Here is a 57,671-nt window from a genome sequence, read left to right on the forward strand (position 1 = left end):
CTTTTGGCACAATAAGTAAGCCTTTGATTGGATCATAGATTTTATTAAAGGTTCCCCCTGTATTTAGTATAATCACACCAGACCTTTAAAAGGATATCAATGAATGAGGTTATTATATACGTTTTTGTATTAGCAATTTTTGAATTTTATGAATCATCCTGGCAAAGTGGTACAACTTTGCAAGAGGTCACTAACAATCTCTATACAAAATACCAAAAAGGACTTTTTTATTTCTTCTTTTCACATCCAAGTTTTATCTATGCTCTCTATCTTGGAATCAAATACGATCTTACCAATTTTTGGTTTCTCACAATTCTCTTTTTTAAATTCCTCAATATCTCTTTTGAACTAGTTGTCATTCAAAAACTCCAAGAACAAAAACTTCATGAAATTTTACCTATTCCTTTAGATATGAAAATAGAGCGCTGGATGAGTTATATTAATGTGGTACTTTTTCCTCTCCTTTTATTTATTGCTTTTATGCAAACTGCATAAGTTCATTTACATCTGGCACTCTCCAAAGGAGAGTGAAGAGTGCAAATCAAATACACATTGCCAGGGCTCAAAGGGTATAAAAGATGAGAGAGGATATACTACAATTCGCTTATGATAAGCGAAGAGGCAAGAAGAAAAAAGATACTCGACTTTTGGAAAAAATATGGATTGGAAGCAACAAAAGAGGCTTTTGGAGTAAGTAGAAGAACGCTTTTTCGATGGAAAAAGAGTTTCAATGATGCAAATGGTGATATAAAAGCCTTAAATCCAAAATCACGCAAACCAAAAAGAGTAAGAGAGTCAAACGTTCCACTAGAAGTTATTAAAGAGATAAAACGATTAAGAAAAGTATATCCTAACATCGGTAAAGCAAAACTCTATCACCTTTTAAAACCCTTTTGTGAAGCAAAAGGAGTTAAAACTCCATCAGAGTCCACTATAGGAAGAATTATCGCAAAAGCACCAGATAAAATGAGAATATTTCCCTATCGCATTGATACAAAAGGAAGAGTCAAACCAAAAAAGAAAAAACAAAAAAATAGAAAACCAAAAAACCTCAAATCCAAACCCTTTGAACTCTGGGCAGTAGATACTATCCAAATAGTCTCAAACGGTATAAAACGATATATCCTTACTATGATAGATCCACTCACACGCATTGCATTCGCAGTAGCAATTCCATCTAAAAGAGCAAAACATACCGCATACGCCCTTGAAGCTCTCATCGATGGAATAACCTCTATCAAGCAAAAACGTAAACTTGCAATTCTTTCTGACAATGGCAGTGAGTTCAAAAAAGAGTTTGACGCTCTGCTTGAACAAAAAGGCTTTACACACTACTGGACCTATCCAAAGGGTCCTCAAATGAATGCACACAATGAGAGATTTAATATAACTATTCAAGAACAGTTTATTCAATACTATGAAGATGTACTCTTTACAGATTTACAAGAATTCAATAAAAAATTAGCAAAATGGCTCATCGATTACAATACCAAAATACCCCACTATTCACTTAATCTAATCTTGGGTACAATACCTCCTTGAAAATCATAAAGAGTGCCATATGTATTGGACTTATACACAAACTTGACTAAAGCTGCTATTTTGTTTAAAATTGCAAAAATACAAGAGTTTACACTTCAAAAATTCTGCAAATACTACCGAAGAAGGAAATCATGAGCGAAAAAAATAGTGACGCAATGAGTAATTCATTATCTGAAACCACTCTTGCTGAAGAGAATGCCCAAAAAAATAAAAACAATGGCTCAAAACGCACACATATTCCCGTAGAAGGCTACACAATCGAAGAGCTTCGTACAAAAACTATCGATGAACTTCTTGATATCGCACTAGAGCTTGGTATCGAAAACCCTCAAGAGCTCAAACGCCAAGACCTCATGTTTGAGATCCTTAAAAACCAAGTAAGTAAAGGGGGATATATCCTCTTTACTGGAATATTGGAAGTAACACAAGAAGGATATGGCTTTTTACGAGCTATCAATGAAAACTTTTCCAATAGTGCGAATGATGCCTATGTAAGTGCTACACAAATTAGACGCTTTGCATTGCGTACAGGAGATATTGTCACTGGTCAAGTAAGACCTCCAAAAGATCAAGAACGCTACTATGCGCTTTTAAAAATTGAGGCTATTAACTATCTTCCACCTGAAGAGTCAAAAAAACGCCCCCTCTTTGATAACCTCACCCCACTCTATCCAACAGAGCGTCTTAAACTCGAATACGATCCAACAAGACTTACAGGGCGCGTGCTCGATCTCTTCACTCCAGTAGGAAAAGGGCAGCGTGCACTTATCGTTGCACCTCCAAGGAGCGGGAAAACTGAGCTTATGAAAGAGCTTGCCCATGGGATTGCTAAAAACCATCCAGAAGTTGAGCTCATTGTCCTTCTTGTGGATGAGCGTCCTGAAGAGGTCACAGATATGGAGAGAAGCGTGCGGGGCGAAGTGTATAGCTCTACTTTTGATATGCCAGCAAAAAACCATGTACGCGTAGCAGAACTTGTCATAGAAAAAGCAAAAAGACGCGTAGAGATGGGAAAAGATGTAGTTATTTTACTCGACTCCATTACGCGTCTTGCAAGAGCATACAATACCGTCACACCATCTAGCGGAAAGGTGCTCAGCGGTGGTGTTGATGCAAATGCTTTGCATAAACCTAAGAGATTTTTTGGTGCAGCGCGTAATATTGAAGAGGGAGGGAGTCTCACAATCATCTCAACTGCACTTATCGATACAGGCTCACGCATGGATGAGGTAATTTTTGAAGAGTTCAAAGGTACAGGTAACTGTGAAATTGTCCTCGATAGACGCATAGCTGATAGACGTATCTATCCTGCAATTGATGTACTCAAATCTGGTACCCGCAAAGAGGAGCTTTTGGTCGATCCAAATACACTTCCAAAAATCTGGGCACTACGCAATGCGATGCAGTCTATGGATGAAGTGGAAGCACTCAAATTCCTGTACTCCAAAATGCTCAAAACAAAAAATAATGAAGAGTTTCTCTCAATAATGAACGAAGGTGCATAATATTTGCGCGCAGCTGTTTTCGATAGTGGGATAGGGGGGCTTACTGTTGTTAAGAGTCTCCTAGCACACAAACTCTTTGATGAGATTATCTATTTTGGAGATACTGCACGCGTACCTTACGGGCCAAAAGATAAAAATACCATTATTCGCTATTCATTAGAAGCACTAGAGTTTTTCAAAAATTTCGAACCTGATATTTTGATCACTGCTTGTAACTCTGTGAGTGCCCACGCAATTGAGGAGCTTCGAGAAGTGGCTCCCTTTCCTGTTGTAGGCGTCATAGAGCCAGGAGTTTTAGCCCTTGAAAAAAAACTGCAAAATAAAAAGAGTAATATCCTCATTATTGGGACTAAAGCAACAATAGAGAGCCAAAAATATCAACATCTTTTACTACAAAGAGGCTACACAAATCTCACCGCCAAAGCTACACCCCTTTTTGTTCCTATAGTAGAAGAGGAGATTTTTGAAGGCGAGATACTCAAAGCTACAATGCATCACTACTTCCAAGATCTCCACCCAAAAGCTATTATTTTAGGTTGTACTCACTTTCCCCTCATTACACGGCAAATAAGCAGCTACTTTTACGATAAGGCTCTCCTCATCCATTCAGGAGAGGCAATTGTTGAGCATTTAGAAAATACGTTTCATATCAAAAAATCTGGCAAAACGCCTTCACTTAAACTCTTTGCCTCTGAAAATCCTGAAAAACTCAAACGCGTTGCTGCTCGATGGCTTTCACTCTCGCAAGTATAAAAAAATAGACTCTCCGTTAGAAAGCACTATTTTTACTCTTTGGCCAATTTCTCCTCGCACACAAAGCGCAATAGTATTTATATCTTTAATATACCCCTCTACTTCCACGCTTTTAGAGCAATAGTACCGATACGTAATTATTTTATCTTGTGGACTTTGCGCTCTCCAGTAGAGATTGTACCACACATTGGGGTGAACAAATAAGAGTTTTTGGTTAGCTTGTAAAAAATTTTTTGGAAGCTTTTTAGTTGAAAAATACCAACGAAGAAGATACTCTTTTCCTCTATAGCGATAGATTAAAACTGCTCTATATCTTTTATCCCACTCCAAAACTTTTGGAACAAAGGCAAAATCAAAATCTGAAAAAATATGCGTTGGATCTTTTGAGCTATCTATTTGTTGAAGGATTTGCACAAGAGTACCATTCATATCTTGCAATGAAAATGCAACTATTTTTGGTGGCTTGCTAAAATAGTAGGGATTAAAACGAACTGTAATAGGATATCCTACAATTTTATAGTGCAATAGATTGGGCGATTCAGGATATGCAAAAGGCACAACTGGAATATCTTTTACTGGCCAAGAGATAATTGGTGGGTTTTGCTTTTGATTTGTTTGTATAGCCTTTTGATACTGCGCAGTAATAAGAGGCCTTTTGCATACATTTGTAAATACTCTGCCGCTTTTGGCAAATGTTTTCTCGCAAATTTTCCGCAATGCGCTACTTCCCATATCAAAAACAGCAACACCCCCTTTAACAAACCCTATACCTACCTCATCAATACTCCAGTCCATAAAGCCTAATCTATGATAGATGGTAGCAAAAAGTATTACAATTGATCTGTTAAGATCTTTGCTGTAAGCAATATTTTCTTTCACATCATAAGTTGCATGGCCAAAATGTACTGCCCTTCTACCTGCATTCTCTCCACTAAAGCCAATACTATCTTGTGATTCCATATGCCCATGAGTTTGGTGATATTCCAAATATGCTGCATGTGAAGAAGCAGCTTTTTCTAATGCAATATTTCTTTGTAAAAGAATCATTCCAAGAGCATTACGGAACGAATTAAGGTAGTTATAGCCAATATATTCATTGGAATGCTTTTGTAAAGAAGCTTTTTGCGCACAACCAAAAAAGAGGACTAAAATGCTTAAAAGCGTAAATATTTTATATATTTTTATTTATAAGCCCTTCGGTAATGATAAGGCGCATATCCCATTTTGGTTTTGGAGGTGTGGGAAGTTTCACCGCATTCCACTCTGGCTTTTTGCACTCTTTTATAGCCATAGCTAAAGTTTTATCGAGAGGATAGAGAAGTACTAATTCATGTTTTGTTTTGTAAAAAACTGCTACATAAAATTTTCCCTCATATATAGCAACTCCACTCTTTTGCCAAAACTCTTTAACATGCATGTCAAAAATATATGTCACTAATTCATTATAGGGAATACCTATTGTATGCTGCACATTTGTAAGATCAATGCTTTCTAAAACTATTTCTTGATTATTTGGCAGCTTTAAATAGTCCCTTTCAATCATCAGTTCATCTATGAGATCGCTTTCATGTTTCAATGGTTGCACAGGTATTTGTAAAGAGCATGTTTTATCGTAGATTTTAAGTACTCCATTGTGCAGTGCAACTTTTCTTGAATTATCTCTATAAAAGAGAAAGAGCAAGAGCACGATGATAACAAAAAGTAATCCCGCTTTCATAGCGAACCTTTAAAGATGATGAAGTATAATTATACAATCTTTACAAAGGATCAGCATTGACATTGGCTCTGAAATACCGTCCTAAACGGTTTGAAGATTTAATAGGACAAGAGGCGATTTCTCAGACACTCCAACGTGCACTCGATACCAATCAACTCAGCCATGCCTACCTCTTTAGTGGTCTTCGTGGTAGCGGAAAAACAAGTACTGCTCGAATCTTTAGCAAATGCCTCCTATGTGATGAAGGACCTACGAGTACACCTTGTGAAAAGTGTGAAAACTGCACTGCAGCTAACGAAAATCGCCATATTGACATAATCGAAATGGATGCTGCGAGCAATAGAAAGATCGATGATATTAGAGACTTAATCGAGCATACTAAATATAAACCAGCGCAAGGCAGATTTAAAATTTTCATCATAGATGAAGTCCATATGCTCACAAAAGAGGCTTTCAATGCTCTTTTAAAAACGCTTGAAGAGCCACCAGAGTATGTAAAATTTATACTCGCTACTACTGATCCTTTAAAACTTCCCGCTACAATTCTTAGCCGTACACAGCATTTTCGCTTTAAAAAAATCGCCCAAAAAGATATTCTCCACCATCTTGAATATATTCTTAACATCGAAAATGTAGCGTTTGAGCCAGAAGCTTTGCAGATAATTGCTAGAAGTGGAAGCGGAAGTTTACGTGATACGCTCACTCTTTTGGATCAAGCTATCATCTATGCAAAAGGCAAAATTACAGTCCAAAATGTCACAAGTATGTTGGGGCTTGTGGATCCAAAAGAGATAGAAGAGATCTATTCACTCATTTTGAATCAAGAGAGGGAAAAAGTATTAGAAAAAATCGCCTCTATTCGTGATTATCAGAGCGAAATGGTTCTTGATGAAATGATCATCTATCTCAAAGAGGAGCTTTTTAAGAAAAGTCCTAAATTTTCTTTGATGCTCTATGAGAGATTTTTTAAGATTTTGAGCGAGAGCAAGAACCTCCTTTTTTATAGCAGTGATGATGAGTTTGTTTTGACTCTTACAATGCTTAAACTCCTTGAAGCAACTAAAATTAAAACAATCGAAGAAGTAATCCATGAAATAGAGCAAAGCGATTCAATACCAACTGCTACACAAGAGTCTCAGCGATCCCAAACAGTACAAAAAACGCTCATAGAACCAATAGCAAAAAATAGCAAAGATCCTTTCCAAAAACTTATCGATAAACTCTATGATCGCAACTATGAGCTAGGAGAGTGCTTTGAAAAGAGTGTAAAATTTGTAAGTTTTGAAAATGGTGTGCTCAAATGGCAAAGCAATCCACAAGGAGCATGCAAAGAAAAACTCAAACTCTCCTATCCCACTATTCGCCACTTTGTCCAAGAGATCTTTGGTGTTGAGACAAAGATCCAAAAAGTAGAACCTCCAAAGGAGGATGAGAGTAGCTGCTCATCCATGGTAGAAGAGGCAGAGTTTGGAAGCAGCTGTATCCAAAAAGAGGCCGGTCTTGCAGCAAAAGAGATCGAAGCGCAAGATATTCTCAACGACCCCCTTGTACAAAAAGCAAAAGAGCTTTTTAAAGCCAAACGGGTGGTTGTGAAACCGAAGGTGTGAATAATTTTGTTGGTTGTAAATTATAAATTAAATCTCTTATCACCTTTAAACATTATGACTTTCGTATACGTTAGTTATATTATTCAAAATTATATTATGATTTTTAAATAATTAGTTTCAATGCACATTAACACCAGGACAACCAGGAAGATATATTCCTCCATTATTAAAGGTTGAACAAGATATTTCACTACCATTTTCATTATAACATTTTTCATTGATTATTTTGCCATTATTAAATAACAATTTCCATGCGATCTGACCAGTTTCATAATAATATATTTCACTATTTAGATTACCATTTTCCCATAATCTTTCTTCACATTGTTGACCTGATTCGTAATAAAAAATTTCGTTACCATTTGGATTTCCATTTACAAAAGAGGCTTTATGTTTAAGTTGGCCAGATTCGTAATATTGCTTCAAACTGTTTAACTTTTCTTTTTTCCAATATCTTTCCGCCTCAAGCTGACCAGTTCTATAATAAGATCTTTCAATACCATCTCTTTTTCCCTCTACATATGTAGCTTCATAGCTAAGTTGACCAGATTCATAATATTGTTTCATAATACCATTAATAGCATTATCTTTACATGGCATCTCTTCTTGAATTTGGCCTGATTCATAATATGATTTTCGGACTCCATTACATTTTCCATTAAAATATGGTATTTCTAATTGGAGCTGACCTGATTGATAGTAATATTTTTCGATGCCATGTAATACACCACTATACCCTATATGAGGCTCTTCATGTTTAAGTTGACCTGAATTATAATAAATGCAATGTATTGAATAAGTAAAATTTTTATAATCATTTACAATATTCCATTTATCATCCAGATAATATACTTTTTCAAAACCATTATTTTTCATCGGACACCACTGTGGATTTGGCCAATTAGACCAAGCATGTCCGACACTTGAACTGCTACTTGATGAACTATTACTGCTAGAACTACTAGATGAAGAGCTGCTACTTGAACTACTTGATGAAGAACTACTAGAACCCATTACACACTGTCCATTAATTACCTCTTCATTTTCACCACATTTGATAAATGTAGCTGTAACTTTAGCAGATTTATATATCTTACCATCTGCTTCTATCTGCGCATATGCTGTAATAGTGCTGTTTTTATCTACCAAGATTGGAGCACTATATTTTTGAAAACTGTTGCCATCAAAGGAGTAGTAGATATCAAGTCCATTCGTTTGTGAAATTGTAACATTTACACTGTTTTTAAAAGCTTCACCGTTTGGATCGAATGTAGGAGGCTCTATTTTGCCCACTACCACGAAACTCTTTTGCGGTGACAAAGAGCCACCCCACTGCCAGAATGTCACATTAGGCAGATCTTTTGTAGCTACGAATGCACGTACATTACAATATTTCACCCCCTCAATTGTAAGTGGTTCATCTCCTGTGCTCCACTCTTGAAATGTATTGAAGTTTGTAGCGGTAATCTCATGCAGTGCATCTATGGAATCTGCTAAATCATAGTAAAAATGAGCATATCCTAACATATTTTTATCATTGAGACTAAAAAAGAGCTTCTTATTGCCACTGCTATCCTCTTTGATAATTGGTACCGGTGTTCCAAGAAGCGAGACTTTCCAATCAAATATCATCAATTTGGGAGTAGAGGCAATATCTGTATAATCATCACTCTCATAAAATTTATGCTCTCCTACATAAATATGCCATTTACCCCGTATAGCTCCATAGATCTCCCCTTTGAGCTCAGCATTTGTTTTTATCTTATCACCTTCTTGGGCTATAAAGTTGTCAGTTATTTTTCCTAATAGGGTATTATCGTATCTGATACCATTTTGAATTTGAAAAAGGGATACTGGCTCATCAATTTTAAGAAACTCTACAACAGGAGTTACAGTAATATTTGGGAAAAGATAAGCGGTTGCTTGAGCTTCAATAGATACCTTTTGAAATCCCTCTTTTTGCATATTTGAGCGGACATCTTTGATATTTGCATAAAAATCTTTTTTATTAGTTTTATTATCATAATGAGCTCGTACCTCTCCCTCTCGACCAAAGGTAGTCTCATACACCACCTCTCCACCTACTTTACCTTCTATGCCAAGAGTGAGTTTTGGTTGGATGACTATAAAAAGATTCAAACCAACCGATGAAGCTTGTGTAGGAATGAAAACTTTAAAAGATCGAAGTAAATCTAACTCTACCTCTTTTTTCAGTCCACTTGAGGATAGACTTTCTAAATTTCCTTTGAGTGTAAATTTAAGATGCACTTTTGCCAAAGCACTATTTGATGTGGTAAAACGAAAAACTGAACTTCCAAAGGTATTGTAATCATAAAAAATATCTAAATATGCCCCTACTCCAATTTCAATATAACTTCCTTGCGAACTAATCTCAATCATAGGGTTATCTTCAGTTATTTTATAATCAAATCCAAGGTCGCCCCTCCGATTAGTATTAAAATTTGCAGTATAGTGACATGATGCATCCCAAAAAGAGCAGCTGAGATCTTTTGTTTGTATTGGTATTTTATACCCTTTTGGGATATCGATATGTAAAACAACATCTTTTGCACCTACTCCCCTTGTTGTCGATGGCTTAGTTATGAGATAAGCATGAAGTGGCTCTTTATTGATACTATCATATTTACCAATTGAAGCAATTGGAGTCATGGAGCGAAGATTTACTATCATTGTATTGCGTGCTTTTATAAAAAAATTTTTATAAACCTCTTCTATAGATTTCGCATTTTTAAGTCTTACAACACCTGTTTGCGCATCAATAGAAGCAATAATTCCTTGAAATTTTTCACCTATAAAGAGTGGTTTCCCAACATCTGTTACACTTATGACACCAGGAGGAACTATAATTTGTCCAGAATTTTGTTGTTGGATATTTGATGGTTGTAGTGTAATAGCATCATCTCTTTTTTTCAAAGTCGCTTCACCAATATCACCTACAGTAGGAACAGTTTCTCCTGGCAAATTATGAATTGTTTTATTAATGTCTATAGGAGGAAAAGGAAATTTTACAGGAATTTGTGAATTACCAGAACCACTTCCTGGAGAAATCGCCCCCATGTCACACTGCAAAGGAGTATCACCTGTGTAAGTAAAATAGATACGATATTGTTCAGTTTGTTGATCAACCCCTGGAAGTAGTACCTCATCAGGAAGTTGAATCTTTGTAACAATAATATTCAATAATGGTTCTGGATATCCATTACAATCAAGATCAAGATAGACAAAACTACCATCTCGTGTCGCTCCCGTTAGCTTATAAACTGAGAGATCAGCAATTGGAACATATATCCATGAATAAGCCGTCTTACTATCACCCTGAAAACCAAGATAGACAAACATTCCTTCTGGATTTTCAATATCGAGATCCTCTGGTATTATTGTCAGCTCTTTCCATCCAAACGGATTATCCGAATTAGGTGGTGTTCCTAAAAGACGGTAGGCTTTGTAATTTTCAAGAGAAAGAAAAATCCAATCATCCCTCTCCCACATTCCATTTTTATTATTTTTTTCAAAATCATACTTATAAAAAAGACCATTAATAACAAAACCATCTGATTTTGTAATATGCTTTGTCAAACAGTCAAGATAGTTTGGATCAACCGAACATGCTAGTGAAAATATTGCTGAGAAGATAAACAAAAGAAGTTTTTTCATAGTAATTCCTTTAATTAATCCCCTATTTTATTTCAATTATGCTCCTTTATTTATTAAATCTTTCTTAAAATTAATCAACTTATTATATTTTCAATAAATTTTTGATTCTATTATCTTGCTCTTTTCCTTTGCAATGCTCTTTACAAAACTCCACAATCTTTCCATGAAATCTTGCATAAATTTGCGATAGTGGTAGCTCTTTATTGTAAATCTCATAAATCCTGTCTAAATTTTCAATGATAGAATCACTTAAAAACTCTTGCAGTTCACTATATGTATCAAACTCATACCCCAAAAATCGCATTATTTTTGCAGTATATGCATCAACTACTAAAAAATCTCTATAGCAAGCATAGTTGAGGATACTATCTGCTGTCTCAAAGCCTATTCCTTTTTGACGTAGCAGCCAACTGCGAGAAGGCCTCTTTGCAAAAGCTTCAAAACTTCCATACTCCTCAAGCATATTGGTTACTAGTTTTTGTATACGAAAAGCTTTTGTGTTGTAAAATCCAGCTGGTTTAATGAGCTCGGCTAACCTTTTTTGATCAATTGCTACAATCTTTTCTGGTGCTATCTCTCCTACAGCATTCCTGAGATTTTCCAAAGCCTTCTCAACATTTTCCCATTTGGTATTTTGCGTCAATACTGCACCAATCACTACTTCAAAAGTGCCACTCTTTGGCCACCAGTAGGGATCTCTTTCGTCTTTGATATATCCTAGCTCTTTAAGTCTTTTTATAAGCTCATAAGCTATCATTCTATCCTTGCCTTTTGTACTATCTGCCATCCTTCATCATCATAAGCTTTAATTTTCAAAGCATCCTTACATCTTCCATTTTCAAACTCAAAAACCACCATCTGCAAAATTGCTTTACATTTATCAGGCACATCAAAATGGCCTGGAAGACCTGTTAAAAATCGCTTTATTGGTACATCTGCCCTCATACCAATCACATTATCCCTACAACCTGTAAGCCCAATATCTGTCACATATCCAGCTCTCCCATCTATTTGCAAATCATCACTCCCCACATGCGTATGCGTTCCAGCAAGTGCACTGATGCGATCCTTTAGCATCAAAAACATGGCTCTCTTCTCACTTGTAGCTTCCGCGTGAAAATCGATAAAGATATTTTCTATTCCCTCACTTTTGAGTATATCGACTATTTTGTTTGCAGCAATAAATGGATTTTCTACCATAGGCATTGTAAAATATCCCATAATATTGACAATCGCAAGATTGAGATCTTCAATTATTTGATACCCCCTGCCTGGCACACCTTCAGGATAATTAATAGGTCGCAAAAGTGGCATAGATTCAAGCATTGGTAAGATATCTTTCTTATCCCAAGTGTGGTTACCTCCAGTCATGAGATCGATCCCTGCATTAAAGAGCTCATTGGCATTTTTAGGAGTCAGTCCAAAACCGTGGCTTGCATTTTCATAATTTGCTACAACAAAATCGAGTGCAAGCTCTTTTTTTATCTCTAATAAGTAGCGCTTTACCATTTTTCGCCCGGGTCGTCCAACTATATCGCCAATAAATCCAAGTTTCACTCTATTCCTTTTTATGATTTGAGATATCGCAATGTAGTTTTGAGAATATCATCATCATCTTTACTTGGGGCTTTGATTAACTCTTTTTTGTCTACATACTCAATTGTGATATTTTGATTGTAGTTGCTTATGCGCTTAATCCCTCGCTCTTTTGCACGAATTTTTATCTCTATGAGATCTAAAAAGTTTCTTGTCACCGCATCAATTTGCCCAAATCTATCTTTAATCTCCTCTTCTATTTCGCTCACATCCTCTATAGAATTAGCTTGAGAGAGCCTGCGATAGAGCTCGAGCTTGAGCCTATCTTCTGGCACCAAATCTGTAGAGATGTAAGCATTGACCGAGAGTTTAAGCTCCACTTCACTCTCCTCTTCCATCTCTCCTTTTGTTAGCTTGGTAATAGTATCTTCAAGCATTTTAAGATAGAGCGTATAGCCGATATTTTTTATATGGCCGCTTTGTTGTGCTCCAATGATATTACCCCCACCACGAATTTCAAGATCGTAATAAGCAAGTGCAGCTCCACTTCCCAAATAGGAGTTAGACTCTAATGCTATGAGGCGCTTTTTTGCCTCTTCAGTAAGCGCTTCTTTATCCTCTACAATATAGTAGCAGTACCCCTCTTTGCCACCTCTTCCCACACGTCCACGCAGTTGATGGAGATCTGCAATGCCAAAGCGATCTGCACCCTCTACAATAATGGTATTGACATTTGGCATATGAATACCACTCTCTACAATTGAGGTTGAGAGTAAAATATCATACTCCCCATTTGCAAATTTAACAAGCTCCTTTTCTGTAACACTGCTAGCAATCTTAGAGTGCAATACAAGTATCTTTTTGCCTGGCAAGAGGCTTTCAAGCTGCGATCTTTTCTCTTCAATTCCTACTATGGAGTTAAATATATAAAAGGCCTGTCCCCCACGGCGCAGCTCACGCAAAATCACCTCTTTGATGAGCTTTTCATCATAGGCTTTTACATAGGTGCGTACAGGTTTTCTGTTATCTGGAGGAGTGCGTATTTCACTGAGATCTTTAATTTGGCTTAAAGCCATATTGAGACTTCTTGGAATTGGCGTGGCACTCATGCTAAGAATATGAACATCTTTACTAAACTCTTTGAGCTTCTCTTTTTGCTTCACACCAAATTTATGCTCTTCATCAATGACAACAAGAGCAAGATTTTTAAACTCTGCACCAAAAAGAGCATGGGTCCCCACTACCACATCGATTTTTCCCTCTTTAAGTGCTTGGAGACGCTCCTTTTTTTCTTTAGCACTTACAAAACGATCTATTTTAGTAACGCTTATTCCATACTTGCTTAAGCGCTCATGCAAAGAGTTGTAATGCTGATTTGAGAGCAATGTAGTGGGAACAACCATGGCAGCCTGATAGCCGTTTTTGACAACAGCATAAATTGCATTCATAGCAACTTCAGTCTTTCCAAATCCTACATCGCCACTGAGCAGCATATCCATAATCTTGCCACTTGCTAATTTTTGCAAAATCGCATCAATCGCCTTTTGCTGATCTTCAGTATAAATAAATCCAGCATCTTTTTGAAAAAGCGCAATATCTTGGGGGATAAGGATCTTCTTACCTTCACTCAAAACCCGCTTTGCAGAGAGTTTAACAATATCGGCAGCTATTTCAAAGAGTCTCTCTTTTACCTTGGCTTTGAGACGGCTAAAAGATTTACTCCCTAACTTATCTACAACTGCTACACTCCCACTATCTGCAATGTAGCGAGAGAGCACATCAAGATTTTCTACTGGAACTAAAAGCTTATCCTCCCCTGCATACGCGATCTCTACAAAATCTCTCTTTGCACCTAAAATCGCTATTTGTCTTAAGCCTTTAAAGATTCCAATACCATGCTGCTCATGCACTACATACTCGCCAGGCTTCAACTCATCAAGTACGACACCAGCCCTTTTTACTCTGCGCTTTTTGCGCTTATTGAGTGAGACAATAATCTCATCTGGACCTTCAATATTTATAATCGCATCAGTATAGATAAATGTTACTTTTGTAAGATCTTTGATAGAGCTTCTGCGAGCAATTTCAGCAGATTTAACGCAGACTCTAACAGGCTTATTTTTGTGAGCTATGAGGTTATCAATATTTATAACTTCGATATCTTTGTAACTTTTGGGCTCTGGGATCTCTTTGGTATGAATTACATTTTTTCCTTGCGTGATATCTTCTCTTTGTGCTACCCAAAAACCAACAGAGTAGATATCCTTTTCAAAAACATCAAAACTGCTTCTTGCTATTGCACTCTCTAATTCACTATCACGCACAAGATTTGCATTATAAATCGTAACTGCCTCTAACTCCTCTTTTTGACTTCTTTGTGTTTGTGGATCAAAGAAGCGAATCGATTCAATATCCTCATCAAAAAGACTAATACGCACGGGATTATCAAGATTTGGAGGAAAAATATCTATAATATCCCCACGAAAACTTGCTTCCCCTTTTGCTTCTATAATATCAACAAACGTATATCCCCATTGATAGAGTTTCTCTTTAAATTTTTCAATATCTATACGCTCGCCAAACTCTAACGTTTCTCTTGCAAAATATTTCTTAGTAGGCAGTTTTTTCGCAATCGTAGCTTGAGGGGCAATGAGCAGTTTTGGAGCGTGATAGTAGTCATTAAGCACTCTATAAAGATCATCAAGCTCCTCTTTGAAAACGCGCAGATCATCACCCTCTTGTGCTCTTAAATCTGGCAAGAGGTAGTGTGTTATTCCTAACACTTTTGCAACATCACTTACACGCTTTGCCTCTTCTTCATTGTGCGTGATGATAATATCTGGCTGGTGAGATTTTAAACATTCGTAATAGCGAGCCCACATCGTTTAACAAACTCCTCCACTACACTAAATGATCCAAACACAAGATAGCTCTCCTCTGGTAAAACGCGCTCAAAAAATCTGTAGCGCAAACCAAGCTCTTCTAATGCATCTTGTAGCTTTTGGGGCGCTACAATGCGCTCATTCTTTACCGGTAAAATTTGCACCTCTTTGATTTTTGGAGCAAAAATTTTTAAAATTTTCTTATACTCTTTGTCTGCATAGGTGTTATAGATTAAAATTGTTTCTTTGTCAATAGTAGATGCGAGCGCTCTTGCAGCGAGGGGATTGTGCCCAACATCCAAGATAATATTACCAATTCTTTGCGTACGCCCTGGCAAACGAAACTGCACAGCTTTGCGTAAATCTGGCTCAATGCCAAGCTTCTTTGCCCCAGCTGCTGCTAAAGCAAGATTAGCAGCGTAAAAGGGCGCTAATCCCTCTTGCAAGCAAATTTCTTGATGAGTTTTTTCGACTGCAATCTTTTCATACTTGATGCCAAGCTTTCTTGCTACTGCAAAGACCTCTTGATGAGATTGCGCTCCTATTAAAGCCATCTTTTTTACAGCTTTGAGTTTTGTGGTAGCTATCTTTTCTATGCTTTGGCCTAAAAAATCTTGATGATCATAATCTATAGGAGTAACGAGTGTCAAAATATTTGGAAATACAGCAGTCGCATCATACTCTCCACCAAGTCCTGCCTCTAAGATTGCAAAATCGAGCCCTTCAAAAGCAAGCACAGCTAAAAAAGTTGTATACTCAAAGTAGCTAAGCTCTTGCAAAACCTCTTGAGGCAGGAGCTGTTGTAAACGCTGATGCATCTCCTCTAATTTTTGTTCAGTTATATAATTTCCATCAATCCAAATACGCTCTTTAAAAGCTACTATATGAGGAGAAGTATAGTGCCCCGCCCGTTTGCCAGCAAGTTTGAGTATACCAGCAAGAAATCTCCCTGTAGTTCCTTTCCCATTCGTTCCTATTATATGGATAATGGGGGGAGTTGTGAGTTTATCTTTTATTACATTATAAGCTCGCTGCATGCGAGTGGGATCGAATTTTTTGTAATAGAGGGGTTTCGTGGATAAAAACTGCTGTAAGTTCAATCTACTCCTAAAAATGATAATTTAGCAATAAATGCATCTATCGCTTTATTGGCTGCCTCTTTAATTGCCAAAAAGCGCAAAGAATCTGTAATAACAGAATTTGGCTCTATAGGAAAATCATACAGCCCTTGGGTTATAATGTGCTCTTTTTTGCCACTTTTCAAAACTTCAAACTCCATGAGAACTTTTGTGCGATAGTAAACTACATACCCATAGCGATCATACTCTAATGGTGTAAAATGCAGACTCTTTACTTTTGCAAAGATCTTCGTATCTGCATCTTTATACGATACAAGATTACGTCCAAAGCGCTCTTGCATCGCTTTATTGATAGCATCTTTGATGAGCACACTATTTTCTGGATCGCGCAAGAAAAGTGCAGTCTGTACATAGACTCGCTCTCCAATGACACTTTTGATATAGGTCTTTGCGGGTTTATACCCACAACCCACCATCAAAAGCATGATTACAAGAAAGGCGAGTCTACGCATATTAGCCCTTGACAACGATATTCACAAGACGTCCTGGCACAACAATCTCTTTTACAATCTCTTTACCCTCTATCCATTTTGCAGCAGCCTCTTTTGCTTTTTCTAAAATCTCCTCTTTTGAAGCATCTTTACCCACTTCAATCTCTGTTCTTCTTTTACCATTAATTGTGACAGCGAGCGTAATACTACCCTCTTCAAGTGCGTTCTCATCTACTTGCAATGGAGCAAAATTTACTCTTTTAAAGAGCCTTTCAGCTATCTCCCAGCTTGTATGTGGAATGATTGGCTCTAAAAGATTGGTAAGTACCCAGTAGCCCTCACTCCAAATGAGAGGATTATCCTGCTCACTCAAAGCATTAAGAGCCTCCATACACGCTGCAATGAGTGTATTGAAAGCAAAACTCTTTTCATACACCTCTTTGGATTTCACAACCGCTTCATACACCTTTTTGCGTGCATATTTTTCCTCTTTGGAAAGTTTTTCATGCTCAATCTTGGGCAACTGCTGCAATCCAGCCTGCGCATTAGCACTTCTTTCATAAAAACGCCTAATAAAGCGGTATGCTCCCTCAACACCACTATCACTCCACTCAAGCTCTTTTGCAGGAGGCGCAGCAAAGAGAATAAAAAGTCTTGCAGTATCAGCCCCAAAACGCTCCACTATATCATCAGGATCGACTGTATTGCCTTTGGATTTACTCATTTTAGCGCCATCTTTGAGCACCATACCTTGTGTTAAAAGCTTCTTAAAAGGCTCATCAATATCCACATATCCTAAATCACGTAAAACTTTTGTAAAAAATCTTGAATACAAAAGATGAAGAATCGCATGCTCTATTCCGCCGATATATTGATCTACTGGCATCCAGTAGTCTGTATCTTCTTTGCGAAATGGAACTTCTTCCCAAAATTTACGCGGTGTGGTATAGCGCAAAAAGTACCAGCTTGACTCTACAAAGGTATCAAGTGTATCGGTCTCTCTCTTGGCTTCGCTGCCACACTGTGGACAGGTTGTTTTCTTCCAGGTAGGATGAAGCTCAAGTGGATTTCCCTCTCCAGTAATCTCCACATCCTCTGGCAAGGTTACTGGCAAATTTTCTTTTTTTTCAGGTACAATTCCACACTTTGGACATTTTATAAGTGGAATTGGTGTTCCCCAATAGCGCTGGCGCGAAACAAGCCAATCTTTGAGACGATAGTTAATAGTTTTTACTCCAAGACCCTTTTGTTCAAAATACTCAATAATGTGCTGCTTTGCTTCTTCACTTGCAAGTCCGCTAAACTCTCCGCTATCAAAAAGAATTCCTGGCTCAGGATAAGCCTTAGAAGTATCCAACACCCCTTCTTTTGGTTTGATAACATATTTTATAGGAAGATTATATTTTTTTGCAAATGCAAAATCTCTCTCATCATGGGCAGGTACTGCCATTACTGCACCACTTCCATACTCAGTGAGCACAAAATTGGCAACCCAAACTGGAATCTTTTGGCCTCTCAATGGATGCAAAGCATAGAGCCCTAAAAAGAGCCCCTCTTTTTCTGCTTGCTGGCGCATCCTAGCAGACTGGTTTTGCATCGCTTCGATTTTTGCTATGCTCTTGCTATCTAATAACCCTTTTTGAATAAGTCTTTTTACAACAGGATGCTCAGGAGCTAGGGCAGCATAAGTTACACCATAGATTGTATCTGGACGGGTAGTAAAAACTTCAAACCCTTCACTCTCAGCCTTTTTGGCACTTTGCTCATCAAAACGGAGTGTAAACTTAAGCCCCTCACTTTTTCCAATCCAGTTGCGCTGCATCGCAATAACTTGCGCAGGCCAATTACCCTCAAGTTTATCGAGATCTTGGAGCAGCTCTTCTGCATAGGCAGTAATTTTTAAAAAGTACTGCTCAATCTCTTTTTGTACTACTTCTGTATCACACCGCCAGCATCTACCTTCAATTACCTGCTCATTAGCTAAAACTGTCTTATCATGAGGACACCAGTTTACTGCTGCCTTTTTTCTATAGAGCAGCCCCTTATTCCACATATCGATAATAAAGCCTTGCTCCCACTTGGTATAGAGCGGATCGCATGTAGCAAATTCTCTATCTCGTGAGAAACTAAGCCCCAAGTTATCGAGCTCTTTGCGCATATAGTCAATATTTTCATAGGTCCACTTCTTTGGATGCACTCCATGCTTGATAGCTGCATTTTCTGCTGGCATTCCAAACGCATCCCACCCAATTGGATGCAAAACATTGCGCCCTATCTTCCTATAGTAGCGAGCAAGCGCATCTCCTATAGTATAGTTGCGCACATGCCCCATATGTATTCTTCCACTAGGATAAGGAAACATTGAGAGCACATACATTTTTGGCTTTGTATAACTCTCTTGCGGCTCATACGCATTATGTTCTTTCCAAAATATTTGCCATTTTTTCTCAATTTTCTTTGGATCGTATCCTTCCATTACACCATCCCTTGCTCATACATTGCGCGCATACGTTCTTTTTCTTGCTGACGTTTTTTCTTCTCAGCTAATCTCTTGCGATATCCTGCAAGATCAAATCCTAAAAGACTTAAAAGTGGAGAAGCAATAAAAATTGAACTGTATGTTCCCACAATGATACCTACAAGGAGCGTGAAACTAAATCCACGAATAATCTCTCCTCCAAAGAGATAAAGTGTAAGTACAACAAAAAATGTTGTCAGTGAAGTGAGCAGTGTACGAGAAAGGGTTTTCGTAATAGCATCATTAATAACTAGATTGAGCTCATTGAGTTTTGTATTCTCAACAATTCCTTCACGAATCCTATCAAATACAATAATAGTATCATTGAGGGAGTATCCAAGGAGTGTTAAGATTGCTGCGAGGATATCGAGATTAACAGGAACATTAAAAAGGCTTATTGCTCCCATAGCAATACTCACATCATGCACAAGAGCTAAGACACTCGCCAGTGCAAAACGCCACTCAAAGCGAATGGAGACATAGATTAAAATAGCCAAAATTGCAATCACTGTTGCCATGAGCCCTTTTTCTCTGAGCTCTCCACCAACTTTTGGCCCCACCATATCCACACGGCGTATCTCAAAGTTTCCAGTGCCTTTGAGGGCATTTCTTGCCTCATCACCAATATCTTTTTTGAGATTTTTAGTCGAAGATTTGATACGGATAATAATTTCATTATCGCTACCAAAATATGTAACAGCTGCATCTTTAAAAATATCGCTCTTTTTGAGAGTTTGGCGAATCGTAGCAATATCAACTGGTTTTTCATAGCGCACCTGCACAATAGTCCCACCAGCAAAGTCGATACCAAAATTGAGTCCCTTGATAAATAAAAGTGCCCATGAACCAACCACTAAAATAGCAGATATAACCATAAAAATTTTGGCTTTGCCCATAAAATCGTAAATTTTATCTGTTTTAAAAAACTCCATATTAGACCTTTATACCGAACCAGAGATTGAGATTTTTACTGCGCTCAATCTTTTCCATAAGCGCTTCATAGATACCGTGCGTACCAACGATTGCTGTGAGCATAGAAGCCAAAATACCGATACTCATGGTAATTGCAAAACCTTTAATTGGGCCTGTGCCATACGCATAGAGCACTATCGCCGCGATAAGCGTTGTAATATTGGCATCCAAAATCGCACTCATTGCGTTTTTATACCCTTGCTCAATAGCTTTGCGAATCGAAACTCCTTGGCGCAAGAGCTCGCGGATACGCTCATTGATAATGACATTAGCATCCACCGCCATACCAACTGTAAGCACAATTCCTGCCATCCCTGGAAGGGTAAGTGTTGCACCAAAAAGCGCCATGATGCCAATAATTAAAAAGAGGTTAGCTATCAAAGCAATATCGGCAATAATTCCTGCTATTCCATAGTACACAATCATAAAGAGCACAACTAACACAAAACCACTAAGAAGAGCAATCATACTTGCTTTAATGCTATCAGCCCCAAGGCTAGGCCCCACACTTCTTTTCTCTTCCATATAGACTGGTGCTAAAAGTGCCCCACTTCTTAGAGCAATTGCTACATCGTGAGCCTCTTCTACAGTAAATCCACCGCTTATTTGTCCATTACCACCACCTATACGCTCACGAATGACAGGGGCGGAGTAGATCACATTATCAAGCACAACAGCAAGTCTCTTGCCCACATTTTTTGCTGTAAAATCACCAAAAATCTTTGCACCTTGTGAGTTGAGTGTAAAGTTGATAACTGGCTGATTATTTTGATCAAACGCTACACGGGCATCCGTAATCATGCTTCCATCAAGTATTGGAATCTCTTTGATAAGATATTTGCGCCCATGTCTATCTTTGAGTATCACATCACCATACTCTGCAGCCTCTTCTGGTGTCATTTGATTGACTCGTGCTTGTCTTTCCTCATCTACACCCATAAGTTGTAGATGGGCTGCTTTTGCTATAAGTTTACGAACGCGCTGCTCTTGCTCTGCAGTCTTTATACCCGGCAACTCTACCAAGATCTTATCTTTACCCTGTTTTGCAACAGTTGGCTCTGCTAAGCCAAACTGATCTAAACGATTACGGATCGTATCTACTGCTTGCTTAATCGCATACTCTTTGATTGATTCAATCTCTTGAGGTGTAAAGGTAACTGTATATGTCAATCCCTCCTTTTTTACCTCAAGCCCCTTTTGCTGTTGCAAAAACTTTTCTATTTTTGGAGCATCATCATTATCTAGGAGCTTAAATGTAACCCCTTCTGGTGTTACACGTAGCTCATCAATTAATATGTCATTATCTTCTGCATAATACTTAATCGCAGAGGCAACAGATTTGATTTTTGATTCCACTGCTTTTTTTGTATCAACACCAAGAAGCATATGCAAACCACCCTGGAGATCAAGACCTAAAGTAATTTTAGGGCCCTCTTTGAGATGTAAAAATGAAGGCAAACTCAATGCTATACCAGCAATGAATGCTATAAGAAAGAGTACAAACCTATAATTCATCCATTTCATTGCTTAGCTTTCAAGTTTTTTGGCTATATAGTTTTTATCCAGTTTTACCTCTGTATTATCACTAATTCTTGCTTTGATGAAATTTTCATCATTCTTCACTACTTCGGCTATAATACCGCCTGTAGTCACAATCTTATCACCCTTTTTGAGATTGTTCACCATCTCTTTATGTTTTTTTGCTTGTTGCTGTTGCGGTCGTATAATAAGAAAATAAAACACCGCAAAAATAATAATGAGCGGGAGGAGAGAACCCAAAATGCTTGCACCTTGTCCTTGCATTAATTATCCTTTATTCAAAAAATTTGGAAGATATTTTAGCATTACTTTATTAATAAAATCCTTTTTCATAGCACTAATTGCCAGCTCTTTTTTGCTCTTTGAGGTACTCTCTTGGCACAACCCCTATCTCCAGGCAGTTTTGGCACTTGGAGGTTTTTATCTTGTTATCATAAATAAGAGACTCTTTTGGATAGGATTTTTTATTGGAGTAATATGGTTTTGGTGGATAGCTCTGAGTTTTCGTTACTATGATCTTACCTGGATGATTCCTCTTGTTATTATAGCTATTGGGTTAGTCTATGGGATAATTTTCAAAATCGCTGAAGCAATTGGATCTCTCCTACAAAGAGCTTTTTCTTGGCAGATTTATCCTTATACAAATGCACTTTTTCTTTTTCTTGTTAGCTACATACACCCTTTCAATTTTAACTGGTATATTCCAGAACTTGCACTGCTCCATACCCCTTTCGGAGTGGATAAGCTCTCTTTTGGACTTATTCTCATTGTACTGCTACTTTTGAGCTTGTGTTCTTTTTTAGCAGCTCTCATCGCTGCTCTTTTACTCACTGCTGCTCTGCATCACTACACTCCACAGCCCATAGCACCACTCAAAATCTCTTTAGTAACTACCCATGTGCCACAAGATAAAAAGTGGAAGGCAGCTTATCGCAAAAAGATTATTGAAACTAACCTTCAAGCCATTAACAATGCAATTGCCAAAAAATATGATGTTGTTGTACTCCCAGAGAGTGCTTTTCCTCTCTTTTTGGATTACAATACTCCGCTTTTGCTCAAACTTTTGCAATTAAGTCATAAAATTGCAATCGTTACAGGCGCACTCCATGCTGAAGGGCAAAAAATATTCAACTCCACTTTTGTTTTTCATAAAGGACGCTTCATAATTCTTGATAAAGTGATTTTAGTTCCTTTTGGAGAGGAGATCCCCTTACCAAAACCGCTGGCAAAATGGGTGAATAATCTCTTTTTTGATGGGGCAAGTGACTATAGTGCAGCAAAAACTCCACAAACCTACACTATCAAAGGAGTAACATTTACAAATGCCATCTGCTATGAAGCTACTCATCCCCTCATATATCACACATCTACTCCCTATATCATAGCAATTAGCAACAATGCATGGTTTATCCCATCATATGAGCCTCTTTTGCAAAACTTAATAATAAAATATTATGCTACAATCTACAAAAAAGTGGTCTACCATGCCACAAATATTGCCAAAACGGAGATCATACGATGATAGCAAGCAATATTACACAACTTATTGGCAAAACTCCTCTTTTACACATTGAAAAGAATATCTATGCTAAATGCGAATTTAAAAACCCTGGAGGAAGTGTCAAAGATCGCATCGCTTTAAATATGATCCAAGATGCACTTGCTAGTGGTAAAATCGATAAAGATACTCCTATAGTTGAGCCAACCAGTGGCAATACTGGCATTGCCTTAGCAATGATAGGTGCAGCACTTGGTCTTCAAGTTTTCATCGTTATGCCAGAATCTATGAGCATAGAGAGACGAAAATTGATGGAGTTTTTAGGAGCAAAGCTCATTTTAACGCCAGCTGAAAAAGGGATGCAAGGAGCTATCGAAAAAGCAAAGGAGCTAGTAGCACAAGGAGCATATATGCTCAATCAGTTTGAAAATCCTGCAAATCCGGCCATGCATGAAAAGACTACTGCACAAGAAATCTTAGCAGATCTCCCAGATGTAGCTATATTTGTTGCAGGTGTGGGAACAGGGGGTACGATTACTGGTGTTGGAAAGGTTTTGCGAAAAAAGGGTGTGCAAATCGTAGCAGTTGAGCCAGCAAAGAGTCCAGTGCTTAGTGGTGGAGCACCGGGACCACATAAGATTCAAGGAATTGGAGCAGGATTCATTCCAAAAGTTGTAGATGTATCACTCTTTACACGTATTGAAACAATTGAAGATGATGAAGCCATTGCAACGAGCAAAGAACTGGCAAAAACTAAAGGAGTAATGGTAGGAATCAGCAGTGGCGCAAACGTAGCAGCTGCAAGAAAGTTAGCAAGAGAGTATCCAGAAAAGAAAATTGTCACAGTTTTGTGTGATACTGCTGAGCGCTATCTCTCTACTGATCTCTTTCGATGAAAATGCAGTTTTTTGAAACAATTAAAATAATCAATGGCCAAGCGCAACATCTCACCTTTCACAATCGGCGATTTTGGCAAACACAAAAAGAGATCTTTGGTATAGAAGAAAAAAGAGATCTTGCAAATTTTATTAAGCCTCCCTCAAAGGGACTTTATAGATGCAAAATCATTTACGATACTAAAATTCGTAGTATCACATACTACCCTTATACCCCAAGAATTCCGCACACCTTCAAACTTATTTACTCTACAATTGATTATAGTTTTAAATATCTTGACAGAAGCGAATTAGAAAGACTCTTTGCATTACGCCAAGAAGCAGATGATGTTATCATAGTCAAAGATGGGCTTTTAACCGATACGTCCATAGCCAACATCGCATTTTTTTATAAAAATGAGTGGCTTACTTCCAAAACACCTCTGCTGCCAGGTACAACACGTGCAAGACTCTTAGAGGAAAAAAGACTCAAAGCAGCAGATATAGAGGTAAAAGATATAAAAAAATTTGCTACAATGGCCATCATGAATGCTATGATAGATTTTACAATTATTGAAAACTTCTCCATAAAGGAATAGCAATGCTTTATGATATTTTGCAAGACGAGGAGTTTGCCGTTATCCTCAAAAACCATGCTATTGATATCATTACATACCTCTTTGAAAAAAACCAAGAATTTGGAGTTTTAGTAGAGATCTCTAGTGTCACATTTGAACCTGAGCTTCCAAAAAATATCTACGAGCAACTGCCAGAATTTACTCTCTTTTTGCTTATGAATTATACCTATGAGAGCGCAAGACTCGAAGAGGGAAAACTGGTTTTTGAAGCTGGATTTGGAGCAGAAAATTTTGGATCTGTGGTTACTGTTCCAATTGAAGCAGTTTTACAAATAATAGTGGATGAAACACCGATTTTTGTCAATCTCACCGCATCTTTGGCTAAAAAGCAGCAGCCAAAAAACTCCATGGAAGCACTACTCTCTAATCCAGAAAATAGAAAATTTCTCAAAAAAGAGGAGTAGTTACTTTTTGAATTTTAAAAGAAGATCTACAATCTTCATCAAAAACGGATCGTTTCTACGCTCTTTGAGGTATGTGATATAGAATTTTCTCTTTATCTTTTCCCCTTTTATTTTTGCCTCAAAGAGTCTGCCACTTTGAAGCTCATCCTCAATAGCATAGCGTGAAATTATAGAGACTGTAGGATGCTCTTTGTTCACAGGGCTGCGCAAGATAGAGTTGACAACTGCAGTTGAAGAGCTCACTTCACCAATTACATTAAACTTCTTACAACTTACACCTAGTTTTTCAAAAGTCTCTGCCACCAATTTTCTTGTATGGCTCCCCTCTTCACGACAAATCCAGTTGAATTTATAGAGGTCTTCTGTTCTTACGTAACGAGGTAGCTTTGTATTGCTAAAAAGTACCAATTCATCTTCCATCCACTCTCTATAGATTAGTCCCTCTTTGAAAATCGGAGATTCTATGAGTCCGAGATCAAATTTTTTTCCTAAAACATTATCTACGATATTCTCACTTACATCTACCTTTATAAGAATATCATTTTCTACTATCTTTTTAATTTCATTAATAATCTGTGGAAGGATGTAATTACCGATAGTAAAAGAGGACCCAATAATAAATGTAATCTGTTTATTGATTACCTTGAGAAGATCTTGTTCTGCATTTTGAATACATTTTGCAATTTTTTGTGCAATCTTATAAACCTCTTCCCCCTCTTTTGTAAGTTTAACACCATTCTTTTTACGCTCTATAAGCTTTGCATCAAGCTGCTCTTCTAAATATTTAATCTGCTGCGTTACTGCTGGCTGAGAGATTCCTAATTTTGCACTGGCTTTTGAGAAGCTTTTTTCTTTGATCACTACCAAAAATGTCTCTAATTTGGTAAAGTCTTTGATCATCTGCAAGCCTTTTTTATTAATGTTAGTTATTCATTTATAAAAATTATAACAAAGTTTTATAGAATTTCAAAGTTATAATCTTTACCTATAAATCTTTAAAAGAAGGTTCAAAGAAGTTTTTGCTATAATATATAAGTAAATATAAAGAAAGATTATAGATGAAGAAGATATTACAAGAGCTTAATGAAGAGCAGCGAGATGCTGCTACAACTATTGATGGACCTATTTTGATACTAGCAGGAGCCGGTAGTGGAAAAACAAAAACTATTACTACTAGATTAGCTTATCTCATTAGCATAGGTATAGATCCTGCCTCAATTCTCACACTTACATTCACAAACAAAGCAGCCAAAGAGATGCGTGAGCGGGCTCTTGCTCTTATCGATAATGCAATCTATCCTCCGCTTCTTTGTACTTTTCATAAATTTGGCCTTCTCTTTTTAAAATTTCATATCAGCCGTTTGGGGCGCGATAACAACTTTGTCATCATCGATACAGATGATAAAAAGCGTATACTCAAATCCTTTAAACCAGATCTGCCTCTCTCTTTAATAGCAAGTGAAATATCTAAATATAAAAATTCACTTATATCGCCATCTGAGGCTATTGCAAGCGCAAGGCTCCCTAACTTTAAAAAAATCGCAAACCTCTATCAACAATATGAAGAGTATCTTTTGGAAAATAATCTTGTCGATTTTGACGATCTCTTGGCACTTACTTATAAAATACTTGACACAAACGAAGATTTGCGAGAGGAGACAAGTAAAAAATATAGCTACATTATGATAGATGAGTTTCAAGATACCAATGAACTACAAAATCTCCTTATCAAGCAGCTCTGCTCCACACATAGTAATATCTGCGTTGTTGGTGACGATGATCAAAGTATATATGGCTGGCGCGGAGCCAATGTAAAAAATATTTTGGAGTTTCCAAATACTTATAAGAATGTCAAAATCGTTAAACTCGAAAAAAACTATCGATCAACTAAAAAGATCCTTGAGGCTGCCAATAACCTCATCGCTCACAACCGTGCACGTCTTGGCAAAAAACTTGAAGCAACAAAAACTGAGGGAGAGCCAATAGTTGTTCTTGAAAACTCGGATGAGCAAGAAGAGGCTCACAAAATTGGCGAAAAAATCATTCAGCTCATTTCACAAGGTGTACGCCCTAGCGAAATTGCTGTACTTTTTCGCATCAATGCTTTATCACGTTCTATTGAAGAGGCTTTCAATCGTTTTGGTATTAACTTTAAACTTGTAGGAGCCATTCGTTTTTATGAACGTGCTGAAGTCAAAGACATTCTCAGTTATCTTCGTGTCATTACTAATCCAAATGACGATTTTTCTCTCAAGCGTATCATCAATAAGCCAAAACGCGGCATTGGCAAAGCCACATATGAAAAACTTGAAAAGGCTGCTAAAGATAAAGATATATCGGTACTTAAGTTTTTATGGGAGATTGAAGAGAGTGAGCTCCTTGGAGTTGTTGGCAAAAAAAACGCAAAAGCCCTCCTTCAATTCATAGAAAATCTCAAATATCTCCAAAATGTAGCACAAGATTCTCTCTATAATTTTATCGATGAGTTTGAAAAAACAGTTGAACTCAAAAAATATTATGCATCACTCCCAGATGGATTTGAACGCATTGCTAATATTGATGAGTTTTATGGGATGTTTCGAGACTATATTAAGCAAAATCCAGAAAACTCCCTCGATGATTTTATTAATGAACTCTCTTTGCAAAGTGATCAAGATCAGATAGGTGGAGAGGGGGTCTCTATAATGAGTGTACATGCAAGTAAAGGGCTTGAATTTGAGCACCTCTTTGTTATTGGTCTTGAAGAGGGTTTCTTTCCACTCACAGGCGATGGGTGCGATATTGAAGAGGAGAGGCGTCTTGGTTATGTAGCTATTACAAGAGCCAAGAAAGAACTAACACTGAGCTATGTAAAATCACGCTTTTATAAAGGACGCAGAACCCATCTTGAAAAGAGCCGCTTCTTAGGAGAAGCTGGACTTTTGCAAAGCAGTATCAAAATAGAAAAAAAGGCTGCGTTTAAAAAAGGTGATCTTGTCAAACATAAAATTTTTGGTATTGGTAGAGTTATTGGTGTATCTAAAGCTGGCAAGGAATTCAAGCTCACTATCAATTTTGGAGGTCAGCAAAGAGATATCCTCTCAAGTTTTGTGGAGAGAGTATGAATAGACTCTTTGTGGGTTATAAACCGCCATTTATCTCCTCTAATGCATATTTACATCAATTAAAAAAAAAGTATCGCGTCAAAAGAGCCGGATTTTCAGGAACCCTCGATCCCTTTGCATGTGGAACCCTTATCATAGCATTTGGTGCATACACAAAACTCTTTCGCTTTTTAAAAAAGTATCCCAAGGTCTATAGAGCAACTCTTTGGCTAGGAGTAAGTAGTGAGAGTATCGATCTTGAAAACATCACAGCTATTACAACACCTCTCAAGGTATCATGCACAGCTATTGAAAAGATACTGGATTCTCTTCATGGCACTTTTACTTATACCCCGCCAAAATTTAGCGCAAAAAAAGTTGGTGGCACCAGGGCATATAAATTAGCTGCAAAAAAACAAGATGTACAGCTACCACAAGTGAGCTCTACTATTTATGATATAAAACTTCTTCAGTACAATCATCCCTTTGTCACTTTTGAAGCGACAGTAAGCGAAGGTACATATATAAGAAGTATTGGGGAGTATATTGCAAAGAGACTAGGACAAAGAGGAACACTTAGCTACTTGGAAAGGGTGCGTGAAGGTGCATTTATATATGAAGATGAAAAACCTCTCGATCCTCTTTCCTATCTTAATACGCAGCAAAATTTTACCACATTACCCGCTGCTGCAATCTGGCATGGGACAAAGCTTTCGTTGCACGATCTTAAATACCATGAAAATGGCATCTATCATCTTGTTTTTGATACATTTTTTACTATTATCAGTATACAAGATGGAAAAATCAGATACCTTCTCAACCAAATTCCAAGAAGCAAAGCATGAAAGCACCAGCAAAAATCAATATTTTCCTCAAAATTACAGGACTTCGTGGAAACTACCATGAAATATGCTCCCGCTTCATACGCTACGATGCACTCTATGATGAGATTTCTTTTGTACCAGGTACATTTACAAATTTTACTATTGAGGGAATGTCTGCAATCAAAAAAGAGCACAATATTATATACAAAGCATACAAAGAGCTCCTTGCTCATACAAAATCCAAAAGGCTTGGGGAGTTTTTTTATCACAATAAAGTTCATATAATCAAAAATATCCCTATGGGAGCGGGACTAGGTGGTGGCAGTAGTGATGCTGCAACGTTTCTTCTCATGGCTAATAAAGCAGTAGATCTGCAGCTTGAACCACAAGAGCTCGCCAAAATAGGTGCACAGGTAGGTGCAGACGTGCCCTTTTTTATCTACGGATACAAAGCAGCAAACGTTAGCGGTATTGGAGAGAAGATAGAAGAATTTATGGATGACATACCACCTCTTGAGTTAAAATTGTTGCCTCTTCATTGTGATACAGCACAAGTCTATCAGCATTACCGTAAAAACTACCTCAAGTTTGATCCAAAACTAGCAAGTAAAATGGCGCAGATGAGTTCGCGCCAAATCTTCGAGAATTTTACCCCTCTTATAGCAAATGATCTCTACCAAAGTGCAATTGATCTGTGTCCTTCACTTGCAAAATATAGACAAAATTGGTATCTTAGTGGTAGTGGGAGTACCATTTTTAGGAGTGAAAATGAAAATAGTGGCAACAAATAAAAAAGCCTATCACGATTTTGAAATAATAGAAAAATATGAAGCTGGCATAGTACTCGCCGGAAGTGAAGTAAAAGCCATAAGGGCTGGAAGAGTCAATCTCAAAGATAGTTTTATAAAGTTTGTCAAAGGTGAGCCTTATGTTTTTGGCATGCATATAAGTCATCTTGATAGTGCCAACCCCCACTTCAAACCAGATGAAAAGCGGCCAAGAAAACTACTCTTACATAAAAAAGAGATAGCAAAACTTATTGGAAAAACGAGTGAAAAAGGGTATACCCTTATACCTTTGAAGCTCTATTTTAATAATAAAAATATAGCCAAACTCGAAATCGCTTTGGCAAGAGGAAAAACTCTTCATGACAAACGTGAAACATTGAAGAAGAAGATTTTAGATCGAGAAGCAAAAGCTGCTATGAAAAATTATTAAATTGCTCCTATTTCCGATAATATCTTAAAAGTTTGTTGCAAAGGAAAAAAAGTGAAAAAGGAATTTTGTAAACTCAAAGAGAAGCTAGAAAAAGATATAAAGCTCTCTCGTGACGATATAAAAATGATCATGAATATAGTACGCAAACAGATGAACTTCATGATCAAAAATAATATCGTCATTACTCCCAAAAACTATGAGCGCTGGTTTTATGTCTTTTGTAATATCATTGAAAACAACAAGGAGCTCAATGATCTCGAGATTCTCGGTCTTTTCAAAGAGATCTACGATGCACCCTATGATGAAATAAAAGAAAAAGCGGGCGAAGATGTTGAAATCAAGCAAAAAGGTATGGTAAAAAAACTTGTCCGTATCGCCGATATCATTGAGCAAAAACTCTCTGAAGTTATTAATACTCTCGATTCACATAATAACTCAATTGACTCACACAAAAATGAGATTGTACAGGATGAAGAGCTCATTACAGATGAAAAAATAAAAAATATACTCAAAAAAATACTTGATGAACTAGAGATGCTAAGACGAGAAAATGAATTCCTTACCAACGAACTACGCAAATACCATGCCGATGTAGTACGTCTCCAAGGCGAGCTTCTGACTGCTAGAACAGAAGCAGAAATAGATTTTCTCACTGGACTTGTTAATAGAAGAAGATTTGAGCGTGCTCTTTTAGAGATGATTAACGACTATCAAAATAGAGGCTATCCTTTCGCTCTTATCTATCTTGATATAGATAATTTTAAATCTATCAATGACAAATATGGACACCCTAGTGGAGATCAGGTTCTCAAAGAGATTGCCCTTATACTCAAAACATTCCTCAGAGCCAACAATATAGCAGCTCGAGTAGGAGGAGAGGAGTTTGCTATTCTCGTTCCTGGTGCAACAGCTAAAGAAGGTGAAATTGTTGCCGAGAGGCTGCGCAATGTGATCGCACAAAGAACCTTCTCTACACTTGAAGATGAGATCCATGTTACAGCTAGTTTTGGTGTCACAGGAGTAAGAACAGATGATACAATTGATACAATATTTGCAAGAGTTGATAAAGCGATGTATGATGCAAAAAATAGTGGAAAAAATAGAGTAGTGGTGGTTGAATGAAAAAGTTACATGTTGTCTCATTAGGTTGTACAAAAAATCTCGTTGATACAGAAGTTATGCTTGGAAAACTCCAAGAGTATGCATTGACACAAAATCCGCAAGAAGCAGATCTCATCATTGTCAATACCTGTGGTTTTATAGGACCAGCAAAAGAGGAGAGTTTGCAAACAATTTTTGAGCTGCATAATGTAAGAAAAAAAAACTCTCTTTTGGTTATGGCAGGATGTTTAAGCGAGCGCTATAAAGAGGAGCTACAAAAAGAGCTCAAAGAGGTAGATATCTTTACAGGTGTAGGTGACTATGCAAAAATCGATCAACTTATACAACAAAAAAAGAGTAGTTTTAGCGATCAAGTCTATCTCATTCGCACTGAAGAGCGTCTCATCACAGGCTCAAACTATCACGCTTATATTAAACTTAGCGAAGGGTGTAATCAGCGCTGTAGCTTCTGCGCAATTCCCTCTTTCAAAGGCAAACTCCAATCGCGCCCTCTTGAGCACATAATACAAGAGATCAAGAGCCTCACTGTAAAAGGGTTTAAAGACTTTACCTTCGTTTCACAAGACAGTAGCTCATATCTACGAGATCAAGGCATTACAGATGGCCTTGTTAGGCTTATTGAAGAGGTAGAAAAGATTGAGGGAGTGCAAAGCGCTCGCATCCTCTATCTCTATCCTTCTACAACTTCCATGCGCCTCATAGATACTATAGCTGCATCACAAAAATTTGTAAACTACTTTGAAATGCCTATCCAACATATAAGCGATAGGATGCTCAAAATAATGAAAAGAGGCATAGGTTCTGCAAAAACAAAAGAACTTCTCTATGCTATGCGAGAAGCTCCAGAGAGCTTTTTGCGCACAAGTATCATTGTAGGTCATCCAGGAGAGAGTGAAGAGGATTTTGCCCAACTTGTAACATTTTTAGAAGAGTTTGACTTTGATCGTATCAATCTCTTTGCATATAGCGATGAAGAGGGAACATCTGCTTACGAATTTAACAATAAAGTACCCCAACACATCATTGATGAGCGATTAGCAATCCTCGATGCTATAGTTAAAAATAAAACAGAAAAGAGTTTAAAAAAAGATATAAACAAAACTGTTGAAGCATACCTGGATGGCACAAGTGAAGAGAGCGAATTGCTCCTCAGTGCTCGAAAAAAAATCTGGGCACCAGAAGTGGATGGAGAAATTCTCATTAATGACTCGCAAGTAGACAAAATCTGTATAGGAGAGCTCTACAAAATCCATATCAATGAAGTAGCTGGAGATAAACTCGTTGGAACTCTTGTGTCTGGATAAACTACGCCAAGGCAAAAACCTCCTTGCCTTTTCTGCAGGCACAGATTCCACAGCACTCTTTTTTCTTCTTGTGCATCATAAAATCTCATTTGATATTGCAATGGTAGATTATCAATTACGCCAGCAAAGCAAACAAGAGATAGCTTATGCCAAAGAGCTTGCGCAAAAATATCATAAAAAGATCTACATCAAATCAGCTCCTCTCACACCCCCTAGTATAGAGGAGAAAGCGCGCAAGATACGTTATAATTTTTTTTCTTCTATCATAGAAAAAGAGAAGTATGATACTCTCATAACAGCCCATCAACTTAATGATCAATTTGAATGGTTTTTGATGCAGCTTGCAAAAGGAGCAGGCGTGGTAGAACTGTTGGGAATGGAGCCTTGTACAGAGAAAGAGCATTTTACTATTGTGCGCCCTCTTCTATTTGTAAGCCGCGATGAGATTGTATCATTTCTTCAAAAACATAGTATCAAATATTTCACAGATACTTCCAACTTCGATCAAAACTTCATGCGCAATTTCATTCGTCACAATTTTAGCAATCCCTTCATAAAAAAATTTGCTACTGGTGTTAAGAGAAGTTTTCGTTATCTCCTTGAAGATAAAAAACTGCTTGAAAATGAGATTTTTCGCCAAAAAGAGCTTTATTTTGCAAGAAGAACAGGTAGTTCCTATCAGGATAAAAGAGTTTTGGATAAGATTTTCAAAAGGTTTGGATATCTTCTCTCGACGTCGCAAAAAGAGGAGATTTTTCGCCAAAAAGAGGGAGTTATTGCATCAAAATTTGCTTTTGTGTTGACTGAGCACTTTATAATTGCAGCGCCCTATGTTATCACACCTATTCCAAAAAAAATACGAGAAATATATCGCAAACATAAAATTCCAAAGGTACTGCGAGGATATTTTTTTGTAGAGAGTATTTCTCCTACTCTATTTGATAGACTTTTATAAAAAATGAGAGTTTAATACCCTGAGCAGTTTTTTCAAAAACGAGAGGATAATTTATCTCTAAAGGTATATGCTTGTGCTGTGCATCCTCTACAAAACTATAAAACTCTTGAGGAGACTGCATGGAAATTTTTGCAAAAAAGCTCTTTTGTACAACTCCCTCATGTGTATGTTGAGAGATGAGTTTGAGTGTATGTGAAAGAAAATACTTGGAAAGAAATTTGTCTAGCATCACATCAATATTTTTTGCTTGTGCAAATTGTAAAAGATCTTTACTATTTTCTATTTCTTCTTGTAAATCTTTTTGATTTTCTTGCAAATAGGAAGCGACCGTTTTTTGCAGTTGATATCTGTTTTTGAGCTCTTCAAGTTTTGCCATATCTTTCGATAAAACCAGAGAGAAGAAAAGATACATTGCACCTATAACAATAAAAGAGAGTATCAAAAGGATTACTATATCTTTTTTTCTCGTATTATTCATTTTTTTCTCTCATCTCTTTGTAAAGTGCTTTGAAATAAAATCCCTCACTCCTCTTGCTAAAACTTATTTTTCCTTTTTTGTACGTTTGAGAAAGTTTTTCGTGAAGAGAATGTAGAAGCGTATCTCTATCTTTACAGATACCTTCTAAAATAAGCTCATTACTATTAAACTCTGCTTTTGTAAGGTAAGCATTTGCTGGAACCAGATCAAAAACGCTGCGGATACGCTCCACAATCAATGGATTAACCTGTTTGAGTTCATTAATAAAGGGAGTTAGTTTTTTGAGTTGCATAAGTTTTGCTGTAAGTACATTATTGGTATTTGCAGTTTCAACCTGCAATTTGACAAGTTTCTCTATTTTTTCTTGATACGATGCAATAGCATTACGCAAATAAAACTCATAACCAATTAATACTAAAAAGAATGCAACCACAACACCAAAGAGGGCTTTATATCTTTTCCAAAGACTCTCTCTTCTCTCCTCTGTACTCACTGCATATGTCTCTATATCGTCCGCATCAAGTTCATCACTGCTGCACTGCTTATATATAACTGGAATAAAGAGCTTCTCTTCAATCTCTTGCGCATCAACTTCAGTTCCAGCAAAATCATATATATAGATACTCTCAATAAAATAGCTCTCCTCTTGAGCATAAAATTTTTTGAGAAAATCCTCAATAAGTTCTGTAAGATTGCTCTTTTGTTTCTCATAAATTTGCCAAAACATAGGTTTTGTATTAGCAAAAGTAATAGCAAATATATGCTCTTCCAAAATTGCTATAAATAGAGCATGCTCTTTGGCTTCCCTCATATAGTGGAGGTAGAGATAGCTCCAAGGAGAAATTATAGAAGCAGTAGTATCGGCTGCTCTTAATTTATTAAACTCTTTTTGCTCAAGCTCAATTATCCATCCATCATGTACTACCGCTAGAGGAGTTGCCTTTTCATAAGTACTATGCAAATGAATACTTTGCCCTTTTGCATCGAAAAAGAGATATCTCTTCTGCAAACTTTGCCTTTAGCGGTTTTTACTGTATTGTAGCATTTGATTCTTTACAAACTCTTTAGCAGCCTCTTCATCTAATCCTGCTACATCAAAAGGCTCACCGACTCGAAACACAATTGTAGAAAATGGCTTTGGAATAATGAAACGATCCCAGCTTTGAAGCTGCCAAAATGCTGAAGCTTTATAAGAAAAAGGGACGATTTTTGCTCCTGTCTTTTGTGAAAGAGCTACAATTCCAGATGCAACACTTAACCTAGGTCCCTTTGGACCATCAGGTGTAATCGCGATATCATAACCTTGACGAAGTTTTTTTACTGCAGCAATAAGTACTTTAGCTCCTCCACGCCTTGAAGATCCTCGTATTGTAGTAAATCCAAAACTTTTTATTGTTTTTGCAATCAATTCTCCATCAAAATGCTCACTTATCATTACTGCAATAGGATGGGAGTTGCGGATTTTTTTATATAAAAAGGGCTGCATCAAAAGCTCCCCATGCCAAAAAGCTACAATAAATGGCTCCTTAGGGAGATTTTGTGGAAGATGGAACTCTTTTTTGCAACTCCAAAAAAGAAGACGCATAAAAAATGCCCCAAGAGGCGGAAGAAGTAGAAGGAGTATTTTTCGTTTAAACTTTTTCATTCACGAGCACTTCACCCTCTAAAGAGAGGCGACCCGGCTTGGTTATTTTGACATCAACAAATCTACCCAAGAGCTCTTCACTCCCTTTGACTTTAACTATCCAGTTATTGTCTGTACGTCCAGCCACGTAGCCTCCGGGTTTGAGTTCTTCAAAATAGACTTCATATACTCTCCCCTTCTCTTTTTGGCTGATAGTATCAAGCATACTCAAATGCAGATCTTGTAAGAAGCTTAGTCTCTTACTTGCTACTTCATCTGATACTTGATTGGGGTAGTTTTGGGCAGGTGTTAATGGCCTTGGAGAGTATTTAAAACTAAAGATCTGCTCGAACTTTACCTTCTCGACAACATCAATTGTATCCGCAAAATCCTCTTCACTTTCACCAGGAAACCCTACAATAATATCTGTAGAGATGTGCACATCAGGCACAAGAGATCGCAGTTTCATAGCCCTATCTAAAAACCACTCTTTCGTATAGCCCCTCTTCATATCTCGCAGCACTTTTGTACTTCCACTCTGCAATGGCATATGCATCGATTTACAAATTTTCGGATTATTTGCAAACTCTTCTAAAAACTTGTCATCCATATGCAGAGGATGCGGCGAGGTGAATCGGATACGTTTTACTTCATCAATTTCACTTACCATTTTCAAAAGATCAGTAAAATCTATTTTACGATCTCCATCACTAAATCGTCTGCCATAATTATTGACATTTTGTCCAAGCAAAAATATCTCTTTAGCCCCATTTTGTGCAGCACGTCTAGCTTCTTGTACAATAAGCTCTGGAGGAATAGAGATCTCTTCACCCCTTGTGTTTGGTACTATACAGAAGGTACACTTTTTATCACATCCGATAGAGATATTGATAAATGCTTTATAGGGGGAGCTGCGAAAATCGCTAAAAGCGTAAGTGCTCTCATCATAATCGATATCTACTTCAACTGCCTTTTCTTTATGTATTACTTCTGTAATTTTCGAGACATTTCTCGCCCCCAATACAAAGCTGACATAGGGGGCTTTTTTGATAATTTCGTCACCCAAATGACTAGCAGTACAACCACATACCCCAATTTTTGCACCAGCCTTTTTCTTTTTATTAAAGTAGCCAATCTCACTAAAGAGCTTATGCACAGGCTTTTCTCTCACTGAACAGGTGTTAATGAGAATAAGATCGGCCTTACTTAGATCATCAGTGAGTTCAAACTGCTCTTTTTCCTTAAGTTCTGCAATAATATGCTCGCTATCGCGAACATTCATCGCACATCCAAGAGTCTCTATATAGAGTTTTTTTCCCATAACTTCTCTTATTTTATAATATGAACTTCATAAATGTAGTCGTTTTCATCTAAGCCATATTTTACTTCTCTAAAATAGACACTAAAACCCTCACTCTCCAATTTATCAACCATATCCATCAAATCTTTATGGGAGTTTTCTCGATCAAAATAGAAAATTTTACTTCCCTCTTTTTCTACTTCTGTTTTAATTTTTTCAAGATCTATCGTTTTAGGTTTTGCTTTGAGCGTTTCACGTGCCAGTTTCAATTCCATTGCATCCCTTTTTGCGCTTGTGTTTGTAATTGGTAATTATATCAAAAAAGATGGAGACTTACACGGCTAGATTAATCTTAAATCAAGATTTTTTTTGTAAAATAATGCAACTGCAAAATCCTCCTTGCTGTAAAAAATCGTAAATTATTATAAAAAGGTTATTGATAATGGAGAAAATAGTAGATATTATCGATTCTATTGCCCATGAAAAAGGGCTTAGTGTTGAAAAAGTGACTGAAGCTATCAAAAGAGCTTTTATCAATACTGCAAAAAGAGTTATTGGTGAAGATCTCGAATTTGAAGCAGAACTCGACGAAAAAAACAAAAAGATGCAACTATTTCAAAAAATTCTCGTCGTAGAAGATGATGATGAGCGTGCAAAAGAGGAGCCAGAACGTTATATTACTATCTCTGAAGCCAAAGAGATTGATCCAGATATAGAAGTAGGAGATGAACTGCGCTATCCAATAGATCTCTCCAAGCAGGGTCGTACAGCTGCAATGCGTCTCCATAATGAGATAGAATATCATATCCAGCGTCTCATCGAAGATCAACTTTTTGATAAATATAAGCAAAAAGTTGGAACAATTATTAGTGGTACCGTTACAAGAGTAGATGAGGAGGAAAATACCTGGGTAGATATTGATGAGGTCAAAGGTGTCCTTCCAAAACGCAATCGTATCAAAGGCGAAGTTTTCAAACCTGGAGATGTTATCAAAGCGATATTGAAGCGCGTAGTTGTAGATAGAAGTTATGGTATCTACCTTGAACTCTCCCGCACTACACCAAAATTCCTCGAAGAGCTTCTTAAATTAGAAGTGCCAGAAATCAAAGATGGCCTCATTACAGTAGAAAAAGTTGCAAGAATCCCTGGAGAGCGTGCAAAAGTCGCCGTTACATCCCATAGTCCAAAAATAGATCCTGTCGGAGCATGTGTAGGAGTCAAAGGCGTTAGAATCAATGCTGTAAGCAAAGAGCTCAAAGGTGAAAGTATCGACTGCATTGAGTATTCACCAATTCCAGAGATTTTTGTCGCAAGAAGTCTTAGTCCAGCAATTATAACATCTGTAAAGATCGAAGGAGAAAAGGCTATTGTCACTCTTCCAGCAGATCAAAAATCAAAAGCAATAGGAAAAAATGGTATCAATATAAGGCTTGCTAGTATGCTCACTGGTTATGAGATAGAGCTAGTAGAAAAAGGATCAACTATACAGACTCAAGAAACTGAAGAAGAAGAGAGTAAACCAACAATAACCCTCCAAGATCTTTTTAAAGAGTAATCCCTACCTTGCGTAGGGATTAAGCCGCAAGAGTACCAAATCTGCTACAATATTTCCAAGAAGTGTTAAAAAAGAGGTAATTATCAAGATCCCAAGTATTACAGGATAGTCTCTCGCCATAGCTGCTTGATAAAAGAGCAATCCCATACCATTGATAGAAAAAATCGATTCCAAAATAACGCTCCCACCAATTATTCCTGGAAGTGAAAGGCCTAACATAGTAATGATTGGGGGTTTAAGATTTGATATGATGTAATATTTTATGATATCTTGCTGCTCTACTCCCCTTGCCTTTGCAAAGAAAATATAGTCACTCTTTAAAATCTCTTGCGTGAGTGAGCGAATATATTGTGCTAGTGTTCCAAATCCTACAAAAACAACCACAAAAATAGGCAAAACCAAATGCCATGCAAGATCTATGTAGTAAGCAAAACCTGTTTTTGGCTCTAAAGAGTGCAAACCACTAATTGGAAACCATCCAAGCTTCACAGAAAAAATAATAATAAGAAGCAGTGCCAAGTAAAATGATGGCATAGAAAAAGATATCAAGGAGAGATTTTTAAAAAATCTATCTATAAAACTTCCCTCTTTGAGTGCTGAGACTATTCCAATAGAAAAAGAGATAACAAAGATAATCACCATGGAAACAAGATTTATACCAAGTGTAATCCCAATACGATCCATAATCTCTTCAATCACAGGCTTACCGCTGGCAAAAGAGATTCCAAAATCAAAATGAAGCAGCGCCCAAAGCCAACTTATATACTGCTGCCATAAAGGCTTATCAAGCCCATATATAGCTTTGAGATGCTCAAGTGTCTCTTTTGTGATATTTGGATTAAGCTCTCCTGCGCTTAAAAAAGAGTTTGGTGCTAAATGAATAGCAAAAAATGAGATAAGCGAAATAAGTAACAGCATCCATACAAGATAGAAGATTTTTTGTACTACTTTTTTTTTCATCTTCTTCTATAGAGTGTATACACCTTTCCTTCTATAGCATCCGTTTTATCTACGATAGTGTTATTATCTTTAATTTTAATCTTTCTAATCTCTCCACCAAATGTCAAAAACCCGAGCCTTGCACCCTCACCAATATTGACAGTAACTGTTTTACTTTTTTCATCGACCTTTTCTACAATCCATTTTCCCTCTATAACTCTATTTGTATGCCCTTTTTTTATCTTGATTTTTGCACTACTTGGCTCAAACTCCATAAAAATACCATCACCTTCCCATTTTCCAAGGAGAGTTTTTACTAAAGGCTCATCTTTGTATTTTTTATCAACAGCAGTTTCAAGTTTATTTGCTGCCTCTATTTTTTTAGCTTCAACTTTTTCCCATGTTCCATCTGGTTTAAGGGCTATTGTATCACTTCCCTTTTTTATTACTTTGACTTCATGCCATGTACCATCAGGCTTAAGCTCAATGACCTTCCCATTATCAAGTGTAATATATTCCCCTGCAAAAAGCAGTACCACAGTGAAAAATAATAGAGTACGTTTCATACCATTCCTTTGAAATAATAAGGTAAGAAGATTGTAATATAGAGAAGATTAAGAAGAGATAATTTTCGGGCAAAAGCCCGAAAGGAAATTAGAAATTATAAGTAAGATATACTTGGATTGTGTTGTAGCTATCTGCTCCGTTTTGATCATCTGCATCTGTATAGATATATGCAAGAGTTGCATCAAGATTACCAAAAGATTTGCTTGCAGTAACTGCAAATTCGTTCATATCTACATTTGTAGTATCATTGCTTGTGCTTGTATATTGAGCCATAAGATCAGCTACATCTTCCATGTTGTACGCAGCTCTGAGCATAAATGCATCAGTATCTGGTTGCCCAACATATCCATAGTTCCACCATGCTTCAGTATAAAGTTTTGATTGAGAATTATCAGAAGCACCTGTAGCAGTGTTTGCAATAGGAATTACACCATCTTCATCTGTTGAAGAGTATGCAGCACAAAGTTTAAGACCATTGTCCATACCATATCCAAGTTTGATTGCCCATGCACTAGACTCATCAAGTGAAGAAATATGTCCTTGTGGATCGATGTATGCATACTGAAGTCCTGCTTTAAGGCCAGGGACTGCATCTTTAAGATCAACATCTGCTTGAAGCCACCATGCATTTGCAATGCTTACAACACTGTAGTACCATACTTGTGCAGTAGTCATAGGGATAAGTTTTGTAATTGCTGCAACTGCATATGCACCATTTGCATCAACAGCACCATTATATGCATTTACAATAGCTGTTCCATACGTATTAAAAGGATCTGTACCATTTGTAACGCCTTGAACAACACCACCGTCAGCAGCGCCATTACCACGTCCAACCCAAGCAGCTACCAATGTAGTTTCTGGAAGATCGCTATTGAGAACTACAGCAGCATCAAAGCTGTTTGCAGCAATATTCCATTTTTCACTGAATGCAAGTGGAGTGTCAAGCTCTTGGCGTCCAACTTTGATAGTTGTGTTACCAAAAGTTTTTGCAAGCCACGCTTCATTTACCCACCATTGAGCATCAACACCAGCTGCATGACCTGCCCATGTAGCACTTACAAGGTTGTTTTCAAGACCAAGTGTAGAAAGACCAACTGCACTTAGTTTTCCAGCTACTCCATTTGCCAAATCTGCAGTAACTGCTACAGTTGCAGCTGCTTGTCCATAAGAGCTTTTCTGATCGAAAAGATCATTTGGATCCATATCAGTAGTACCATAATACAATTTAGCATTACCACTAAATTTTACATTTTCTACATCAGCGAATGCACTCACACCAAGCGCTACTATCGCAGCAAGACTCAATTTTGCCAGTTTCATCCTTACTCCTTTGTCAAATTTATAGGTTCACACGAAAAATTATAGCAAACTTTCCTTAAACTATTGTTATTTTTTTGCCATTTAATCTTTATTCTGATCCCAAACGAGCACTGTTTTACCATCTACTTCTTCTACTTCGGCTAATCCCATGATATGATAGCCAGCATCTACATAGTGTACCTCTCCCGTAACACCACTAGCGAGGTCACTTAAAAGATACATTGCACTATTTCCCACTTCATCAATTGTTACATTTTTTCTTAAAGGTGCATTGAGTTCATTCCATTTAAGAATAGTACGAAAATCTCCTATGCCACTGGCAGCAAGAGTTTTAATTGGTCCTGCGCTAATTGCATTCACGCGAATTCCTTGAGGGCCTAAATCTGCAGCAAGGTAACGTACACTCGCTTCTAAAGCTGCTTTTGCAACACCCATAACGTTATAATGAGGAATATAGCGTACCGATCCTAAATAACTCAGTGTCACAATACTTGCCCCCTCTTGCATGAGTGGTAAAAGCTCACGAGTAAGCTCAATGAGAGAGTAGACTGATATATTCATTGCAATTTCAAAAGCCTCTTTGCTCGTATTGACAAATCGTCCATCTAAAGCTTCCCTTGGAGCAAAGGCGACAGAGTGTACTAAAAAATCTAATTTTCCAAAATCCTTTTCCAAAGCTTTCTTAAGCTCTTTAAACTCCTCTTTATTTGCAACATCTAGCTTATAGACATTGTCACTGCCAAACTCTTGTGCTATTGGATCAACTCTCTTTTTTATTGAATCATTCAAATAGGTAAAAGCAAGCTTGGCTCCTTCTCTATGGCACGCTTTTGCGATTCCATATGCAATCGATTTATTATTTGCAACACCTACAATTAACCCTTTTTTTCCTTCCATCAAACCCATTAAAGCTCCTTTGCTATGTTAATCATTGTCATAAATGTATCCACATTCCAACTAGCTGTCCCAATCAAAGCCCCCTCGCACTCTGGTACTTGTAAAATCTGTGCAATATTTTGTGGTTTGACACTTCCACCATACAAAAGCGGTCGTTTTGTTTTTGTACGCAGAAATTCAAGCATTGTAGCTATATCTTCTGTCGTAGCTGTTTTTCCTGTTCCTATTGCCCAAACAGGCTCATAAGCAACAATAAGTTTTTCATACGCTACATCGATACCTTCTAATTGCTGCTCGATGTAGGAGTATATCAGCTCCTTACTGCCACTTTCACGCACCTCTTGCGTCTCACCAACACAATAAAAGATAGTAAATCCCCGCTCTTTAAAAAAAGTAAACTTTTTAGCTATAAGATCTTGATTCTCTCCAAAAAGATGACGCCGTTCGCTGTGACCTAAAATGAGGGTTTTAATCCCAAACTCTTCAAGCTGCTCTAAGCCTATCTCACCAGTATAGGAGCCGTTTTGGGCACAGTAGGCATTTTGTGCACCAATAGTTGCAACTGCGGTATCATAGTCATCAAGAGCTGTAAAAGGAGGAAAGAGGTAAAGTGCTACGTCACCTTTATCAATCGATTCCAGTTTTTGCAAATAGGCTCTTGTAGATGCTCTTGTATGATTCATTTTAAAATTTGCTGCAAGAATCATCTAATCCTCCACCATCAATGCCTTAATGCCAGGAAGCTCTTTGCCTTCAAGCAACTCAAGACTGGCTCCTCCACCTGTAGAGATAAATGTCATCTCATCATCTACACCAGCTTTGCTAATAAGACTTGCAGTATCTCCACCGCCTATGATTTTCGTTGCATAGCTCTCTGCTACATAATTTGCAAGTTTGATTGAGCCCCGTGCAAATTTATCTATCTCAAATACCCCCATAGGCCCATTCCAAAGAATTGTCTGTACATCATTGAGTGCTTCGCGAAAGAGTCTTGTAGAGGCTAGACCAATATCCAAACCCATCCAATCTTTTGGAATCTCTTTGAATGTCACAAATTTTACTGGGGCATCCTCTTTAAGTTCAGGAGCCACAACAAAATCGACTGGAAGATAGAGTTTAACGCCAAGTCTTTTAGCCTCTTCCATAATTTTCATAGCTTCTGGAACAAGTTCTTCTTCTACAAGACTCTTTCCAACCTCCTCTCCAAGAGCTTTGAGAAATGTAAAAGCCATTCCTCCACCAATAATCATCTTATCCACTTTTGGCAAGAGATTAATGAGAGCACCCAGCTTGCCTGAGACCTTACTCCCACCTACAATGGCTAGAAATGGACGTGTTGGATTTTGCAAAAGTTTGTAGAGGTATTTAATCTCTTTGAGAAGTAAAAATCCGGCCGCTTTATGGTTTACATCATAATAGTGTGTAATTGCTTCAACAGATGCATGTGCTCTGTGGCTTACACCAAATGCATCATTGATATAAAATGTTCCAAATTCACTTAGCCGCTTTGCAAACGCAGGATCATTTTTTGTCTCTCCAGGCTCGAAACGAAGATTTTCCAAAAGTAAAATTTCACCTGGCTGCAATTGAGAAAACTTTTCATGTGCATCTTCACCTACCACATCTTTTGCCATGATGATCTCATGTTTTAAGAGTGTATGGAGTCTCTTCGCAACAGGTTTTAATGAGTACTTCTCATCAAATCCTTTTGGTCTTCCAAGATGGCTTGCGAGCACAATCTTACACTCATTGTCCAAACAGTAGCGAATTGTTTGCAATGCTGCACGAATGCGTCTATCATCTGTAATATTGCCATACTCATCTAAGGGAACATTAAAATCACAGCGTATAAATACACTATCGCCAGGCTGTATTTCAAGCTCTTTAATCGATTTTATATGCATATCTCTCCTTTACCGTGTAATCCATTTTGCCATATCAAGAAGCCTATTGGCATAACCCCATTCATTGTCATACCAGCTCATAATTTTTACTAGATTTCCATCAATCACTTGCGTAAGATCAGCTGCTACAATAGAACTATAAGCAGATCCCAAAAAGTCTTGCGAGACTCTATACTCCTCATCTACATGTAGCACTCCTGCTAACTCTTGGCTAGCAGCTTTTTTAAAAAGCTGATTTACTGCATCTTTTGTTACACTTTTTTTTAATACTATATCAAGATCCATCAGTGAAACATCTGCAACAGGCACGCGCACGCTTCTTCCATCAAGCTTGCCTTTTAGCGTTGGCAAAACTTTAAAAATAGCTCTCGCTGCACCAGTAGTAGTTGGGATAATATTCACTGCGGCTGCACGGCTACGGCGAATTTCACGCTTGTGATCACTATCGAGGAGGTTTTGATCGATAGTGTAGCTATGAATTGTAGTCATCAATCCTTTCTCTATGCCAAATTCACGCTCAAGAAGCCACACTATAGGAGCAAGACAGTTAGTAGTGCAGCTAGCATTAGAGATAAAATTTTGACCTTTGTACTCAGTATGATTAATACCATAGACAAACGTTGGTGTATCGTCAATTGCTGGGGCAGAAAGAATCACTTTTCTTCCACTTTTTAAATGAGATTTTGCAAGCTCATAGCTCAAAAATTTGCCAGTAGCCTCTATCACCACTTCTGCATCAAAAAAATCAATATCTTTGGGATCGCTGTGATGGGAAATATGCACCTCTTTACCATCTATTTGCAATGTTTGCTCATCGATGTAGCGTACATCTTTGGTAAATCTGCCATGCACAGAATCATTTTGCAGCAGATACGCCATCATTTGCGTACTCATAATATCATTGATTGCAACGAGCTCAAAATCCTTACTGAGATTGCGAACAACTGCTCGTCCGATTCTTCCAAAACCATTTATTGCCAAACGAATCGCCATCAACTACCCTCAAATATTTTGAAAGATTTTAGCTAAACATAACTATAATTTTGGTTAAAAGGAGTTAAATGCGCATAGCTATTTTTGGAGGAAGTTTCGACCCACCCCACAAAGGACATCTACAAATCGCAAAAGTAACACTAGAGCAGCTCGATATCGATTATCTTATAATCGTACCTACTTATCTCAATCCATTCAAACACCGTTTTGCCGCTCCCCCCACCCTGCGCCTACGCTGGCTTAAAAAAATTTTTCTCTATGAAAATAAAGTAAAAATTTGTGATTTTGAGATTCGCCAAGGACGCGTTACATACGCAATTGAGACGGTAAAGTATGTAAAAAAGCGTTTTGCGCCAAAAAAGATCTACTACATTATTGGTAGTGATAATCTTGAAAAACTCCATTTGTGGAAAAGTTATAAAAAGCTAAAAAAAGAGGTAGAATTTGTAGTCGCTACTCGCAAAGGATTCAAAATCAAAGGAGATTTCAAAAAATTACTTGTAGATATTCCAATTAGCTCTACGCAACTGCGGCAAAAACCTATAAAACGATTTTTACCGCCACTTGTTGCAAATGAAATTATGCGTTTTTACCGCTCATAAGTTCATGTAAAAAATCTTCTATTTTATATTTATTGCGGTACGCTTGCGTCATAAGGTGCACGAGAATATCTCCCAAATCAACTACGATCCACTCATCACCCTCTTGCACTTTTAAAAACTCTTCACCCTTTGGTTTGAGCTGTTCTTTCATATGATCTAAAAGGGCGGCTGTATGTTTATCGCTCAATGCGGTAGCTATAACCACACGTTGTACAAAATAGTCTCCATTTTCAGTATTAATAACTGTAACCTCTTCTCCTTTTTTATTTTCGAGAAGCTCTTTGATATCTTTACATCTTTCATCAATTGAGCGCATTCTTCTCCTTACATCTTATATTTTGCTTCTATTCCCAAAAGTCTTAGTCCCACACGTATTGATAAAGCTACTACCAAAAAAAGTTTTAAGTATTTTTCCTCGTTGGAGGTGCCTATAACTTTGTGTTTATTGTAGAAACTGTGTAACTGGGCAGCAAGGGACTTGAGATAGTCTGTTAAACGCTGTAACTCTCGCTTAGCAAAAGCATCTTCTAAAACTTCTGGAAGCACAAGAGCATTAAAAAGAAGATCTTTTGCATCTTCATGAAGTTCAATTAAATCCACATCAATCACATCATCAATAGTTTTTCCCGCCTTTTGCAAAACAGAATTGATCCGTGCATGGGCATAGTTGATATAGTAAACCGGATTTGAGCTATCCTCTTTTTTGAGCATATCTACATCAAACTCTAAATGAGTATCACTCTTTTTACTCAAAAACATAAATTTAAGAGCATCTGCACCAATCTCCTCAACTACATCACTCATAAGTATAAAATTACCAGCCCGCTTGCTCATTTTATACGGCTCTCCCCCTTTAAGCAAAGAGACCATTTGCGCTAAGATAATCTCAAGCTTATCAGGATCGTAGCCTAAAAACTTGATAGCAGCTTTCACGCGTGCTATGTAACCATGGTGATCTGCTCCCCAGATATTGATATAGCGATCATATCCTCTTTGAAACTTCTCCCAATGGTAAATTATATCACCAGCTAAATAGGTAGGACGCCCATCTTCTCGTACTACTACTCTATCTTTTTCATCCCCATACTCACTAGAACGCAGCCACACTTTTCCATCTTTTTCATAAATTGCACCATGCTCTTTGAGGATATGCAGTACCTCATCCCATTTGCTATAGAGGGATTTTTCACTGACAAAGCTATCAAACTCGATTCCAACAGCAGCAAGATTGGACCGAATGAGATCCATCATCTTCTCTTTTCCCCACTCACTTAGCTCTTCTATGTTACTTTCTTCTTCAAAAAACTCTTCACCAAACTCCTCTATCGCCTCTTTTGCCAGGTCCTTAATATAATCTCCTCTATAATACTCCTCTGGCCAAGTAACATTTTTTCCAAGCTCTTCTCTTGCTGCCAAAAAGAGAGAGAGTCCTAGCAAATAGATTTGATTTCCTGCATCATTTATATAGTACTCTTTAGATATATCATTTCCTAAATGGCGTCCAATGCGACTAAGAGCCTCACCTATAACTGCTCCTCTGGCATGACCAATATGAAGTGGGCCTGTTGGGTTGGCACTGACAAATTCAAGTAAGATCCTCTCACCTTGTTTATCACTTCCAAAAAGTTCCTCATTTTTGAGAGCCCAAGTAGCATAGTCACTCATAAACTGTTCACTCAGTTTAAAATTGACATACCCTTTAATTGGCTCAACTCTTTCAAAAAGTGGGGATTCTTCAAAACTTTTTGCAAGCTCATCAGCTATCTGCATAGGAGATTTTCGCAGCTCTTTTGCCAATGCAAATGCAATAGGTGTAGCATAGTGACCAAATTTTTTCTCTTTTGGCTTTTCTAAAATAATAGATCTCTTTGCAATTTTTTGCAGTTCTTCCTGCACACGTCTTTTCAAGTCTATGTCCTTTGAGATAAAATGGCGGAACTAAGCAGAAAGCATCTGCTTAGAGAATTATGCTTCTTTTTTTTCTGTAGTAGTTTGTGAAGTTGAGGCTGTTTCACTTTTTTGTTCAATCTCTTTTTTTGTATCAGTAGCTATCTCCTCTTCATCCTCTTTCATCGCTTTTTTAAAATTTTTAATCCCACTTCCAAGACCTTTTGCAAGTTCTGGGATCTTTTTAGCTCCAAAAAGCAGCACAACTATTGCTAAAATTACTAACAACTCTGGCATACTTGGCATACCCATTTTTTCTCCTTACTATTTATTATGCAAAATAATACTAAATTTTTCTTAATGTGGCATTATTATTAGTGCTCTTTCCAATAATTAATGAACTCTCCTATCTCATCTTCTGCTCGTTTAAGGCGTGCAGCCTTTGCGATAGCTAAAATCTGCTCTTGCGATTGCTGCAGATCACTATTTATCAAAATATAATCATAGTGAGGCATATATGTTATCTCTTTTTGCGCATTTGCAAGACGTTTTTTGATAGTCTCTTCTGTATCGCTGCCTCGAGCAATAAGACGCCTTTCAAGTTCACTCATAGTAGGCGTTGTAATGAAGACAGAAGTAAGTATTTTTGCAAAAGGGCTCTTTTTTATACTCATAAAACCTTGCACATCTATATCAAAAAGAACAAGTTTTCCAGCTTCTACTGCTTTTTTGACAGGTTTTATGGATGTACCATAGTAGTTACCATGTACATTTGCCCACTCTAAAAACTCCCCTGCTGCAATCTCTTTCTCAAACTGCTCACGGCTTACAAAATAGTAATCTCTTCCATCCACTTCCCCTTCTCTTTTTGCCCTGGTTGTAGTGGAAATACTAAAGTAGACATTATCTATATGCTGAAGTATTGTATGAATAAGTGTGCTTTTGCCAGAACCACTTGGCCCAGAAAGCACAAGTAAAGATCCTTTGTGAAAAATCATTGCTTATCCGGAAAACTTATTTTGATTGTGATATCAATTTGCATGCCATCAAGCAATTCTCGCAGCTTATCAACACCTAATTGAGTGAGCTCTTTTTGTATATTCTGCTCTTGTGGTTGAGAGGAAGCCCTTTCTTCAATTTCACTGCTTTTTTGTTGTAGTTCTTTTGTACTCTCTTCAACTGCTGCTTGCTCTGTACTTACAGTTTCCTCTTCTTTAAATGGCTGGTCTGGTGTCTCTTGAGGCTCTTCATGTAAGGAAGTGAGAATAGACTCTGGAGACTCGCTCGAAGTAGGAACAATATCTTCAAGAGAGTGCAAAGATGGCTCAAGTTCTCTCTTTTCTTCATTCAATGGTGCAATCTCATCTATCGTCGAATGTGCTGACTCACTCTCCTCTTTGAGTGGTGCTATTTCATCTGCTACTAAATCACTTGGCTCACCCTCTTTTATAAAATTATCTTCGAGAAGTTGACTTACTTTTTCTATCTCTTTTTCATCTAGAATCCCACTTTTATCCAACTCTTCTTTGACAAATGGTGACTCTTCTTTACTCTCTTCTATCTCTACAATTGGTTCAGTAGTCAAAGGAGCACTCGGTTCAAACTCTTTTATAAACTCCTTTTCTATCTCCTCTTCTTCTGCAGCTAAAAATTTTTTAAAAGGTTCTTCGTGAGCCTCCTCTTTTTCTTCTTGAGGAACAAGAGATGCTTTCACCTCTCGCAAAATTTCCATCAAATCTGTTGGCAAAAATGGTTTATGGAGTACAAAATCAAACTCATCAGTAGCTGCATTTTTGGTTCCTGTAATGAGACCAATTTTTTGATATTGGATATTCTGTTTTATATCATGCATAAAATTTTCATCATACATCTCATCATCAATCACCACTACTTCATAATGACCAGTTGGAAGATCATACACATTATCACACTCTTCTATCTCAAATCCTGCTTTTGGTACACTCATAAGCATCATACGAGAAACTACGGGGTTTTTATTTATAAGCAACAGTTTCATCGTCAATCCCTTCAGATTTTCTTTATTTTAATATTTTTTTGCTTTAATAACAATTTCAGATACAAAGGAGTTACATGAAAAAGTTTCTGTTATTATCGATTTTGTCACTAGTTTTATTAGCGGATGATCTCTATTTTATGCCTTTCCAATCAAAACAGGCACAAACAAAACTTCTTTCATGGATAGACAAAACTCATAGTTCTATAGATATAGCAATGTATAGTCTCACCAATCGCACAATTGCCAAACATATCAAAAATGCTGCAAGAAGGGGTGTGAAAATTCGTCTAGTAAGTGATTATGAGCAAAGTGTGAAAGATAGATATTCTAAAATTGGTTATCTTGCAAAATATAAAAACATCAAAGTACGTCTCATTCGGGGAAAATACTCCAAACGAGGAGAATTTTATGGAAAAATGCATCTCAAACTTGCTATTTTTGACAATAAAAAACTTGTTTTTGGATCTGCTAACTGGACAAATTCTGCTTTTAAAAGAAATTATGAGCTAATCTACTTTGCAAAGAACTACGCTTTAGCAAAGAGAGCATTAACAGCTTTTGAAAGGATTTTTGCGCAATCGAAGGAGTACTAAAAGAGGGCAGAAACTATTTTCTGCCAAGCTCTTTAATTCTTGCAGCTTTTCCGCGTCTTTCTCTGAGATAGTAGAGTTTTGCTCTTCTTACACGTCCGCGTCTTATCACTTTAATATCTTTGATGCTATCACTATAAAGTGGAAAAATTCTCTCAACACCGATATTGTTAGCTCCAATCTTTCTCACTGTAAAAGTGCGGCCAGTACCTTCGCCGCGAATAGCGATACATACACCTTCGAAATTTTGGATTCTTGTTTTGTCACCCTCTTTAATCTCCACTGCCACTCTTACAGTATCACCTGCTTTAAATTCAGGTACACTCTTTTGCTCAAGTTGCGCTTTTTCGAAATGCTCGATATATTTATTTCTCATCCTCTATCCTTTTATCAGGTCTATAATATCGTGTTCTTATTACAGCCATATCATATTTTAAGGCGCTAATTTTACTATGATTTCCCTTTAAGAACTCTAAAACTATATGTTTACCTTGAAAGAGATTTGGCTTAGTAAAAGCAGGAGCTTCTAGGAGTTCTTTTTCAAAACTCTCCTCTTGCAGCGACTCTTCATTGCCTAAAACTCCTGGAATATTACGCACAATAGCATCACTCATTGCAAGTGCAGCAAGCTCACCGCCTGTGAGCACAAAATCACCCAGACTTAAAACCTCATCAGCATAGATCTCAATAAGCCTCTCATCAAATCCTTCATATCTCCCACAAACAAAGACTATGTGCTCTTTTTTGGCAAGCCTCTTTGCATCTTTTTGCTTGAATGGCTTGGCAGCAGGTGTCAAAAAAATCACCCATGAATTTTTATCTGTATATGCCTTGAGTGCGCTGGCAATGGGCTCGGGCTCTAGCAGCATACCAGCTCCGCCACCAACTTTTTGCTTATCAACTTTTTTATGTTTGTCTTTACTAAATTTTCGAAAATCTACAAACTCAATCGAAAAGAGGTTTTTTGCAAGAGCCCTTGCAAGAATTGAGTCACTAAAATAGCACTCCATCAACTGGGGAAAAAGTGTAAGATAGGTTATCTTCATGAAGCTTCCAGAATATCTCTTGCCCCAGCAACTTCAATGCGTCTCTTTTGTAGATCTACATCTACTATAAATGGATCGCTAAAGGGAAGCAAAAAACTCTTTGGCAGATTCATCCGTATAAGTTCTGGTGCAGTTTGCACAAGAAGATAATCACTTTGTGGCATTCTTTGGATATCTTGGACTTTTCCTAAATACTCGCTATTTTCATAAATATCTAACCCTATTATTTCAAACCAGAAGTACTCCCCCTCATTGAGGTTCAATTGCTCTTTGCTTTTTTGCTCATCACTATAAAGATATGCGTTGGTCAGTTTTTTTGCATCTTCTGGAGTATTAATGCCTACGAATTTAATAGTTCCACGCTGTGGATTAATTCGCTCAATGGTAAGTTTTCCTCTATCGCTCTCAAAAGAAGCACCCTCTTGAAACTGCTCGGGAAAATCAGAGAGATCGAAAAAACGCATCTCTCCTTTGAGACCTACACTACGCCCTAGCCTGGCTATAGCCAGCTTTTTCACTCGCTACTCCTTTGGCTGGACATTCACTTTGTAGCTTACTCCATCCTTCGCTTTACAGCCTGAAATCACTGTTTTTATAGCACCTATCATCTTACCCTCTTTGCCAATAATTTTTCCCGCATCAGCTTTATTGGCATAGATGGTGATTTCGCTATAATTTTCGTTGACTTGATTGAGTACAACTTCTATATCTTCTGGATGATTCGCTAAAAGTTTTGCAAATTTCTCTACAAAATCTTTTACCATTATTTAGCTTCCGCCCATTCACTAATTTTTTTCACACGATCGCTCATTTTTGCACCAACACTGAGCCAATAGTTGAGGCGATCTTTATCGATTTTTGCAGTTGATGGCTCTGTAAGAGGATTGTAGTAGCCTATAATTTCGATCCATCCGCTATCTCTTCTTTTTCTGCTATCTGTTACTACAATTCTATAAAATGGCTTTTTCTTTCTACCAAAACGTGCAAGTCTGATTACTGTCATTGAGTTTTCTCCTTTTTAAGTTTAATATTCTAACCACTTCACACCTGGATGTAAAGTGGCTAAAATATTAGCGAATTGGCGGAATTCCTTGTCCACCCATCTGCTTCATGAGATTTTGCATATCTTGCATACCCTTTTTACCAGCAAACTTTTTGGCAAACTTGGCTGCATTGTTAAACTGTTTAAGGATCTTATTCACCTCTTGCTGACTTAGTCCCGCCCCTTGGGCAATTCTGCGCTTGCGTGAGTTGTTTTTGAGTATGAGATCCGGATCTTTACGCTCTTTTGGTGTCATGGAGTTAATCATCGCTTTAATTTTTTTAATCTCTTTGGAGTTTTCAAGATCCAAATCTTTAATAGCTTTTGCCATATTTCCCATGCCAGGGATCATAGAGATGAGATTTTTAAGGCTTCCCATCTTTTTCATAGATTCGAGCTGCTCAAGGAAGTCTTCAAAATTAAATTTACCCTTTGCAATCTTTTTGCTAATCTTTTTCGCCTGCTTCTCATCAATAACAGCTGCTGTCTTTTCTGCTAGTGACTCAATATCACCTGCACCCATCAATCGATTGGTAATACGCTCTGGAATAAACACTTCCAAATCTGGCATCTTTTCACCAGTACCAATAAAGCGCAGAGGAACACCTATTTGATGAGCAAGAGAAATAGCAACACCACCTTTGCTATCACCATCATATTTTGTAAGAATTACTCCGGTGATACCTATATCTTCATTAAACTTAGCAGCACTTCTTACCGCATCTTGTCCTGTCAAAGAGTCAGCTACATAGAAAATCTCATCAGGATTGGCTGCCTCTTTTACGCGTTTTAGCTCCTCCATCAATGCTTCATCAATAGCAAGCCGTCCAGCAGTATCTATGAGCACCACATCATAGAGCTTTTCGCGTGCAAGTTTGAGTGCATCATTTACTACTTTTACAGGATCTTTTTCATCCTCTTCTCCAAAAAAATCCACATCTATCTGCTGCGCTATTTGTCTTAGTTGCTCCACTGCTGCTAATCTTTGCAAATCTGCAGCTACAACTAAAACTTTCTTGCCTCGGAGTTTGAGGTAGTTTGCTAGTTTTCCTGTTGTAGTAGTCTTACCGCTACCTTGCAAACCTGTCATCAAAACCACTGTAGGCGGTTTACTCGCATAGACAAAGCCCTGTTTTCCAGGAGCAGTAAGGATTTGGGTAAGATTTTTTTGAAGCGCTTTTAAAAAGGAGTCTCTTCCAATACCAGCTGCTTTGGTATCAAGCTCGACACGCTGCAAAAGATCTTTGACAACTTTATGGTGCACATCAGCTTTTAAAAGACTCTTTTTGAGTTCAGCCAGTGCTTTTTTCAGTGCTTTTTCATCATCTTTGAATCGAATCTTTTTTAATGCACTGCTAAAAGAGTTTGAAAGCGTTTCAAACAAATCTCTCCCCTTATAGTTTTTGAGTTTGCAATTTTACTTAAAAGTACATTAATTTTAGCTAAATTTAATTTTTATTGGATAACAAAATCTTTTGGCTCTGGTGCTGTAAAACTATATCCTAAAAGCTCAATCTTTTTAGCATGGAGCATAATACGCTTCCATGGTCTACCACCATAGAGTGTATCTCCCAAAATTGGATGCTCTGTTCGTGCTAAATGGAGACGTATTTGGTGCGTACGTCCAGTGGTAATGATAGCTTTGACTTTTGTTTTTTTCCCATGAATTTCCAATGGCTCAATTGATGTATGAGCTGGTATGCCTTTTGAGCGAGACACCCGGCTTTTAGCTCTACCATTTTTTTTGATTGTCAAAATTGGCAGATCTACCTCATAGGGTTCTGCTACTATACCTTCCACCCAAGCTACATACTCTTTATAAACTCTTTGATTTTTAAACTCCTCAATAGCCTTTTTACGAAACTCTTTATCTTTTACTAGCAATAAAACACCACTTGTCTCTTTATCAAGACGATGAAGCAGCTCATATCCACTATCTCTTTTAATCTCTTCACTGGTAATATGTGCCGGCTTATTGATTGCTAAGATCTTCTCATCTTCAAAAATTACTTCTGGCTGCTCAACTCTTTTGACGCGAAATTTTATCTTGCTATCGATCTCGCCCCGTGCAATTTGTACCTTACGATCACCTACATAGACTAAGCCTCTATCGATGAGCTCTTTTGCTTTTTTGTTTGAGATTCCAAGCTGCTGCGCCAAAACTTTATAGGCTTTATCTTTCTTCATCCATTTCCTTTATAAATGCTGCTACTTTTTCGTTGTAAGGTATTGTAATATGTTTTCTTTTACTTGTCTCACCACTGGCAAAGAGGATATCGCTCTTCGCCACTTTAAATGTTTTACTCAAAAATTTTACTAGCTCTTTGTTTGCAGCTCCCTCAACTGCAGGAGCTTTAATAGCAATTTTAAGAGAGTCTCCCAAAATGCCCGCTATTTTATTTTTGGAAGCATTAGGTTGCGCTTTGATAAAAAGATGCACTACATCTCCATCTATTTTATACCACACTTTTGATCCTTTCAACGAGAGGCGAGAGATCTACTGCTGCTTCAATAGAGGTTGGCTGCCATTTTTGCTCCAATGCATTTCCAAGATCTTGCGGTGCAACAATCTTAATCCCTTTTACATATCCATAACTCTCTTTATGGTTATGAAAATAGGGACCACTGATGATAGGTTTATGGAAAAAGGCAGGCTCTAATGGATTGTGCCCACCAATGCCTTCAATGAAACTTCCTCCAAGTATGACAAGATCGCTCACTGCATAGATATTAACAAGCTCTCCTAGTTTATCCACCAATACAATATCACCACTTAGCGTTGGATTTTCACTCAGTCTATAATAAGAGAGTCCCTCTCTTTTTGCAATATGCTCTAGCAGTTCATCTACTTCATCAAAGCGCTCAGGATGCCTAGGCACAACAACAAGCGTGGTTTTGTCTTTGAGATGCACCACCCACTCAGTGGCTATAATTTCTTCTTCAGGATCATGTGTGCTAGCTGCAACTACAATAGGCTTTTGCTTCTGGTAGGTTTTAGTTACTCCAGGCTTTTGCAAGAGTTTAATATTTCCAAGGACTTCAACCTCTTTTGCCCCGAGGGCTCTTAGTCTTTTGGCATCCTCAATGCTTTGTGCATACACATAGTCGATATTCTCAAATATCTTTTTATACAGCCATGAAAATCGCTTATATTTTGGAAAGCTTCGATCACTCATTCTTGCGTTAATTAAAAATGTTGTGGCACCTCTTTTCTTGCTCAGATAAAAGAGCAGATACCAAAGCTCTGCTTCCATTACCACAAGTGCTGGCATAGGTTTGAGCCAAAACCACAAAAGTGGCTCAAAAGGAAGGTAGCGCGCATCAGCATTTTTGTAACTCTTTGCTGCTGCAAATCCTGTTTGTGTAATGACGCTAATATTTGCCTCTTCAAACTCTTTTACCAAAGGCTCTAATGCTTTTGTTTCACCAAAACTGCATGCATGAAAATGTACTGCCCTTTTTGCAAAAGGCGGATTGTTTTTGAGAAAAAACCTTGCTGGAATTGCTTCGCGATACTTGCTTTTAAATTGTAAAAGTAGCAAAAAGGGCAAAAAGACTACATAAGCAAATGTAGTAATCAGAGTATAAATAGCGGTAAACATCTTTTTGCAAAAGAGCCTGAGGCTCTTTTTACTCGTTTTCCTCTTCTAAATATAAAATTCTTCCACAGTGTGGACAGGTAGTTATCTCTTCACCTTTAATAACACTTGCATAGGTCTTGTCATTTATTTTCATAAAACAGCCCATACAAGCCTGTTTTTTCACAGGTACTACAGCTGTATTGCCAGCCCATCTGCGAATTTTCTCATAAAACACCAATATCTGCTTAGGAATTTTTGCTATGAGTTCACTCTTTGTTGCAAAGAGTTTTTCACGCTCATTTTCAAGTTCTTGGAGCTCTTGCTTCACTTCATCTTCCATTTTTTTGTACTGCTCTTCACTTTCCTGTAATCGCTCTTCAAAACTTTTAATCTCATCTTGTTTTGTTTCGCAAATATTCTCAAGTCTTGCAATCTCTTCATTTGCAAAATTTATCTGCTCTTTTGCTATGTCCTCTTCAAGCTGCAAAGCTTTAAGCTCTTTTTCTGTTTTAACCTGCGCACTCTTCTTTTCTATATCAGCCAATTTTTCGCTTAGCTCTTTGAGGTGCAGCTCATTTTTACTCTTTTTGAGTTCACACTCTTGAATCTCATTTTTGAGCTGCTCGATCATCTCCTCAATGTTTTTTTTCTCTTGCACAGCTTTTTTGAGTTTTTGCTCTATATTTTCGATTTTTGGGCCAAAATCATCTATTTTTTTATCAATTTTAGCAAGTTCTACAAGCTGGCTAATATATTGTTTCATTCCAGACCTTTAAGGGTTTTTTTATTGACGCAATTATAGCTTTAATTGCTCTCTTTTTCAATTGCTCCGCTAATGCCTCTCCAAAATAGCGCTCACTCTCAAAGTGACCTATATCAATCACACTCAACCCAATCTCCTGCGCTTTCATTGCATCATGGTATTTGAGGTCTCCAGTTAAAAAGAGATCTGCTTTAACCATATCGATGAGAGATCCTCCACTGCCAGTAGTGAGAGCTATACGTGAAATGCGTTCACTCGCTTGTACATAGCGGGGACATGTGAGATGAAATTTCTTGCTCACCCACTGAAGAACCTCATTAAATGTGCAATCTTTGTCAAAATAGCATATAAAATCATCGCACTCTGGCTCAACACCTAAGACTTTCTGCGCTACATAGCTATTGAGATGGGTTTTATCAAAGTTTGTATGCATTGCAATATGAGCGATATCCTTTTTTATCATCTTTACAAGAAGCTTTGCTGGATAGTTTGAATACTCGAGTGAAGTAAGTTTTCCAAAAATGAGTGGATGGTGTGTAATAATGAGGGAGCCTTCAGGGAGACTCTCTACAAGCTCTTCATCAATATCGATACAAAGATAGATCTCTTTAATCTTTTTTTCTAAATTTCCTACTTGTAATCCAGAGTTATCCCATTTCTCTTGCAACTCGAAAGGACTTATCTCATCTAGGATCTTTAAAATATCTTTAAGCTTCAAGGAGGCTCTCCCTATATTTCTCCGCACACCCTTTTGCAAGTTCTCGCACTTTTAAAATAAAGTTTTGCCGCTCTGTCACACTAATAGCTTTTCTTGCATCGAGTGTAT

General features: G+C 37.5%; 62 protein-coding genes (2 of these 62 cut by a window edge). 19 read left to right on the forward strand and 43 right to left on the reverse strand.

What is annotated here, in order from left to right; genetic code table 11:
• Window positions 1-76 carry the beginning of an asparaginase domain-containing protein gene (locus JG738_RS08020; protein WP_201337416.1) on the reverse strand. It extends 407 nt beyond the left edge of the window, so 76 of the gene's 483 nt are visible here — the first part of the coding sequence; the start codon lies at window positions 74-76; the stop codon falls past the left edge of the window.
• A gap of 23 nt (window positions 77-99) precedes the next feature.
• Between JG738_RS08020 and JG738_RS08025 the strand changes: the two genes are divergently transcribed.
• The 4 genes from JG738_RS08025 (at window position 100) to murI (ending at window position 3,800) form a co-directional block, all read left to right on the forward strand.
• Window positions 100-495 carry a hypothetical protein gene (locus JG738_RS08025; protein ID WP_201337417.1) on the forward strand — a complete coding sequence of 132 codons (396 nt, stop codon included), beginning with the start codon at window positions 100-102 and terminating at the stop codon, window positions 493-495.
• Window positions 496-606: 111 nt separating this feature from the next.
• The gene (locus tag JG738_RS08030; protein WP_236583148.1) at window positions 607-1,542 is read left to right on the forward strand and encodes a DDE-type integrase/transposase/recombinase; all 936 of its coding nucleotides are present in this window, start codon (window positions 607-609) and stop codon (window positions 1,540-1,542) included.
• 131 nt (window positions 1,543-1,673) lie between these two features.
• Complete coding sequence (gene rho / locus JG738_RS08035) at window positions 1,674-3,047, forward strand: transcription termination factor Rho (RefSeq protein ID WP_231988915.1); 1,374 nt, start codon at window positions 1,674-1,676, stop codon at window positions 3,045-3,047.
• Between the two features lie 3 nt (window positions 3,048-3,050).
• Window positions 3,051-3,800, forward strand: coding sequence for a glutamate racemase (murI, locus tag JG738_RS08040; RefSeq protein ID WP_201337418.1), 750 nt, complete (start codon window positions 3,051-3,053; stop codon window positions 3,798-3,800).
• On the opposite strand, the gene JG738_RS08045 is transcribed toward murI, so the two are convergent.
• Together JG738_RS08045 and JG738_RS08050 are read right to left on the reverse strand one after the other, a co-directional pair.
• Window positions 3,783-4,985, reverse strand: a complete 1,203-nt coding sequence (locus tag JG738_RS08045; RefSeq protein WP_370583684.1) for a CAP domain-containing protein — start codon at window positions 4,983-4,985, stop codon at window positions 3,783-3,785. The two genes, murI and JG738_RS08045, sit on opposite strands and share 18 nt — an antisense overlap.
• The gene (locus tag JG738_RS08050; protein ID WP_201337420.1) at window positions 4,972-5,517 is read right to left on the reverse strand and encodes a hypothetical protein; all 546 of its coding nucleotides are present in this window, start codon (window positions 5,515-5,517) and stop codon (window positions 4,972-4,974) included. The genes JG738_RS08045 and JG738_RS08050 overlap by 14 nt, the downstream gene beginning before the upstream one ends.
• Before the next feature lie 56 nt (window positions 5,518-5,573).
• On the opposite strand from JG738_RS08050, the gene JG738_RS08055 reads away from it, so the two are divergent.
• Entirely contained in the window at window positions 5,574-7,124 is a 1,551-nt protein-coding gene (locus JG738_RS08055) for a DNA polymerase III subunit gamma/tau (protein WP_201337421.1), read from the forward strand.
• A gap of 117 nt (window positions 7,125-7,241) precedes the next feature.
• On the opposite strand, the gene JG738_RS08060 is transcribed toward JG738_RS08055, so the two are convergent.
• The 10 genes from JG738_RS08060 to yajC all read right to left on the reverse strand — a co-directional run bounded on the left by JG738_RS08060 (window position 7,242) and on the right by yajC (window position 22,080).
• Window positions 7,242-10,799, reverse strand: a complete 3,558-nt coding sequence (locus JG738_RS08060) for a chitobiase/beta-hexosaminidase C-terminal domain-containing protein (RefSeq protein ID WP_201337422.1) — start codon at window positions 10,797-10,799, stop codon at window positions 7,242-7,244.
• An 82-nt stretch (window positions 10,800-10,881) separates the two neighbouring features.
• Window positions 10,882-11,586 (reverse strand): 3-methyladenine DNA glycosylase, encoded by a 705-nt coding sequence (locus JG738_RS08065; protein ID WP_236583150.1) that lies wholly within the window; start codon window positions 11,584-11,586, stop codon window positions 10,882-10,884.
• Window positions 11,553-12,356: a TIGR00282 family metallophosphoesterase gene (locus tag JG738_RS08070; protein WP_201337423.1), complete on the reverse strand. Its 804-nt coding sequence runs from the start codon at window positions 12,354-12,356 to the stop codon at window positions 11,553-11,555. The genes JG738_RS08065 and JG738_RS08070 overlap by 34 nt, the downstream gene beginning before the upstream one ends.
• Window positions 12,357-12,367: 11 nt before the next feature.
• Window positions 12,368-15,217 carry a transcription-repair coupling factor gene (gene mfd, locus JG738_RS08075; protein WP_201337424.1) on the reverse strand — a complete coding sequence of 950 codons (2,850 nt, stop codon included), beginning with the start codon at window positions 15,215-15,217 and terminating at the stop codon, window positions 12,368-12,370.
• Entirely contained in the window at window positions 15,190-16,254 is a 1,065-nt protein-coding gene (locus JG738_RS08080; protein ID WP_201338748.1) for a folylpolyglutamate synthase/dihydrofolate synthase family protein, read from the reverse strand. Before JG738_RS08080 ends, mfd begins: the two co-directional genes overlap by 28 nt.
• A 59-nt stretch (window positions 16,255-16,313) precedes the next feature.
• Window positions 16,314-16,808 carry an LPS assembly lipoprotein LptE gene (lptE, locus tag JG738_RS08085; RefSeq protein ID WP_084274544.1) on the reverse strand — a complete coding sequence of 165 codons (495 nt, stop codon included), beginning with the start codon at window positions 16,806-16,808 and terminating at the stop codon, window positions 16,314-16,316.
• Window position 16,809: 1 nt separating this feature from the next.
• Window positions 16,810-19,263: a leucine--tRNA ligase gene (gene leuS, locus JG738_RS08090; protein WP_201337425.1), complete on the reverse strand. Its 2,454-nt coding sequence runs from the start codon at window positions 19,261-19,263 to the stop codon at window positions 16,810-16,812.
• Window positions 19,263-20,237, reverse strand: coding sequence for a protein translocase subunit SecF (secF, locus tag JG738_RS08095; RefSeq protein ID WP_201337426.1), 975 nt, complete (start codon window positions 20,235-20,237; stop codon window positions 19,263-19,265). Before secF ends, leuS begins: the two co-directional genes overlap by 1 nt.
• 1 nt (window position 20,238) lies before the next feature.
• A complete protein-coding gene (gene secD, locus JG738_RS08100; RefSeq protein ID WP_201337427.1) occupies window positions 20,239-21,801 on the reverse strand; it encodes a protein translocase subunit SecD in 1,563 nt (520 codons plus the stop codon).
• A gap of 3 nt (window positions 21,802-21,804) precedes the next feature.
• A complete protein-coding gene (yajC, locus tag JG738_RS08105) occupies window positions 21,805-22,080 on the reverse strand; it encodes a preprotein translocase subunit YajC (RefSeq protein ID WP_084276534.1) in 276 nt (91 codons plus the stop codon).
• On the opposite strand from yajC, the gene JG738_RS08110 reads away from it, so the two are divergent.
• Genes JG738_RS08110 through JG738_RS08125 form a run of 4 tightly spaced genes read left to right on the forward strand, consistent with a single transcriptional unit; the run spans window position 22,058 to window position 25,231 of the window.
• Window positions 22,058-23,338 carry an apolipoprotein N-acyltransferase gene (locus tag JG738_RS08110; protein ID WP_201337428.1) on the forward strand — a complete coding sequence of 427 codons (1,281 nt, stop codon included), beginning with the start codon at window positions 22,058-22,060 and terminating at the stop codon, window positions 23,336-23,338. The two genes, yajC and JG738_RS08110, sit on opposite strands and share 23 nt — an antisense overlap.
• Window positions 23,335-24,210: a cysteine synthase A gene (gene cysK / locus JG738_RS08115; protein ID WP_201337429.1), complete on the forward strand. Its 876-nt coding sequence runs from the start codon at window positions 23,335-23,337 to the stop codon at window positions 24,208-24,210. Before JG738_RS08110 ends, cysK begins: the two co-directional genes overlap by 4 nt.
• Entirely contained in the window at window positions 24,207-24,788 is a 582-nt protein-coding gene (locus JG738_RS08120; RefSeq protein ID WP_201337430.1) for an aminotransferase class IV family protein, read from the forward strand. Before cysK ends, JG738_RS08120 begins: the two co-directional genes overlap by 4 nt.
• A gap of 2 nt (window positions 24,789-24,790) precedes the next feature.
• Complete coding sequence (locus JG738_RS08125; RefSeq protein ID WP_201337431.1) at window positions 24,791-25,231, forward strand: hypothetical protein; 441 nt, start codon at window positions 24,791-24,793, stop codon at window positions 25,229-25,231.
• Here JG738_RS08125 and JG738_RS08130 read toward each other — a convergent pair whose 3' ends face one another.
• Entirely contained in the window at window positions 25,232-26,131 is a 900-nt protein-coding gene (locus tag JG738_RS08130; RefSeq protein WP_084274557.1) for a LysR family transcriptional regulator, read from the reverse strand.
• Between the two features lie 158 nt (window positions 26,132-26,289).
• On the opposite strand from JG738_RS08130, the gene JG738_RS08135 reads away from it, so the two are divergent.
• From JG738_RS08135 to tilS, 7 genes are read left to right on the forward strand one after another with little or no spacing between them, the layout of a single operon-like run.
• Window positions 26,290-28,335 carry an ATP-dependent helicase gene (locus tag JG738_RS08135; RefSeq protein ID WP_201337432.1) on the forward strand — a complete coding sequence of 682 codons (2,046 nt, stop codon included), beginning with the start codon at window positions 26,290-26,292 and terminating at the stop codon, window positions 28,333-28,335.
• On the forward strand, window positions 28,332-29,159 hold the full coding sequence (truB, locus tag JG738_RS08140) for a tRNA pseudouridine(55) synthase TruB (RefSeq protein ID WP_201337433.1): 828 nt from the start codon (window positions 28,332-28,334) through the stop codon (window positions 29,157-29,159). The genes JG738_RS08135 and truB overlap by 4 nt, the downstream gene beginning before the upstream one ends.
• Complete coding sequence (locus tag JG738_RS08145; protein WP_201337434.1) at window positions 29,156-29,929, forward strand: 4-(cytidine 5'-diphospho)-2-C-methyl-D-erythritol kinase; 774 nt, start codon at window positions 29,156-29,158, stop codon at window positions 29,927-29,929. Before truB ends, JG738_RS08145 begins: the two co-directional genes overlap by 4 nt.
• A complete protein-coding gene (smpB, locus tag JG738_RS08150; RefSeq protein ID WP_201337435.1) occupies window positions 29,907-30,356 on the forward strand; it encodes an SsrA-binding protein SmpB in 450 nt (149 codons plus the stop codon). The genes JG738_RS08145 and smpB overlap by 23 nt, the downstream gene beginning before the upstream one ends.
• Before the next feature lie 51 nt (window positions 30,357-30,407).
• Window positions 30,408-31,478, forward strand: a complete 1,071-nt coding sequence (locus JG738_RS08155) for a GGDEF domain-containing protein (protein WP_201337436.1) — start codon at window positions 30,408-30,410, stop codon at window positions 31,476-31,478.
• Window positions 31,475-32,782 (forward strand): 30S ribosomal protein S12 methylthiotransferase RimO, encoded by a 1,308-nt coding sequence (gene rimO / locus JG738_RS08160; RefSeq protein WP_201337437.1) that lies wholly within the window; start codon window positions 31,475-31,477, stop codon window positions 32,780-32,782. The genes JG738_RS08155 and rimO overlap by 4 nt, the downstream gene beginning before the upstream one ends.
• Window positions 32,760-33,737, forward strand: a complete 978-nt coding sequence (gene tilS, locus JG738_RS08165; RefSeq protein ID WP_201337438.1) for a tRNA lysidine(34) synthetase TilS — start codon at window positions 32,760-32,762, stop codon at window positions 33,735-33,737. The genes rimO and tilS overlap by 23 nt, the downstream gene beginning before the upstream one ends.
• On the opposite strand, the gene JG738_RS08170 is transcribed toward tilS, so the two are convergent.
• Genes JG738_RS08170 through JG738_RS08190 form a run of 5 tightly spaced genes read right to left on the reverse strand, consistent with a single transcriptional unit; the run spans window position 33,712 to window position 37,414 of the window.
• Window positions 33,712-34,215, reverse strand: coding sequence for a hypothetical protein (locus tag JG738_RS08170; RefSeq protein WP_201337439.1), 504 nt, complete (start codon window positions 34,213-34,215; stop codon window positions 33,712-33,714). The two genes, tilS and JG738_RS08170, sit on opposite strands and share 26 nt — an antisense overlap.
• Window positions 34,208-35,224 (reverse strand): hypothetical protein, encoded by a 1,017-nt coding sequence (locus JG738_RS08175; protein WP_201337440.1) that lies wholly within the window; start codon window positions 35,222-35,224, stop codon window positions 34,208-34,210. The genes JG738_RS08170 and JG738_RS08175 overlap by 8 nt, the downstream gene beginning before the upstream one ends.
• Window positions 35,225-35,233: 9 nt before the next feature.
• On the reverse strand, window positions 35,234-35,860 hold the full coding sequence (locus JG738_RS08180; protein ID WP_084274575.1) for a lysophospholipid acyltransferase family protein: 627 nt from the start codon (window positions 35,858-35,860) through the stop codon (window positions 35,234-35,236).
• Window positions 35,847-37,160 carry a tRNA (N6-isopentenyl adenosine(37)-C2)-methylthiotransferase MiaB gene (miaB, locus tag JG738_RS08185; protein WP_201337441.1) on the reverse strand — a complete coding sequence of 438 codons (1,314 nt, stop codon included), beginning with the start codon at window positions 37,158-37,160 and terminating at the stop codon, window positions 35,847-35,849. Before miaB ends, JG738_RS08180 begins: the two co-directional genes overlap by 14 nt.
• An 8-nt stretch (window positions 37,161-37,168) precedes the next feature.
• Complete coding sequence (locus JG738_RS08190; protein ID WP_084274578.1) at window positions 37,169-37,414, reverse strand: HP0268 family nuclease; 246 nt, start codon at window positions 37,412-37,414, stop codon at window positions 37,169-37,171.
• Window positions 37,415-37,581: 167 nt separating this feature from the next.
• Between JG738_RS08190 and nusA the strand changes: the two genes are divergently transcribed.
• On the forward strand, window positions 37,582-38,694 hold the full coding sequence (gene nusA / locus JG738_RS08195; protein WP_201337442.1) for a transcription termination factor NusA: 1,113 nt from the start codon (window positions 37,582-37,584) through the stop codon (window positions 38,692-38,694).
• A gap of 3 nt (window positions 38,695-38,697) precedes the next feature.
• Here nusA and JG738_RS08200 read toward each other — a convergent pair whose 3' ends face one another.
• The 7 genes from JG738_RS08200 to gap form a co-directional block, all read right to left on the reverse strand.
• Complete coding sequence (locus JG738_RS08200) at window positions 38,698-39,654, reverse strand: ABC transporter permease (protein WP_201337443.1); 957 nt, start codon at window positions 39,652-39,654, stop codon at window positions 38,698-38,700.
• Window positions 39,651-40,199, reverse strand: coding sequence for a hypothetical protein (locus tag JG738_RS08205; RefSeq protein WP_201337444.1), 549 nt, complete (start codon window positions 40,197-40,199; stop codon window positions 39,651-39,653). The genes JG738_RS08200 and JG738_RS08205 overlap by 4 nt, the downstream gene beginning before the upstream one ends.
• 88 nt (window positions 40,200-40,287) lie before the next feature.
• Entirely contained in the window at window positions 40,288-41,523 is a 1,236-nt protein-coding gene (locus JG738_RS08210) for a hypothetical protein (RefSeq protein ID WP_201337445.1), read from the reverse strand.
• 81 nt (window positions 41,524-41,604) lie between these two features.
• Complete coding sequence (fabI, locus tag JG738_RS08215) at window positions 41,605-42,429, reverse strand: enoyl-ACP reductase FabI (RefSeq protein WP_201337446.1); 825 nt, start codon at window positions 42,427-42,429, stop codon at window positions 41,605-41,607.
• Window positions 42,429-43,127, reverse strand: coding sequence for a triose-phosphate isomerase (locus JG738_RS08220; protein ID WP_201337447.1), 699 nt, complete (start codon window positions 43,125-43,127; stop codon window positions 42,429-42,431). Before JG738_RS08220 ends, fabI begins: the two co-directional genes overlap by 1 nt.
• Window positions 43,128-44,324, reverse strand: coding sequence for a phosphoglycerate kinase (gene pgk, locus JG738_RS08225; protein WP_201337448.1), 1,197 nt, complete (start codon window positions 44,322-44,324; stop codon window positions 43,128-43,130). It abuts the gene before it with no gap.
• Between the two features lie 9 nt (window positions 44,325-44,333).
• Entirely contained in the window at window positions 44,334-45,317 is a 984-nt protein-coding gene (gap, locus tag JG738_RS08230; protein WP_201337449.1) for a type I glyceraldehyde-3-phosphate dehydrogenase, read from the reverse strand.
• A gap of 68 nt (window positions 45,318-45,385) precedes the next feature.
• Here gap and nadD point away from each other — a divergent pair, with 68 nt between their 5' ends.
• Complete coding sequence (gene nadD, locus JG738_RS08235; protein ID WP_201337450.1) at window positions 45,386-45,919, forward strand: nicotinate (nicotinamide) nucleotide adenylyltransferase; 534 nt, start codon at window positions 45,386-45,388, stop codon at window positions 45,917-45,919.
• Here nadD and rsfS read toward each other — a convergent pair.
• From rsfS to JG738_RS08260, 5 genes are all read right to left on the reverse strand, one after another.
• Complete coding sequence (rsfS, locus tag JG738_RS08240; protein WP_201337451.1) at window positions 45,897-46,235, reverse strand: ribosome silencing factor; 339 nt, start codon at window positions 46,233-46,235, stop codon at window positions 45,897-45,899. The two genes, nadD and rsfS, sit on opposite strands and share 23 nt — an antisense overlap.
• An 8-nt stretch (window positions 46,236-46,243) precedes the next feature.
• A complete protein-coding gene (gene argS, locus JG738_RS08245) occupies window positions 46,244-47,827 on the reverse strand; it encodes an arginine--tRNA ligase (RefSeq protein WP_201337452.1) in 1,584 nt (527 codons plus the stop codon).
• 57 nt (window positions 47,828-47,884) lie between these two features.
• A complete protein-coding gene (locus JG738_RS08250; protein ID WP_084274589.1) occupies window positions 47,885-48,118 on the reverse strand; it encodes a twin-arginine translocase TatA/TatE family subunit in 234 nt (77 codons plus the stop codon).
• 62 nt (window positions 48,119-48,180) lie between these two features.
• Window positions 48,181-48,804: a guanylate kinase gene (gmk, locus tag JG738_RS08255; RefSeq protein ID WP_236583152.1), complete on the reverse strand. Its 624-nt coding sequence runs from the start codon at window positions 48,802-48,804 to the stop codon at window positions 48,181-48,183.
• Window positions 48,801-49,823 carry a hypothetical protein gene (locus JG738_RS08260; protein WP_201337453.1) on the reverse strand — a complete coding sequence of 341 codons (1,023 nt, stop codon included), beginning with the start codon at window positions 49,821-49,823 and terminating at the stop codon, window positions 48,801-48,803. The genes gmk and JG738_RS08260 overlap by 4 nt, the downstream gene beginning before the upstream one ends.
• 74 nt (window positions 49,824-49,897) lie before the next feature.
• Between JG738_RS08260 and JG738_RS08265 the strand changes: the two genes are divergently transcribed.
• A complete protein-coding gene (locus JG738_RS08265) occupies window positions 49,898-50,416 on the forward strand; it encodes a phospholipase D-like domain-containing protein (protein ID WP_201337454.1) in 519 nt (172 codons plus the stop codon).
• Window positions 50,417-50,429: 13 nt separating this feature from the next.
• On the opposite strand, the gene rplS is transcribed toward JG738_RS08265, so the two are convergent.
• From rplS to glyQ, 12 genes are all read right to left on the reverse strand, one after another.
• Complete coding sequence (gene rplS, locus JG738_RS08270; protein ID WP_201337455.1) at window positions 50,430-50,789, reverse strand: 50S ribosomal protein L19; 360 nt, start codon at window positions 50,787-50,789, stop codon at window positions 50,430-50,432.
• On the reverse strand, window positions 50,779-51,459 hold the full coding sequence (trmD, locus tag JG738_RS08275) for a tRNA (guanosine(37)-N1)-methyltransferase TrmD (RefSeq protein WP_201337456.1): 681 nt from the start codon (window positions 51,457-51,459) through the stop codon (window positions 50,779-50,781). The genes rplS and trmD overlap by 11 nt, the downstream gene beginning before the upstream one ends.
• Entirely contained in the window at window positions 51,456-51,977 is a 522-nt protein-coding gene (rimM, locus tag JG738_RS08280) for a ribosome maturation factor RimM (RefSeq protein WP_201337457.1), read from the reverse strand. Before rimM ends, trmD begins: the two co-directional genes overlap by 4 nt.
• A gap of 3 nt (window positions 51,978-51,980) precedes the next feature.
• The gene (locus tag JG738_RS08285; RefSeq protein ID WP_084274596.1) at window positions 51,981-52,223 is read right to left on the reverse strand and encodes a KH domain-containing protein; all 243 of its coding nucleotides are present in this window, start codon (window positions 52,221-52,223) and stop codon (window positions 51,981-51,983) included.
• On the reverse strand, window positions 52,223-52,462 hold the full coding sequence (gene rpsP / locus JG738_RS08290; protein WP_084274597.1) for a 30S ribosomal protein S16: 240 nt from the start codon (window positions 52,460-52,462) through the stop codon (window positions 52,223-52,225). Before rpsP ends, JG738_RS08285 begins: the two co-directional genes overlap by 1 nt.
• Window positions 52,463-52,529: 67 nt before the next feature.
• Window positions 52,530-53,885: a signal recognition particle protein gene (ffh, locus tag JG738_RS08295; RefSeq protein ID WP_201337458.1), complete on the reverse strand. Its 1,356-nt coding sequence runs from the start codon at window positions 53,883-53,885 to the stop codon at window positions 52,530-52,532.
• A gap of 71 nt (window positions 53,886-53,956) precedes the next feature.
• Window positions 53,957-54,688, reverse strand: coding sequence for an RNA pseudouridine synthase (locus tag JG738_RS08300; protein WP_201337459.1), 732 nt, complete (start codon window positions 54,686-54,688; stop codon window positions 53,957-53,959).
• Window positions 54,675-54,968 (reverse strand): DUF167 family protein, encoded by a 294-nt coding sequence (locus tag JG738_RS08305; protein ID WP_201337460.1) that lies wholly within the window; start codon window positions 54,966-54,968, stop codon window positions 54,675-54,677. The genes JG738_RS08300 and JG738_RS08305 overlap by 14 nt, the downstream gene beginning before the upstream one ends.
• Window positions 54,958-56,103 (reverse strand): lipid IV(A) 3-deoxy-D-manno-octulosonic acid transferase, encoded by a 1,146-nt coding sequence (waaA, locus tag JG738_RS08310; protein ID WP_201337461.1) that lies wholly within the window; start codon window positions 56,101-56,103, stop codon window positions 54,958-54,960. Before waaA ends, JG738_RS08305 begins: the two co-directional genes overlap by 11 nt.
• Before the next feature lie 28 nt (window positions 56,104-56,131).
• The gene (locus JG738_RS08315) at window positions 56,132-56,845 is read right to left on the reverse strand and encodes a zinc ribbon domain-containing protein (RefSeq protein WP_201337462.1); all 714 of its coding nucleotides are present in this window, start codon (window positions 56,843-56,845) and stop codon (window positions 56,132-56,134) included.
• Window positions 56,829-57,563, reverse strand: a complete 735-nt coding sequence (locus tag JG738_RS08320; protein ID WP_201337463.1) for a Nif3-like dinuclear metal center hexameric protein — start codon at window positions 57,561-57,563, stop codon at window positions 56,829-56,831. The genes JG738_RS08315 and JG738_RS08320 overlap by 17 nt, the downstream gene beginning before the upstream one ends.
• A protein-coding gene (gene glyQ, locus JG738_RS08325) for a glycine--tRNA ligase subunit alpha (protein ID WP_201337464.1) crosses the window boundary here: on the reverse strand, window positions 57,553-57,671 show its final stretch. It continues 745 nt past the right edge of the window; 119 of the gene's 864 nt are visible here — the last part of the coding sequence; its start codon lies beyond the right edge, outside the window; its stop codon occupies window positions 57,553-57,555. The genes JG738_RS08320 and glyQ overlap by 11 nt, the downstream gene beginning before the upstream one ends.

It is taken from the genome of Nitratiruptor sp. YY08-26, from assembly GCF_016593215.1.
Taxonomy (GTDB): domain Bacteria; phylum Campylobacterota; class Campylobacteria; order Campylobacterales; family Nitratiruptoraceae; genus Nitratiruptor; species Nitratiruptor tergarcus.

Excerpts from the sequence above, each read along its gene's own strand:
- JG738_RS08025 (WP_201337417.1), top strand. The coding sequence starts at position 100 with ATGAATGAGGTTATTATATACGTTTTTGTATTAGCAATTTTTGAATTT.
- JG738_RS08030 (WP_236583148.1), top strand. The coding sequence starts at position 607 with ATGATAAGCGAAGAGGCAAGAAGAAAAAAGATACTCGACTTTTGGAAA.
- rho (WP_231988915.1), top strand. The coding sequence starts at position 1,674 with ATGAGCGAAAAAAATAGTGACGCAATGAGTAATTCATTATCTGAAACC.
- JG738_RS08050 (WP_201337420.1), bottom strand. The coding sequence starts at position 5,517 with ATGAAAGCGGGATTACTTTTTGTTATCATCGTGCTCTTGCTCTTTCTC.
- JG738_RS08060 (WP_201337422.1), bottom strand. The coding sequence starts at position 10,799 with ATGAAAAAACTTCTTTTGTTTATCTTCTCAGCAATATTTTCACTAGCA.
- JG738_RS08065 (WP_236583150.1), bottom strand. The coding sequence starts at position 11,586 with ATGGCAGATAGTACAAAAGGCAAGGATAGAATGATAGCTTATGAGCTT.
- mfd (WP_201337424.1), bottom strand. The coding sequence starts at position 15,217 with ATGTGGGCTCGCTATTACGAATGTTTAAAATCTCACCAGCCAGATATT.
- JG738_RS08080 (WP_201338748.1), bottom strand. The coding sequence starts at position 16,254 with ATGCAGCGAGCTTATAATGTAATAAAAGATAAACTCACAACTCCCCCC.
- lptE (WP_084274544.1), bottom strand. The coding sequence starts at position 16,808 with ATGCGTAGACTCGCCTTTCTTGTAATCATGCTTTTGATGGTGGGTTGT.
- leuS (WP_201337425.1), bottom strand. The coding sequence starts at position 19,263 with ATGGAAGGATACGATCCAAAGAAAATTGAGAAAAAATGGCAAATATTT.
- secF (WP_201337426.1), bottom strand. The coding sequence starts at position 20,237 with ATGGAGTTTTTTAAAACAGATAAAATTTACGATTTTATGGGCAAAGCC.
- secD (WP_201337427.1), bottom strand. The coding sequence starts at position 21,801 with ATGAAATGGATGAATTATAGGTTTGTACTCTTTCTTATAGCATTCATT.
- JG738_RS08110 (WP_201337428.1), top strand. The coding sequence starts at position 22,058 with ATGCTTGCACCTTGTCCTTGCATTAATTATCCTTTATTCAAAAAATTT.
- yajC (WP_084276534.1), bottom strand. The coding sequence starts at position 22,080 with ATGCAAGGACAAGGTGCAAGCATTTTGGGTTCTCTCCTCCCGCTCATT.
- cysK (WP_201337429.1), top strand. The coding sequence starts at position 23,335 with ATGATAGCAAGCAATATTACACAACTTATTGGCAAAACTCCTCTTTTA.
- JG738_RS08120 (WP_201337430.1), top strand. The coding sequence starts at position 24,207 with ATGAAAATGCAGTTTTTTGAAACAATTAAAATAATCAATGGCCAAGCG.
- JG738_RS08125 (WP_201337431.1), top strand. The coding sequence starts at position 24,791 with ATGCTTTATGATATTTTGCAAGACGAGGAGTTTGCCGTTATCCTCAAA.
- JG738_RS08130 (WP_084274557.1), bottom strand. The coding sequence starts at position 26,131 with ATGATCAAAGACTTTACCAAATTAGAGACATTTTTGGTAGTGATCAAA.
- JG738_RS08135 (WP_201337432.1), top strand. The coding sequence starts at position 26,290 with ATGAAGAAGATATTACAAGAGCTTAATGAAGAGCAGCGAGATGCTGCT.
- truB (WP_201337433.1), top strand. The coding sequence starts at position 28,332 with ATGAATAGACTCTTTGTGGGTTATAAACCGCCATTTATCTCCTCTAAT.
- JG738_RS08145 (WP_201337434.1), top strand. The coding sequence starts at position 29,156 with ATGAAAGCACCAGCAAAAATCAATATTTTCCTCAAAATTACAGGACTT.
- smpB (WP_201337435.1), top strand. The coding sequence starts at position 29,907 with ATGAAAATAGTGGCAACAAATAAAAAAGCCTATCACGATTTTGAAATA.
- rimO (WP_201337437.1), top strand. The coding sequence starts at position 31,475 with ATGAAAAAGTTACATGTTGTCTCATTAGGTTGTACAAAAAATCTCGTT.
- JG738_RS08170 (WP_201337439.1), bottom strand. The coding sequence starts at position 34,215 with ATGAATAATACGAGAAAAAAAGATATAGTAATCCTTTTGATACTCTCT.
- JG738_RS08180 (WP_084274575.1), bottom strand. The coding sequence starts at position 35,860 with ATGAAAAAGTTTAAACGAAAAATACTCCTTCTACTTCTTCCGCCTCTT.
- miaB (WP_201337441.1), bottom strand. The coding sequence starts at position 37,160 with ATGGGAAAAAAACTCTATATAGAGACTCTTGGATGTGCGATGAATGTT.
- JG738_RS08190 (WP_084274578.1), bottom strand. The coding sequence starts at position 37,414 with ATGGAATTGAAACTGGCACGTGAAACGCTCAAAGCAAAACCTAAAACG.
- nusA (WP_201337442.1), top strand. The coding sequence starts at position 37,582 with ATGGAGAAAATAGTAGATATTATCGATTCTATTGCCCATGAAAAAGGG.
- JG738_RS08200 (WP_201337443.1), bottom strand. The coding sequence starts at position 39,654 with ATGAAAAAAAAAGTAGTACAAAAAATCTTCTATCTTGTATGGATGCTG.
- JG738_RS08205 (WP_201337444.1), bottom strand. The coding sequence starts at position 40,199 with ATGAAACGTACTCTATTATTTTTCACTGTGGTACTGCTTTTTGCAGGG.
- JG738_RS08210 (WP_201337445.1), bottom strand. The coding sequence starts at position 41,523 with ATGAAACTGGCAAAATTGAGTCTTGCTGCGATAGTAGCGCTTGGTGTG.
- fabI (WP_201337446.1), bottom strand. The coding sequence starts at position 42,429 with ATGGGTTTGATGGAAGGAAAAAAAGGGTTAATTGTAGGTGTTGCAAAT.
- JG738_RS08220 (WP_201337447.1), bottom strand. The coding sequence starts at position 43,127 with ATGATTCTTGCAGCAAATTTTAAAATGAATCATACAAGAGCATCTACA.
- pgk (WP_201337448.1), bottom strand. The coding sequence starts at position 44,324 with ATGCATATAAAATCGATTAAAGAGCTTGAAATACAGCCTGGCGATAGT.
- gap (WP_201337449.1), bottom strand. The coding sequence starts at position 45,317 with ATGGCGATTCGTTTGGCAATAAATGGTTTTGGAAGAATCGGACGAGCA.
- nadD (WP_201337450.1), top strand. The coding sequence starts at position 45,386 with ATGCGCATAGCTATTTTTGGAGGAAGTTTCGACCCACCCCACAAAGGA.
- rsfS (WP_201337451.1), bottom strand. The coding sequence starts at position 46,235 with ATGCGCTCAATTGATGAAAGATGTAAAGATATCAAAGAGCTTCTCGAA.
- JG738_RS08250 (WP_084274589.1), bottom strand. The coding sequence starts at position 48,118 with ATGGGTATGCCAAGTATGCCAGAGTTGTTAGTAATTTTAGCAATAGTT.
- gmk (WP_236583152.1), bottom strand. The coding sequence starts at position 48,804 with ATGATTTTTCACAAAGGATCTTTACTTGTGCTTTCTGGGCCAAGTGGT.
- JG738_RS08260 (WP_201337453.1), bottom strand. The coding sequence starts at position 49,823 with ATGAAACTGTTGCTTATAAATAAAAACCCCGTAGTTTCTCGTATGATG.
- JG738_RS08265 (WP_201337454.1), top strand. The coding sequence starts at position 49,898 with ATGAAAAAGTTTCTGTTATTATCGATTTTGTCACTAGTTTTATTAGCG.
- rplS (WP_201337455.1), bottom strand. The coding sequence starts at position 50,789 with ATGAGAAATAAATATATCGAGCATTTCGAAAAAGCGCAACTTGAGCAA.
- trmD (WP_201337456.1), bottom strand. The coding sequence starts at position 51,459 with ATGAAGATAACCTATCTTACACTTTTTCCCCAGTTGATGGAGTGCTAT.
- JG738_RS08285 (WP_084274596.1), bottom strand. The coding sequence starts at position 52,223 with ATGGTAAAAGATTTTGTAGAGAAATTTGCAAAACTTTTAGCGAATCAT.
- rpsP (WP_084274597.1), bottom strand. The coding sequence starts at position 52,462 with ATGACAGTAATCAGACTTGCACGTTTTGGTAGAAAGAAAAAGCCATTT.
- JG738_RS08300 (WP_201337459.1), bottom strand. The coding sequence starts at position 54,688 with ATGAAGAAAGATAAAGCCTATAAAGTTTTGGCGCAGCAGCTTGGAATC.
- waaA (WP_201337461.1), bottom strand. The coding sequence starts at position 56,103 with ATGTTTACCGCTATTTATACTCTGATTACTACATTTGCTTATGTAGTC.
- JG738_RS08315 (WP_201337462.1), bottom strand. The coding sequence starts at position 56,845 with ATGAAACAATATATTAGCCAGCTTGTAGAACTTGCTAAAATTGATAAA.